Source organism: Stenotrophomonas sp. JC08 (genome assembly GCF_052180205.1).
GTDB lineage: Bacteria > Pseudomonadota > Gammaproteobacteria > Xanthomonadales > Xanthomonadaceae > Stenotrophomonas.
In genome coordinates, this window is sequence record NZ_CP197473.1 from 3082501 (window position 1) to 3138049 (window position 55549).

Annotated in this window: 53 protein-coding genes and 1 tRNA gene (2 of these 54 running past the window's edge); 34 read left to right on the top strand and 20 right to left on the bottom strand. The window is 67.2% G+C overall.

All coding sequences use genetic code 11. From position 1 onward, the window contains the following. On the top strand, positions 1–1223 hold the 3' portion of the coding sequence (locus ACSBPQ_RS14175) for a M23 family metallopeptidase (protein WP_442682732.1). Its footprint begins 229 nt before the window's first position; the window shows 1223 of its 1452 coding nt (coding positions 230–1452); its start codon lies beyond the left edge, outside the window; the stop codon is at positions 1221–1223. Positions 1224–1296: 73 nt separating this feature from the next. Further along, a complete protein-coding gene (locus ACSBPQ_RS14180; protein ID WP_442682733.1) occupies positions 1297–2421 on the top strand; it encodes an anhydro-N-acetylmuramic acid kinase in 1125 nt (374 codons plus the stop codon). Positions 2422–2457: 36 nt separating this feature from the next. On the opposite strand, the gene ACSBPQ_RS14185 is transcribed toward ACSBPQ_RS14180, so the two are convergent. The 3 genes from ACSBPQ_RS14185 to ACSBPQ_RS14195 all read right to left on the bottom strand — a co-directional run bounded on the left by ACSBPQ_RS14185 (position 2458) and on the right by ACSBPQ_RS14195 (position 5101). Further along, positions 2458–2688: a hypothetical protein gene (locus ACSBPQ_RS14185; RefSeq protein WP_442682734.1), complete on the bottom strand. Its 231-nt coding sequence runs from the start codon at positions 2686–2688 to the stop codon at positions 2458–2460. A gap of 86 nt (positions 2689–2774) precedes the next feature. Next, positions 2775–4304 (bottom strand): AmpG family muropeptide MFS transporter, encoded by a 1530-nt coding sequence (locus ACSBPQ_RS14190; protein ID WP_442682735.1) that lies wholly within the window; start codon positions 4302–4304, stop codon positions 2775–2777. Beyond that, complete coding sequence (locus ACSBPQ_RS14195) at positions 4301–5101, bottom strand: exodeoxyribonuclease III (protein ID WP_442682736.1); 801 nt, start codon at positions 5099–5101, stop codon at positions 4301–4303. The genes ACSBPQ_RS14190 and ACSBPQ_RS14195 overlap by 4 nt, the downstream gene beginning before the upstream one ends. Positions 5102–5211: 110 nt before the next feature. Here ACSBPQ_RS14195 and pyrE point away from each other — a divergent pair, with 110 nt between their 5' ends. After that, entirely contained in the window at positions 5212–5871 is a 660-nt protein-coding gene (gene pyrE / locus ACSBPQ_RS14200) for an orotate phosphoribosyltransferase (protein ID WP_442682737.1), read from the top strand. A gap of 13 nt (positions 5872–5884) precedes the next feature. Beyond that, complete coding sequence (locus ACSBPQ_RS14205; RefSeq protein ID WP_442682738.1) at positions 5885–6586, top strand: hypothetical protein; 702 nt, start codon at positions 5885–5887, stop codon at positions 6584–6586. A 289-nt stretch (positions 6587–6875) separates the two neighbouring features. Here ACSBPQ_RS14205 and ACSBPQ_RS14210 read toward each other — a convergent pair whose 3' ends face one another. From ACSBPQ_RS14210 to coaBC, 3 genes are read right to left on the bottom strand one after another with little or no spacing between them, the layout of a single operon-like run. Continuing rightward, positions 6876–9233, bottom strand: coding sequence for a phosphomannomutase/phosphoglucomutase (locus tag ACSBPQ_RS14210; protein ID WP_442682739.1), 2358 nt, complete (start codon positions 9231–9233; stop codon positions 6876–6878). Between the two features lie 15 nt (positions 9234–9248). Then, positions 9249–9722 carry a dUTP diphosphatase gene (gene dut / locus ACSBPQ_RS14215; protein WP_442682740.1) on the bottom strand — a complete coding sequence of 158 codons (474 nt, stop codon included), beginning with the start codon at positions 9720–9722 and terminating at the stop codon, positions 9249–9251. Beyond that, entirely contained in the window at positions 9719–10957 is a 1239-nt protein-coding gene (coaBC, locus tag ACSBPQ_RS14220) for a bifunctional phosphopantothenoylcysteine decarboxylase/phosphopantothenate--cysteine ligase CoaBC (protein ID WP_442682741.1), read from the bottom strand. The genes dut and coaBC overlap by 4 nt, the downstream gene beginning before the upstream one ends. Before the next feature lie 95 nt (positions 10958–11052). Here coaBC and radC point away from each other — a divergent pair, with 95 nt between their 5' ends. From radC to ACSBPQ_RS14250, 6 genes are all read left to right on the top strand, one after another. Beyond that, entirely contained in the window at positions 11053–11727 is a 675-nt protein-coding gene (gene radC, locus ACSBPQ_RS14225; RefSeq protein WP_442682742.1) for a RadC family protein, read from the top strand. 114 nt (positions 11728–11841) lie between these two features. Continuing rightward, entirely contained in the window at positions 11842–13530 is a 1689-nt protein-coding gene (gene argS, locus ACSBPQ_RS14230; RefSeq protein WP_442682743.1) for an arginine--tRNA ligase, read from the top strand. Between the two features lie 20 nt (positions 13531–13550). Then, entirely contained in the window at positions 13551–14402 is an 852-nt protein-coding gene (locus ACSBPQ_RS14235; protein ID WP_442682744.1) for an SPOR domain-containing protein, read from the top strand. Between the two features lie 358 nt (positions 14403–14760). Then, positions 14761–15516: an SDR family NAD(P)-dependent oxidoreductase gene (locus ACSBPQ_RS14240; RefSeq protein ID WP_442682745.1), complete on the top strand. Its 756-nt coding sequence runs from the start codon at positions 14761–14763 to the stop codon at positions 15514–15516. A 140-nt stretch (positions 15517–15656) separates the two neighbouring features. After that, on the top strand, positions 15657–16313 hold the full coding sequence (locus ACSBPQ_RS14245) for a hypothetical protein (protein WP_442682746.1): 657 nt from the start codon (positions 15657–15659) through the stop codon (positions 16311–16313). Between the two features lie 2 nt (positions 16314–16315). Next, positions 16316–16957 carry a helix-turn-helix transcriptional regulator gene (locus ACSBPQ_RS14250; RefSeq protein ID WP_442682747.1) on the top strand — a complete coding sequence of 214 codons (642 nt, stop codon included), beginning with the start codon at positions 16316–16318 and terminating at the stop codon, positions 16955–16957. A 51-nt stretch (positions 16958–17008) separates the two neighbouring features. Here the strand turns inward: ACSBPQ_RS14250 and speA are convergent, their stop codons facing one another. Continuing rightward, positions 17009–18913 (bottom strand): arginine decarboxylase, encoded by a 1905-nt coding sequence (speA, locus tag ACSBPQ_RS14255; protein ID WP_442682748.1) that lies wholly within the window; start codon positions 18911–18913, stop codon positions 17009–17011. A 215-nt stretch (positions 18914–19128) separates the two neighbouring features. On the opposite strand from speA, the gene speE reads away from it, so the two are divergent. Both speE and ACSBPQ_RS14265 read left to right on the top strand, forming a co-directional pair. Next, entirely contained in the window at positions 19129–19986 is an 858-nt protein-coding gene (speE, locus tag ACSBPQ_RS14260; protein ID WP_442682749.1) for a polyamine aminopropyltransferase, read from the top strand. 267 nt (positions 19987–20253) lie between these two features. Next, complete coding sequence (locus tag ACSBPQ_RS14265; protein WP_442682750.1) at positions 20254–20925, top strand: RIO1 family regulatory kinase/ATPase domain-containing protein; 672 nt, start codon at positions 20254–20256, stop codon at positions 20923–20925. Positions 20926–20940: 15 nt separating this feature from the next. On the opposite strand, the gene ACSBPQ_RS14270 is transcribed toward ACSBPQ_RS14265, so the two are convergent. After that, positions 20941–21279, bottom strand: coding sequence for a P-II family nitrogen regulator (locus tag ACSBPQ_RS14270; RefSeq protein ID WP_057628415.1), 339 nt, complete (start codon positions 21277–21279; stop codon positions 20941–20943). Between the two features lie 173 nt (positions 21280–21452). On the opposite strand from ACSBPQ_RS14270, the gene ubiK reads away from it, so the two are divergent. From ubiK to ACSBPQ_RS14285, 3 genes are all read left to right on the top strand, one after another. Then, complete coding sequence (gene ubiK / locus ACSBPQ_RS14275; RefSeq protein WP_442682751.1) at positions 21453–21707, top strand: ubiquinone biosynthesis accessory factor UbiK; 255 nt, start codon at positions 21453–21455, stop codon at positions 21705–21707. Between the two features lie 9 nt (positions 21708–21716). Further along, positions 21717–23225: a YifB family Mg chelatase-like AAA ATPase gene (locus tag ACSBPQ_RS14280; RefSeq protein WP_442682752.1), complete on the top strand. Its 1509-nt coding sequence runs from the start codon at positions 21717–21719 to the stop codon at positions 23223–23225. A gap of 81 nt (positions 23226–23306) precedes the next feature. Beyond that, positions 23307–24833, top strand: coding sequence for an esterase/lipase family protein (locus ACSBPQ_RS14285; RefSeq protein WP_442682753.1), 1527 nt, complete (start codon positions 23307–23309; stop codon positions 24831–24833). Positions 24834–25010: 177 nt separating this feature from the next. On the opposite strand, the gene ACSBPQ_RS14290 is transcribed toward ACSBPQ_RS14285, so the two are convergent. Continuing rightward, positions 25011–25457: a putative zinc-binding protein gene (locus ACSBPQ_RS14290; RefSeq protein WP_442682754.1), complete on the bottom strand. Its 447-nt coding sequence runs from the start codon at positions 25455–25457 to the stop codon at positions 25011–25013. Positions 25458–25872: 415 nt separating this feature from the next. Here ACSBPQ_RS14290 and ACSBPQ_RS14295 point away from each other — a divergent pair, with 415 nt between their 5' ends. From ACSBPQ_RS14295 to ACSBPQ_RS14305, 3 genes are all read left to right on the top strand, one after another. After that, entirely contained in the window at positions 25873–27354 is a 1482-nt protein-coding gene (locus ACSBPQ_RS14295) for a UbiD family decarboxylase (protein ID WP_442682755.1), read from the top strand. Positions 27355–27429: 75 nt separating this feature from the next. Beyond that, the gene (ubiU, locus tag ACSBPQ_RS14300; RefSeq protein WP_442682756.1) at positions 27430–28428 is read left to right on the top strand and encodes a ubiquinone anaerobic biosynthesis protein UbiU; all 999 of its coding nucleotides are present in this window, start codon (positions 27430–27432) and stop codon (positions 28426–28428) included. Between the two features lie 4 nt (positions 28429–28432). Beyond that, entirely contained in the window at positions 28433–29308 is an 876-nt protein-coding gene (locus tag ACSBPQ_RS14305) for a U32 family peptidase (RefSeq protein ID WP_442682757.1), read from the top strand. A gap of 57 nt (positions 29309–29365) precedes the next feature. On the opposite strand, the gene ubiT is transcribed toward ACSBPQ_RS14305, so the two are convergent. The 6 genes from ubiT to ACSBPQ_RS14335 all read right to left on the bottom strand — a co-directional run bounded on the left by ubiT (position 29366) and on the right by ACSBPQ_RS14335 (position 33812). Then, a complete protein-coding gene (ubiT, locus tag ACSBPQ_RS14310; RefSeq protein ID WP_442682758.1) occupies positions 29366–30211 on the bottom strand; it encodes a ubiquinone anaerobic biosynthesis accessory factor UbiT in 846 nt (281 codons plus the stop codon). A gap of 266 nt (positions 30212–30477) precedes the next feature. After that, the gene (locus ACSBPQ_RS14315) at positions 30478–30684 is read right to left on the bottom strand and encodes a hypothetical protein (RefSeq protein WP_442682759.1); all 207 of its coding nucleotides are present in this window, start codon (positions 30682–30684) and stop codon (positions 30478–30480) included. Positions 30685–30722: 38 nt separating this feature from the next. Beyond that, the gene (locus ACSBPQ_RS14320) at positions 30723–31148 is read right to left on the bottom strand and encodes an H-NS histone family protein (RefSeq protein ID WP_442682760.1); all 426 of its coding nucleotides are present in this window, start codon (positions 31146–31148) and stop codon (positions 30723–30725) included. A 140-nt stretch (positions 31149–31288) separates the two neighbouring features. After that, positions 31289–32149 carry a hypothetical protein gene (locus tag ACSBPQ_RS14325; protein ID WP_442682761.1) on the bottom strand — a complete coding sequence of 287 codons (861 nt, stop codon included), beginning with the start codon at positions 32147–32149 and terminating at the stop codon, positions 31289–31291. Positions 32150–32269: 120 nt separating this feature from the next. Then, entirely contained in the window at positions 32270–33583 is a 1314-nt protein-coding gene (locus ACSBPQ_RS14330) for an Arm DNA-binding domain-containing protein (RefSeq protein ID WP_442682762.1), read from the bottom strand. Continuing rightward, the gene (locus tag ACSBPQ_RS14335; RefSeq protein WP_442682763.1) at positions 33576–33812 is read right to left on the bottom strand and encodes a hypothetical protein; all 237 of its coding nucleotides are present in this window, start codon (positions 33810–33812) and stop codon (positions 33576–33578) included. The genes ACSBPQ_RS14330 and ACSBPQ_RS14335 overlap by 8 nt, the downstream gene beginning before the upstream one ends. A gap of 128 nt (positions 33813–33940) precedes the next feature. Here ACSBPQ_RS14335 and ACSBPQ_RS14340 point away from each other — a divergent pair, with 128 nt between their 5' ends. Next, complete coding sequence (locus ACSBPQ_RS14340) at positions 33941–34180, top strand: helix-turn-helix domain-containing protein (protein ID WP_442682764.1); 240 nt, start codon at positions 33941–33943, stop codon at positions 34178–34180. Between the two features lie 357 nt (positions 34181–34537). Here ACSBPQ_RS14340 and ACSBPQ_RS14345 read toward each other — a convergent pair. Continuing rightward, positions 34538–34614, bottom strand: a tRNA-Arg gene (locus tag ACSBPQ_RS14345). A gap of 161 nt (positions 34615–34775) precedes the next feature. On the opposite strand from ACSBPQ_RS14345, the gene ubiA reads away from it, so the two are divergent. After that, positions 34776–35675, top strand: coding sequence for a 4-hydroxybenzoate octaprenyltransferase (ubiA, locus tag ACSBPQ_RS14350; RefSeq protein WP_442682765.1), 900 nt, complete (start codon positions 34776–34778; stop codon positions 35673–35675). Between the two features lie 74 nt (positions 35676–35749). Here ubiA and ACSBPQ_RS14355 read toward each other — a convergent pair whose 3' ends face one another. After that, on the bottom strand, positions 35750–36295 hold the full coding sequence (locus ACSBPQ_RS14355; protein ID WP_442682766.1) for an HdeD family acid-resistance protein: 546 nt from the start codon (positions 36293–36295) through the stop codon (positions 35750–35752). Between the two features lie 70 nt (positions 36296–36365). Then, entirely contained in the window at positions 36366–37094 is a 729-nt protein-coding gene (locus tag ACSBPQ_RS14360) for a double zinc ribbon domain-containing protein (RefSeq protein ID WP_442682767.1), read from the bottom strand. Between the two features lie 50 nt (positions 37095–37144). Between ACSBPQ_RS14360 and bioB the strand changes: the two genes are divergently transcribed. The 4 genes from bioB (at position 37145) to bioC (ending at position 41253) form a co-directional block, all read left to right on the top strand. Beyond that, entirely contained in the window at positions 37145–38173 is a 1029-nt protein-coding gene (bioB, locus tag ACSBPQ_RS14365; protein WP_442682768.1) for a biotin synthase BioB, read from the top strand. Between the two features lie 83 nt (positions 38174–38256). Continuing rightward, entirely contained in the window at positions 38257–39468 is a 1212-nt protein-coding gene (bioF, locus tag ACSBPQ_RS14370) for an 8-amino-7-oxononanoate synthase (RefSeq protein WP_442682769.1), read from the top strand. A 16-nt stretch (positions 39469–39484) separates the two neighbouring features. Continuing rightward, positions 39485–40252: a pimeloyl-ACP methyl ester esterase BioH gene (gene bioH, locus ACSBPQ_RS14375; RefSeq protein WP_442682770.1), complete on the top strand. Its 768-nt coding sequence runs from the start codon at positions 39485–39487 to the stop codon at positions 40250–40252. A 113-nt stretch (positions 40253–40365) separates the two neighbouring features. Next, positions 40366–41253, top strand: a complete 888-nt coding sequence (gene bioC, locus ACSBPQ_RS14380; RefSeq protein WP_442682771.1) for a malonyl-ACP O-methyltransferase BioC — start codon at positions 40366–40368, stop codon at positions 41251–41253. Positions 41254–41371: 118 nt separating this feature from the next. Here the strand turns inward: bioC and ACSBPQ_RS14385 are convergent, their stop codons facing one another. Then, entirely contained in the window at positions 41372–41974 is a 603-nt protein-coding gene (locus ACSBPQ_RS14385) for a YdcF family protein (RefSeq protein ID WP_442682772.1), read from the bottom strand. Positions 41975–42274: 300 nt separating this feature from the next. Here ACSBPQ_RS14385 and ACSBPQ_RS14390 point away from each other — a divergent pair, with 300 nt between their 5' ends. The 10 genes from ACSBPQ_RS14390 (at position 42275) to ACSBPQ_RS14435 (ending at position 54911) form a co-directional block, all read left to right on the top strand. Further along, positions 42275–42859: a hypothetical protein gene (locus ACSBPQ_RS14390; protein WP_442682773.1), complete on the top strand. Its 585-nt coding sequence runs from the start codon at positions 42275–42277 to the stop codon at positions 42857–42859. A 479-nt stretch (positions 42860–43338) separates the two neighbouring features. Next, entirely contained in the window at positions 43339–45228 is a 1890-nt protein-coding gene (gene mnmG, locus ACSBPQ_RS14395; RefSeq protein ID WP_442682774.1) for a tRNA uridine-5-carboxymethylaminomethyl(34) synthesis enzyme MnmG, read from the top strand. A gap of 179 nt (positions 45229–45407) precedes the next feature. Next, positions 45408–45953, top strand: a complete 546-nt coding sequence (locus ACSBPQ_RS14400) for a gamma carbonic anhydrase family protein (RefSeq protein WP_442682775.1) — start codon at positions 45408–45410, stop codon at positions 45951–45953. 190 nt (positions 45954–46143) lie between these two features. Next, entirely contained in the window at positions 46144–46821 is a 678-nt protein-coding gene (locus tag ACSBPQ_RS14405) for an RDD family protein (RefSeq protein WP_442684602.1), read from the top strand. Beyond that, positions 46818–47810 carry a stage II sporulation protein M gene (locus tag ACSBPQ_RS14410; RefSeq protein ID WP_442682776.1) on the top strand — a complete coding sequence of 331 codons (993 nt, stop codon included), beginning with the start codon at positions 46818–46820 and terminating at the stop codon, positions 47808–47810. Before ACSBPQ_RS14405 ends, ACSBPQ_RS14410 begins: the two co-directional genes overlap by 4 nt. After that, positions 47800–49362 (top strand): DUF4129 domain-containing protein, encoded by a 1563-nt coding sequence (locus tag ACSBPQ_RS14415; RefSeq protein ID WP_442682777.1) that lies wholly within the window; start codon positions 47800–47802, stop codon positions 49360–49362. Before ACSBPQ_RS14410 ends, ACSBPQ_RS14415 begins: the two co-directional genes overlap by 11 nt. After that, positions 49359–50516, top strand: coding sequence for a DUF4350 domain-containing protein (locus ACSBPQ_RS14420; protein WP_442682778.1), 1158 nt, complete (start codon positions 49359–49361; stop codon positions 50514–50516). Before ACSBPQ_RS14415 ends, ACSBPQ_RS14420 begins: the two co-directional genes overlap by 4 nt. Next, positions 50513–51550, top strand: a complete 1038-nt coding sequence (locus ACSBPQ_RS14425; RefSeq protein WP_442682779.1) for an AAA family ATPase — start codon at positions 50513–50515, stop codon at positions 51548–51550. The genes ACSBPQ_RS14420 and ACSBPQ_RS14425 overlap by 4 nt, the downstream gene beginning before the upstream one ends. 410 nt (positions 51551–51960) lie before the next feature. Beyond that, positions 51961–53196 (top strand): IS256-like element ISEc58 family transposase, encoded by a 1236-nt coding sequence (locus ACSBPQ_RS14430; RefSeq protein WP_001137513.1) that lies wholly within the window; start codon positions 51961–51963, stop codon positions 53194–53196. Positions 53197–53612: 416 nt separating this feature from the next. Further along, positions 53613–54911 carry a DUF58 domain-containing protein gene (locus ACSBPQ_RS14435; protein ID WP_442682780.1) on the top strand — a complete coding sequence of 433 codons (1299 nt, stop codon included), beginning with the start codon at positions 53613–53615 and terminating at the stop codon, positions 54909–54911. A gap of 234 nt (positions 54912–55145) precedes the next feature. On the opposite strand, the gene ACSBPQ_RS14440 is transcribed toward ACSBPQ_RS14435, so the two are convergent. Then, positions 55146–55549, bottom strand: partial view of a glutathionylspermidine synthase family protein gene (locus ACSBPQ_RS14440; protein ID WP_442682781.1) — the 3' end only. Its footprint extends 784 nt past the window's final position; only the last 404 of its 1188 coding nucleotides appear in the window; its start codon lies off the right edge, out of view; its stop codon occupies positions 55146–55148.

Genomic DNA, 55549 nt, shown 5'->3' on the forward strand with positions numbered 1-55549 from the left:
CCGCCCATTCCACGCTGGCACTGCCGTTGCCGCCGCTGTCGCTGGAGCGGCAGAGCGAGACGCCGGGGGACAGCTGGCAGATCCTGCGGGTGCAGCCCGGCCAGACCCTGAGCACCCTGTTCGAGAGCATCGGCATCCCCGCCACGGTGATGCACCGCGTGCTGGAACATCCCGGCACCCGCAACGTCCTGACCCGGCTGCGGCCCGGTGCCGAGATCGCCTTCGACCTGCCGGTGAACGGCAGTCTGCGCGCCGTGCGCTTCGACCGCGATGCCAACCACCGCGTGGAACTGTCGCTGGAAGGCGAGCAGATCCGCGAGAAGGTCATGGAACGCGTCACCACCTCGCGCACTGTGGTGGCCAGTGGTGAAATCAACAGCTCGCTGTATGCCTCCGCACGCAAGGCGGGGTTGTCACCGGCAGCGATTGCCACGATGACCGACGACATCTTCACCTACGACATCGACTTTTCCCGCGACGTGCAGCCGGGTGACCGCTTCAGCGTGGTGCTGGACGAGACCTGGCGTGAAGGCGAGCGTATCGATACCGGCAAGATTCTGGCGGCGACCTTCCAGACCGGCGGCAAGACCTATACCGGCTTCCGTTTCGAACGCAACGGCAAGGCCGGATATTTCGACGCCGACGGCCGTCCACTGAAGAAGAGTTTCATCCGCTCGCCGATCCAGTTCGCCCGGCTGAGCTCCAATTTCGGTGCCCGCCGCCATCCGGTGCTGGGCCGCATGCGCATGCACAAGGGCGTGGACTACGCCGCCCGTACCGGCACCCCGATCATGGCCGCCGGCGATGCCCGTGTGCAGTTTGCCGGCGTCCAGCGCGGCTACGGCAACACCGTGATCCTGGACCATGGCCAAGGCCACACCACCCTGTACGCGCACATGTCGCGCTTTGGCAAATATCGCTCCGGCCAGCGCGTCAGCCAGGGCGAGATCATCGGCTATGTCGGTTCCACCGGGTTGTCGACCGGGCCACACCTGCACTACGAATTCCGCGTCAACGGCGTGCACCGCAACCCGCTGTCGGTGACGATGCCGCCGCCGGAGCCGCTCAAGGGTGCCGAGCTGGTGGCCTTCCGTGCGCAGGCCGCGCCGGCGATGGCACGTATCCGCGGCGTGGAGGAGGCGATCTACGCCAAGACCGGCGACGACAAGTCCAGCGCACCGGCAACCGTCGCGGCGGCGGCACCGGCCGGCAATCGCGGCTGAGCAGCGCCACGCGTTGACGTCACGGGCAGGGCGCTGGAAGCTTCCCTGCCCGTCTGCTTTCCGGTCCCCCGCAATGACACCCGTCGATCCGCACTCGCCCCTGTTCCTCGGCCTGATGTCCGGCACCAGCGCCGATGGCATCGATGCGGCGCTGGTGCAGTTTCCCGCCGGCGGCGGCTGCCGTTTCGTGCACGGCCACACCCATGACTGGGACCCGGCGACACGCGCGTTGCTGATCGCCCTCGGCCAGGGCGCCGAGCCGCCGTCAATGGATGCGCTGGGCGAGCTGGACGCCCGCGTCGGCATCGCCTTCGCCGCCGCAGCCAACCAGCTGCTGGACGAAAGCGGCGTGGACCGCAGCCACGTACGCGCGATCGGCTCGCATGGCCAGACCATCCGCCACCGGCCACACGCCACCCCTGCCTTCACCTGGCAGATCGGTGACGCCAACCGCATCGCCGAATTGACCGGCATCACCACCGTGGCCGACTTCCGCCGTCGCGATGTCGCCGCCGGGGGCCACGGGGCGCCGCTGATGCCGGCCTTCCACCTGGCCATGCTGGGCAGCGCGGACGAGGATCGTGCCGTGCTCAACCTGGGCGGCATCGCCAACCTGAGCCTGATCGCCCACGACGGCGGCATCCGCGGCTTCGATACCGGCCCGGCCAACGCGCTGCTCGATGCCTGGTGCCAGCGCCATCTGGGCCAGCCCTACGATGCCGACGGCGCGTTCGCGGCCAGCGGCCGGGTCGATGCGGTCCTGCTGGCGAAACTGCAAGCCGATCCGTGGTTCGCGCTGCCGCCGCCCAAGAGCACCGGCCGCGAGCAGTTCCACCTGCACTGGGTGGAAGCGCATTTCGACGGCGCCGCGCCGACACCGGCCGATGTGCAGGCCACCTTGCTGGAACTGACCGCCGCCAGCGTGGCCGATGCGCTGCTCGCACAGCTGCCGCAGGTACGCCGGCTGCTGGTCTGCGGTGGTGGCGTGCGCAATCCACAATTGCTGCACCGGCTGCAGGCACGGTTGCCGGGCGTAATGATCGCTTCCAGTGCCGATCACGGGCTGGACCCGGACTACATGGAAGCGATGGGTTTTGCGTGGCTGGCTCGCGAAACACTGGCCGGCCGGCCGGGCAACCTGCCCAGCGTCAGCGGCGCCTGCGGGCCACGCATTCTCGGCGCGATCCACCCGGCCTGACGGCACCCGGCAAGGCAGTGCCGGGCAGGATGCCGGTCAGCCGAACTCGGCGCCGGCCGGCAGCGCCTGCAATGCATGGATGGCCTCGGACAGCACATCCACCTCCGGGTTTTCGAAACCGCCCCGCACTTCCTGCTCGCCGGCGAACAGCCCCTGTTCCAGCAGGGCCAGACAGGTCTGCTCATGCGTCCAGCCGCGGGCCACCGCAAGGCGGCGGATACGTTCAAGCAGCAGCGGGTCGATATCCCGCAAGATCACATCGGCCATGACCACCACACCGTTGCAGCACAGGTGGATCCCCCGGCGGCATCATAACGGTGCCACCACCCGTTTCAATGTCGACGGCAGCACGATCAGACCGGGCGGGCTCCCTGCGTGGTCGCGTCCACCTCACGGCGCAGCCACCAGGCCATCCACAGCCCGGGAAGCCCCACCACCACCGACACCAGGAAGAACACCTGCCAGCCCCAGGCATCGGCCAGCACCCCGGCGAACGGGCCGACGAATACCCGGCCCAGCGTGGCGAACGCCGACAGCAGCGCGTAGTGGGTGGCGGAAAAACGCGTGCCGCACAGGCCGCTGAGCAGCGCCACGAACGCCGCCGTGCCCATGCCCCCGGCGAAATTGTCCAGGCTCAGCGCGAACAGCAGCAGGCTGTCCATCGGCGTCGGCTGCTCCAGGTGCACGATCAGCAGGTTGAACGCCGGCACTTCCAGCGTTCCCCAGGCGCCGGCACCCTCGCGCGCCAGCAGATAGAAACCGAGATTGGACACCAGCTGCAGCACGCCGAAGCCGATCACCGCGGTGGACAGCCGCAGCCGCAACAGGAAGAAGCCACCGACGATGGCGCCGACGATGGTCATCAGCAGGCCGATGGTCTTGTTGGCCAACCCCACCTCGGCCTGGCTGAAGCCCATGCCCTTGAGCAGAAACGGCGTGGACAGGCTCAGCGCGAAGGCATCACCAACCTTGTACAGCACCACCAGCGCCAGGAACGCACCGGCACCGCGCATGCTGAAGTAGCTGCGCAGCGAGGCGTTGAGCGTTTCGAACGGCACCCGCCGGGTCACGCCCAGCCCCAGCGTCATCGCCGCGGCGATCTGGGTGATGACGAACACCAGCCGCACCCAGCGGTCCTTGCTGTCCGGGTCCAGCCCGATCAATACGAGCAACAGGTGCGCCAGCCATGCCCCCAGTACCACGCCGACCACCAGCGCCAGGAAGCCTTTCAACTCGCCCGTGGCTTTGGACACCGGCGCCTTGAAACGCTCCGGCAGCGCCGGCATCAGCAGCAGCGCGAGCACACCGACTCCGGCCGACAGGCCGGCCATCACCCGGTACACCTGCGGCCAGCTCTGCCACTGTTCGGCCCAGATCAGGGTGATGCCGCCGGACAGCACCATCGCCAGCCGGTAGCCAAGCACCGTCAGCGAACCGCCCAGGCCGCGTTCGGCCGGGGCCAGCAGGTCGGTGCGGTAGGCATCGATGACCACGTCCAGGGTCGCCGACAGGCACGCCACCAGCACCGCCACCGCGGCGAACAGGCCCAGATTGCGCGCCGGCGACAGCGTGCTCATGAACAGCAGCGCCAGGGCCAGTGCGAACAGCATGGTGACGATCCAGCCCCGCCGCCGGCCCAGCAGCGGCAGATCGAAGCGGTCGATCAGCGGCGCCCACAGGAACTTGAAGGTGTAGGGAATACCGATCAGCGACAAAAAGCCCAGCGTCACCAGATCCAGCCCGTCCACCGTCAGCCAGGCCTGCATCGCGCCGCCGGTCAACGCCAGCGGCAGGCCGGAGGCGAAGCCCAGCAGCAGGATCACGAACAGGCGCCGCAACCGCTGCAGCCCGGCCGGCGGGGCTTCCACCACCGCTTCGGTCACAGGGCGTAGTCCACAGTGAACGGGGCGTGGTCGGAGAAACGCTCACCGGTGTAGATCGAGCAATCGCGCAGGCGCTCACGCAGGCCGGGGGTGGCCAGCTGGTAGTCGATGCGCCAGCCGACGTTGTTGGCACGCGCTGCGCCGCGGTTGCTCCACCACGTGTAGTCCTGGCCGTCCGGATGCAGCGCGCGGTAGGCATCCACCCAGCCGCGGCCGCTGGTCGCATCGGCGTGTTCGGGCAGGTCGGCGCACAGCCCGTTCAGCCAGTCGCGCTCCTCCGGCAGGCAGCCGGAGTTCTTCTGGTTGGACTTCCAGTTCCTGATGTCCAGCGCGCTGCGCACGATGTTCCAGTCGCCGCACAGCACGTAGTCGCGGCCGCTGGCCAGCCATTCCTCGAGGATCGGCCGCAACCACTGCATCACCTCGAACTTGAAGCCCTGCCGCAGCTCGCCCGAGGAGCCGGACGGGATATAGAACGACACCACGCTCAGGTTGCCGAAGCGCGCCTCGATATAGCGGCCCTCGTCATCGAACGGCGCCCAGCCCAGTGCGGTGCGCACCTCGTCCGGCTCGCGCCGGCTCCAGATCGCCACGCCGCTGTAGCCTTTCCTGGTGATGGCGTCGCGGTAGAAGCAGTGGTGGCCGTCCGGGCGGAACAGCGCGTCGGTCAGCTGCGCCTCCTGCGCCTTGGTCTCCTGGATGCACAGCACATCGGCCTGCTGGGCCAGGAACCATTCCGAAAAACCCTTGGTGGTGGCCGAACGGATGCCGTTGGCGTTGAAACTGATGATCCGCATGAAAAACCACTGACTGCTCCGGGACGGCACAGCATAGCGCCCACCCCAGCATTCGCCGAAGCCATGCATTAACCTAGGCGCCTTCAATAGACGACAAGAAACTGCATCACATGAGTGACCACCGTTCCCGCTTCCTGCAGCTGGCGCTGAATGCCGACGCGCTGCGCTTTGGCCAGTTCACCCTGAAGTCCGGCCGGGTAAGCCCGTATTTCTTCAATGCCGGCCGTTTCGACACCGGCCTGGCGCTGGCCCAGCTGGGCAACTGCTACGCCGATGCCATCGATGCGGCCGGCATCGCCTTCGACCAGCTGTTCGGCCCGGCCTACAAGGGCATCCCGCTGGCCACCGCCATCGCCTGCGAATATTCGCACCGCGACCGCAACCTGCCGCTGACCTTCAACCGCAAGGAAGCCAAGGATCACGGCGAGGGCGGCAGCCTGATCGGCGCCGACATGGCCGGCCGCCGCATCCTCATCGTCGATGACGTGATCACCGCCGGCACCGCCATCCGCGAGGCGCTGGCCATCATCCGCGAAGCCAACGGCATTCCCGCCGGCATCGTGGTGGCACTGGACCGCCAGGAAATCGCCTCCGAGGACGACCGCCGCTCGGCCGCGCAGGCCGTGGCCGCCGAAACCGGCATCCCGGTGATCGCCGTGGCCAATCTGGCCGACCTGCTTGCATTCGCCTCCGGGAACCCGGAACTTGTCGGCTACCGCGAACCGTTGCTGGGCTACCGAGCCCGCTACGGGAGCAATCCGACAGGCTGAGCAGGGGGCTGCCATGGTGCCGAATCCGTCCACGATCGCCGCGTTGCTGGTGCTGGCCGCACTGGCCGCGCCGGCATCAGCGCAGAACCGGGCCGACCCCGGCAAGAAGCTGTATTGCTGGAACCAGGGCAACGAGCGCATCTGCTCGGACACGCTGCCGCCGGAAGCGGTGAACAGCGCGCGTGAGGAATTCAACGCGCGCAGCGGTACCCGCAGCGCCGAGATCCAGCGCGCGCTCACGGCCGAGGAGCGCGCCGATGCCGCCCTGGCCGAAGCCCAGGCCAAGGTCGACGCGGCCACGGCGGAAACCCGCAAGCGCACCGAACAGGCGATGCTGGCCACCTACGCCAGCGAGGACGACCTGCGCCGGGTGTTCGCCGAACGCACCGATATCGTCGACAACAACATCAACACCGCCGTCTACAACGTCGCCAGCCTGCGTGAGGCACTGGCCGCACAGCTGCTGTCGGCCGGCAACAAGGAACTGGCCGGGCAGAAGGTGGCCGACAAGCAGGCCGCCGACATCCGCCAGCGCCATACCGAACTGCTGGCCCAGCTGCGCCTGCAGCGCGCGTTCGAGCAGCAGCGCAAGGCGATGGAAGTGGAGATCGCCGAAAGCCTGGCCCGCTACCGCGAGCTGAAGGGCATTCCGGCACCGGCCGATGCCACTGCCACGCCGCCGGCAACGCCCCCTGCCGTGCCAGTCCAAGGCTGAATCACAGGGCAGCAGGCAACAGGACGAAGCGACCTCCGGGTCGCTTTTTTCATGCCCCGGCTTCCGTCCCGCACATCGGCGGCTACCGCGACCGCCACCGGCGGAGGTGCAGGCCCCCAGGAGCGGCCACCTCGCCGCTCTCTTTTTTTCCGGGCCACGCGTCGCCGCCGGCCGGGGGACTGCGGGGCGGTGACCGGGTGCGGTCGTGCCCCAAGGTTGGCTATCCGGCAATTGGAAAGGCCGCCCGCGTTGTCCGCGGACGGCCCCGGTTTCCAGCCTGGTACGCCGATCAGAACGGCAGTTCGGTACCCGCCGGCAACACCTGCTGCAGCTGCTCGCGGAACAGCGCCTTGATCCGTTCCAGTCCAGCCTCGTCGTTGGCCTCGAAGCGCAGCACCAGCACCGGGGTGGTGTTGGATGCACGCACCAGCCCCCAGCCATCGTTGAAATCGGCACGCAGGCCGTCGATGGTCGCCAGCCGCGCACCGGCGAACGCCGAGCCTTCCACCTGCGCCTGGGCCTGCACCGCCGCGGTGATCAGCGCCACCAGCGCATGCGGGGTGCCGTCTTCCACCGCCACCTTCAGCTCCGGCGTGGACACCGCATCGGGTAGCGCGTCCAGCACCCCGGCCGGGTCGTCCTCGTGCTGGGCGAGGATTTCCAGCAGCCGCGCCGCCGCGTACAGGCCGTCATCAAAGCCGTACCAGCGCTCCTTGAAGAAGAAATGGCCGCTCATCTCGCCGGCCAGCTCGGCATCGGTCTCGCGCATCTTGGCCTTGACCAGCGAATGCCCGGTCTTCCACATCATCGGGCTGCCGCCGTTGCGCAGGATGTAATCGGACAGCTTGCCGGTGCATTTGACGTCGTAGATCACCATCGCACCGGGATTGCGCATCAGCACATCGGCGGCGAACAGCATCAGCAGGCGGTCGGCGAAGATCACCTTGCCGTCCCTGGTCACCACGCCGAGGCGGTCGCCGTCGCCGTCAAAGGCCACACCCAGGTCGGCATCGAAACGCTTCACCGTCTGGATCAGGTCTTCCAGGTTGTGCGGCTCGCTCGGGTCCGGATGGTGGTTCGGGAAGCTGCCATCGACATCGCAGTACAGCGGGATGACCTCCGCGCCGATGGCTTCCAGCAGCTGCGGCGCCACCGCCCCGGCCACGCCGTTGCCGGCATCGGCCACCACCTTGAGTGGCCGGTCCAGCTGCACGTCGTCGGCGATGCGCTGGATGTAGTCGTCGATGACCTCGCGCTGCTGCAGGTCGCCCGGGCTGTCGGCGCGCTGCAGGCGGCCTTCCTGGATACGCCGGTACAGATCGGTGATGGCATCGCCGGACAGCGTCTCGCCGCCGACCACGATCTTGAAGCCGTTGTAGTCCGGCGGATTGTGGCTGCCGGTCACCACCACGCAGCTGCCGGCGCGCAGGTGGTAGCCGGCGAAATACACCACCGGCGTCGGTGCCAGACCGATATCGATGACATCGCAACCGCTGCGGCGCAGACCCTCGATCAGCGCCTCGGCCAGCTCCGGCCCGGACAGGCGGCCGTCACGGCCGACCACCACCTCGCGCAGGCCACGGTCCAGCACCTCGCTGCCGATGGCCTGGCCGATCAGCGTGGCGACCCCGGCATTGAGCTCGGTGCCCAGCACGCCGCGGATGTCGTAGGCACGGAAGATACCGGCCTGCACCGCTTCGGTGCCGGGCTCGAGAACCGCGGCCGCAGCGGCCGTGCGCGGGCTCTCCACCACCGGCAGCGGCTCCTGCTGCAGGGCTTCGCCCAGGGTGAGGCCCTCGTCCTGCCCGTCTTCGCCCTTATTGCGCAGCGCCGGCAGCTTCGCCAGGCGCTTGCGCCCCAGCAGCAACAGCAGCGCCGTGGCCAGCAGCAGCGCCGCCACCAGCGCGCACGGGACCACACCCAGTCCCAGCGGGCCTGCACTGACATCAGGCAACTCGGCCACTACCCGCAGACCGGTGTCGCCGGCCGGACGCGCCAGCGCATCGGCACTGCCGCCGAGCGCGGTATTGCCTTTCTGGACGACGGTGAAGCCGCCTTGGCGCAGGCCGAGAAAAGCGCTGTCCGGGGAATTGATCGCATCGAACACGGAACTCAAGCGGGTCAGCGGCTGGCGGATGTAGACCACCGCGGCGGCATCGCCCAGCTGCACCGGGGCGGCCAGGCCGAGCCGCGGTGCATTGTCATCACGCACCACGCGGGCGACCGGCTTGCCCTCAGCCAATGCCAGTTCCAGCAGCGCCAGACGTGAATAGCCGAAGGCCGCCGGATCGGCGTAGGCCGGGGCCAGATCGGCCTCCAGCACCTGGGCATCTTCGACGCCGTTCCAGGCTTCACGCACCGCCAGCGCCGCGGCGCCCGCATCGCCAGCAGCCAGTGCCGCCCTCACCGGCTCGCCCTCGAGCTGCGTGGCGAACTGCTTCAGCTGCGGCTGTACCGCCTCCTGCACGCCGCTTACGGCCGCATCGCGCGACTGTTCCAGCGCGGCGCCGGTCCCGGCCTGGCGCCACTGGCTGAAAGCACTCCAGCCGAACCAGCCGGCCAGCAACAGCAGCAACACCGCCAGCAACAGCGGCGTCGAACGCCCCGGCGCCATGCGCAGGCGGCGGCTCTCCTTACCTTGGCTCATCCCGTATTCCCCCTGTCAGCGCACTCCGGTGTGGCCGAACCCACCCGCTCCACGCGCACTGTCGACGAAAGTATCCACTACCTGCAGCGCAACGCGGGCGATGGGCATCACCACCAGCTGCGCGATGCGGTCGCCCGGCTCGATGGTGAAGGCGTCACGGCCACGGTTCCACACGCTGATCAGCAGCGGTCCCTGGTAATCAGCGTCGATCAGGCCGGTGCCATTGCCGAGCACGATGCCGTGGCGATGGCCGAGCCCGGAGCGCGGCAGCACCACCGCGCACAGGTTGGGGTCGGCGATATGGATGGCGATGCCGCTGGGCAGCAGCGCCGCATCGCCCGGCTGCAAGGTCATCGGCGCCTCGATCGCCGCGCGCAGGTCCATGCCGGCGCTGGCTTCGGTGGCGTAGCCCGGCAGCGGCCAGTCATCGCCAAAACGCGGGTCCAGCAACTTCACCTGCAACGGCTGCAGCGTGGCGTCCTTGCTCATGCATCCAACCTCTCGGCAATCAGGTCCAGCAGCTGTTCGGCCAGCCGGGTCTTGGCGGTGCCCGGGAACTCGCGCTGGCCGCCGTCCCAGTAGGCGATGGCGGCATTCTGGTCACTCTCGAAACCGCCACCGGCAATGCCCACCTGGTTGGCGATGATCAGGTCCAGCTGCTTGGCGACCAGTTTCCCGCGCGCGTACTTCTCCACGTCGTGGGTTTCGGCGGCAAAGCCGACCACCAGTTTCAGTGCCTGCCGCTGCGCGGCGACCTCGGCCAGGATATCCGGCGTGCGCACCAGCTCCAGCGTCAGTATCTGGCTGTCGGCGGTCTTTTTCAGCTTCTGCGGCGACACCTGCCGCGGCGTGTAGTCGGCCACCGCGGCGGCGCCGATATAGATGTCCGCCGGCAGCGCGGCCAGCACCGCCTCGCGCATCTGCGCGGCCGAGCGCACGTCGATACGGGTCACGCCGGCAGGCACCGGCAACTGCACCGGCCCGCTGACCAGCGTCACCTGCGCGCCCTGGCGGGCGGCGGCGGCGGCCAGCGCATAGCCCATCTTGCCGCTGGAACGGTTGCCGACATAGCGCACCGGATCCAGATCCTCATAGGTCGGCCCGGCGCTGATCAGCACCCGCAGGCCGTCCAGGCGACCGGGCGTGGCGAGGTTGGCCGCCAGCGCGGCGATGATCGCCGGCGCCTCGCTGACCCGGCCAGGACCGGATTCACCCTCGGCCAGCGGGCCGTCCTCCGGCCCGATCACCTGCACCCCGCGCTCGCGCAGCACGGCCATGTTGGCCTGGGTGGCCGGGTGCAACCACATGCGGTGGTTCATCGCCGGACACACGGTCAGCGGCGCGGTGGTGGCCAGGCACAGCGTGGTCACCAGATCATCGGCATGGCCGTGCGCCAGCCGTGCCAGCAGATCGGCGGTGGCCGGGGCGATGACGATGCGGTCGGCCCAGCGCGCCAGCTCGATATGGCCCATGGCCTGCTCGGCGCCGTCATCCCACAGCGTGGTGCGTGTCGGATTGCCGGACAGCGCCTGGAAGCTCAGCGGCGTGACGAACTGCTGCGCGCCGGCCGTCATCGCCACCTGCACCTGGGCACCGGCATCACGCAGCCGCCGCACCAGTTCCAGCGATTTGTAGGCGGCAATCCCGCCGCCCACGCACAACAACAGCCTCTGTCCTTCCAGCGGCCGGGAGGGCGCCTGGAAACTCTGGGGAAAGCCGGTCACGGGGAAATTTCCTACCTGCACAAGAATGTTTAGCTTACCCGAAGGCATGGCCCCGACCGATCCCATCGCAGCGCTTCCCCGGCCACGCTGAAGCCATGCATATCCGTGACTGGCCCACCGCCGAGCGTCCCCGCGAGAAGCTGCTGGCCCATGGCGCGAGCATCCTCTCCGATGCCGAGCTGCTGGCGATCTTCCTCGGCTCCGGCCTGCGCGGGCGCGATGCGGTGCAGACCGCACGCGAACTGCTGCAGGTCCACGGTCCGCTGCGGCAGCTGCTGGACCGCAGCGCCGATGAGCTGGCGCAGCTGCCGGGATTGGGCCCGGCACGTGCCTGCAAACTGCGGGCGGCACTGGAACTGGGCCAGCGGCATCTGGCCGCCGACCTGCAGCGCGGCGCCGCGCTGAGCGATCCGACCTCGGCCGGACGCTATTTCTCCCAGCGCCTGCGCGCCCGCCCGCATGAGGTCTTCGCCGCGCTGTTCCTGGATACCCGGCACCGGGCACTGGCTTTCGAAGAGCTGTTCCAGGGCACCATCGATGCGGCCGAAGTGCACCCGCGCGAGGTGGTGCGGCGGGCACTGGCACACAACGCGGCGGCGGTGATGATCGGCCACAACCACCCTTCGGGAAATCCCGAGCCTTCCGCCGCCGACCGGGCGATCACCACGCGCCTGCTGCAGGCGCTGGCGCTGGTCGACATCCGCCTGCTGGACCACTTCGTGATCGGCGACGGCACGCCGGTCTCACTGGCCGCGCGCGGCTGGATCTGAACAGAAACCCGCCATGCCTTGACATACCTGACCGGAAACCACACCTCCGCGGCAGGGCAACGGTTTCATTGCTCAGGTAAAATGCGCAGTTCCGCGCTTCAAGCAGACCTCCACGTGAAAGCCCAACTCCGCGCCCTCATCGGCCAAGGCATCGAAGCCTTGCGCGCCAACGGCACCCTGCCTGGCGACACCCTGCCGCCGGATTTCGTGGTCGAACGACCCAAGACCCGCGAACATGGCGACTTCGCCACCAACGCCGCGATGCTGCTGGCCAAGGCCGCACGCAGCAACCCGCGCGCCATCGCCCAGGCGCTGGTGGACGCGCTGCCGGCCAGCGACGACATCGCCAGCGTCGAGATCGCCGGCCCGGGTTTCATCAACTTCAAATTCGCGCCGGTGGCCTACCAGCGCGAGGTGCTCGGTGTGCTCAAGGAAGGCACCGATTACGGCCGCAACCTGGGCGGCAACGGCCGCACCGTGGGCGTTGAATATGTCTCGGCCAACCCGACCGGCCCGCTGCACGTCGGCCACGGCCGCGCCGGGGTGATCGGCGACTGCATCGCCCGCGTGCTCGAGGTCAACGGCTGGAACGCCAAGCGCGAGTTCTACTACAACGATGCCGGCGTGCAGATCGAGAACCTGGCCAAATCGGTGCAGGCCCGTGCCCGTGGCTTCAAGCCGGGCGACGCGCAGTGGCCGGCCGAAGCCTACAACGGCGAGTACATCGCCGACGTCGCCAACGCCTACCTGACCGGCCAGACCGTGGAGCTGGAAGGCAGCCAGGTGGTCGGCGCCAAGGATGCCGAGGACATCGAGGCGATCCGCCGCTTCGCCGTGGCCTACCTGCGCAACGAGCAGAACCTGGACCTGGCCGCGTTCGGCGTGGATTTCGACATCTACTTCCTGGAAAGCTCGCTGTACCGCGACGGCAAGGTCGAAGAGACCGTCGCCCAGCTCAACGCTTCGGGCCACACCTATGAGGAAGGCGGCGCGCTGTGGCTGCGCTCGACCGATTTCGGTGACGACAAGGACCGCGTGATGCGCAAGTCCGACGGCACCTACACCTACTTCCTGCCGGACGTGGCCTACCACCTGAGCAAGTGGCAGCGTGGTTACGAGCGCGCGATCACCGAGCTGGGCGCCGACCACCATGGCTCGCTGGCGCGCGTGCGTGCCGGCCTGCAGGCGCTGGACGTGGGTATCCCGCAGGGCTGGCCGGAATACGTGCTGCACCAGATGGTGACGGTGATGCGCGGCGGCGAGGAAGTGAAGCTGTCCAAGCGGGCCGGCAGCTACCTGACCCTGCGCGACCTGATCGACGAAGTCGGCGCCGATGCGGTGCGCTGGTTCCTGGTCGCCCGCAAGCCCGATTCGCAGCTGACCTTCGACATCGACCTGGCCCGCCAGCAGAGCAGCGACAACCCGGTGTTCTACGTGCAGTACGCGCATGCGCGGGTGTGCTCGCTGCTGCGCCAGGCCCAGGAGAAGGGGCTGGAGTACAAGCAGGCCGATGGCCTGGCCGCGCTGTCCACGCTGCAGGATGGGCTTTCGCTGGAACTGATGAACGAGATCTCGCGGTATCCGGAAGTGGTGGAAGCAGCCGGCGCCGCGCTGGAACCGCACCAGATCGCGCAGTACCTGCGTGAATTGGCGCACGCTTTCCACACGTGGTATCACGGGACGCCGGTGCTGGTGGACGACAACGCCGAGCGCAATGCCAAGCTCGCGCTGGCCTGCGCCGCACGGCAGACACTGGCCAATGGACTGGGCATCCTGGGCGTCAGTGCCCCGGAAAAGATGTAATCGCAGGAGATACGGCAGACATGGCAGCTCGACGCGGCAAAACCCAGGCGCGACGCAACAGCGACAACGGCACGCCCGGCTGGGTATGGCTGGTGGCCGGCGTGGCGATCGCTGCCGTGGTGTTCCTGGCGGCCCCGGACCTGTTCAAGAAGGACGGCGACGGTTTCCTGCGGGTGGGTCCGCAGCCCAATCCGGACGCGCAACCAGCACCGGTGGCCGATGCCGACCTCGACGCCGGGGTGGCCGTGCCGCGCCCGGCACAGGCGGCCACCCAGCCTGCGGACAAGCCCTCGACCCAGTACGACTTCTACACCCTGCTGCCGGCAACCGAAGTACAGATGTCCGATGCCGAACTGGCCGCCAGTGCCAAGGCCGAGGAACAGCGTCGCGCCGCCGCCGAGCGTGCTGCCGCGGCGGCCGCACCGCCGACCGAGGCCCAGCGCGCGCAGGCCGCGCTGGAAGGACGCCCGGTCCCGGCGGCCTTGCCGGCGCCGGTGGATGAAACCGCCCCACCGGCACCGACCCGCGATACCCGCGAGCGCACGCAGCCGGTGGCCAGCACCGCACCGGCCACGGCCACGCCTGCGACCAGCACCCCGCCGCGGCCGACCGCCACGGCGGCGGCACCGGCGGCGGAGAACGTGCGCTACATCCTGCAGGCCGGCGCCTTCGGTGCCTCCGGCGATGCCGAGGCCACCAAGGCCAAGCTGGCGATGATGGGCCTGTCCGCCCGCGTGGAGTCGGCGCAGATCAACGGCAACACCGTCTACCGGGTGCGCATGGGCCCGTACGGCAGCGCCAGCGAACTGGCCGAAGCCAAAGCCAAGCTCAACGGCAGTGGCCTGCAGGCGATGGCGATCAAGGCGCAGTAACACCGCTGCAGGCGGTGTTACCCCAAAATTTGCTTCGCAAGCTCTGGGCCCCGTGCCCATTACACCCACAACCCCGCGCCTGTCGGCGCGCCCCCTTAACTAAAGGGGGCTATGCGACTATTGGTTCGCGGGTGGCTTCTGGAACATCAGAGCCCCGATATCGGTTGATGTCGGGGCTCTTCCTTGTGCGCTTGTAGCCCGGGCAAGCGGAGCGCACCCGGGACTTTGCCCGTCTGCTTGCTCGAGATTGTCTGTTTGCGACGTTCATTCCCCTGCAAGCAGCCCCCTCCCCACATTTCCATACCGCCATCGTCCCCACAGTGCGAAAATCCCGCTCCCCTGCCCCAAGGATTCCGCCATGTCCAAGACCGTCCTGATCACCGGTGCCACCTCCGGTTTCGGCGCAGCCGCCGCCCGCCGCTTTGCCGCCGCCGGCTGGAAGGTGGTCGCCACCGGACGCCGCGCCGAACGCCTGCAGCCGCTGGTGGACGAGTTCGGTGCCGGGCACGTGCACGTGGCCGCCTTCGACATCCGCGATGCCACGGCGATGGAAGCGGCACTGGCGGCCTTGCCACCGGCGTTCGCCGCCATCGACCTGCTGGTCAACAATGCCGGCCTCGCCCAAGGCACATCGGCCGCCCAGCACGCCCGCCTGGACGACTGGCGCACGATGATCGACACCAACATCACCGCGCTGGTCACCCTCACCCACCGCCTGCTGCCGCAGCTGATCCAGCAGCGCGGCGCCATCATCAACGTCAGCTCCACCGCCGCCATCCACCCGTATCCGGGCGGCAACGCCTACGGCGGCACCAAGGCCTTCGTCAGCCAGTTCTCGCTCGGCCTGCGCTCGGATCTGCACGGCACCGGCGTGCGCGTGACCACCCTCGAGCCGGGCATGGCTGAAACCGAGTTCACCCTGGTCCGCACCCATGGCAACCAGGCCGCCAGCGACCAGCTCTACAAGGGCGCCAACCCGATGACCGCCGAGGACATCGCCGAGCAGATCTTCTGGATCGCCAACCTGCCACCGCACCTGAACATCAACCGCCTGGAAATCATGCCGACCAGCCAGTCCTTCGCCGGCTTCCAGGTGGCGCGCGACCCTGCCTGACCGGCGCAGCCCGCGTGCGAAGGCACGGCCAGTTCCTTGAAACCGTTGATATACAGTCTTTACACATAGGTTGATTGCACACTCTCTGGGCCCTTGCTGGAATGGACCCGTCGCACTCCGCGACAGACGGGAGAGCTGCAATGAACACCTGCCGGTTTCTGTTGGCCGCCAGCACCCTGACCTTCGCCTTCGCACCCGCCCTGGCGCAGACGCAGGCGGCGCCACCCCATCCCACGCACGCCGAAGCCAGCGCCACGCCTGCCGCACCGCAACTGCAGGCCGCGCTGCGGCAGCTCTGGCTGGGCCATGTCACCCATACCCGTGAATACACCTTTGCGGTGAAGGCCGCCGATACCGCCGCGGCCAACCGTGCCGCGCAGGCCGTGGTACACAACGCGCAGCAGCTGGCCGATGCCATCGCCGGGTTCTATGGCAAGGCCGCCGGCGAGAAGATGCTGGCCCTGCTCGGTGGCCACTGGAGTGCGGTGAAAGCGTTGACCGATGCCGGCGGCAAGAACGACAAGGTCGCCACCAACCGGGCGATGATCGCGCTGATGGACAACGCGGGTGAAATCGCGATCTTCCTGTCCGGCGCAAACCCGTATCTGCCCGAAGACGCGGTGCGGGGCCTGCTGGTCGCCCATGGCGGCCACCACCAGGCACAGATCCATGAAGTGATGAAGGGGGATCTGGCGGGCGAGGAAACGACCTGGGCACAGATGCGTACACATATGGATGTGATCGCCGACGCGATGGCGGGTGCCCTCGCCCGGCAATTCCCCGACAAGGCCCATTGAGCATGGGCCGGCTGCAGCGGTTGGGCGGCACCCAGCAACGGCTGCTGCGCCACCTGTTGCAGCATCCGTCCGGGGCCGGTGTGGAAGCCCTGTGTGAACGCTTGCGGATCAGCCACAACGCGGTCCGCCAGCACCTTGCCGCGCTGATCGGCCATGGCTGGGTACAGCGCTGCGCATCCCAGCCCAGCGGCGGCCGGCCACAGGCCCGGTTCCAGCTGACCCCGCAGGGCCGCGAACTATTCCCGCGCAACTATGCGCAGATCTCCAGCGCGCTGCTGGAGGAAATGACACGGCGTCTGGGCGCAACCGAGGTGTCGGCCTTGCTGGTATCGCTGGGAAGCCGGCTGGGCGCCGGTCATGCCGATCGTCCCGATGGCACCGACGTGGCGGCCCACCTCGCCGCGCAGCTGGACCAGCTCGGCTACGAAGCCCTGGCAGTCGACCGCAACGGCGAGCGCGAGATCGAGGCGTTCAATTGCGTCTTCCATGCCCTCGCCGCCCAGCAGCCACAGGTCTGCCAGTTCGACCTGGCGTTCATGGAAGCCGCCTCCGGGCACCGCATCCGCCACATGGAGTGCATCATCCGCGGCGGCGGCGTGTGCCGTTTCCGTATCGGTGAAAAGCTGCCGCAGCCATCTGCGTAGCGGGATCACAGCGCGCTGCGCTCACCCCGGACAGAGGTGAGCGCAGGCCACTCAGAGGTGCGTCAGCGGCTCATCCGAAAGGTAGGTATAACCGGTCAGGCCGGCTTCCAGCGCGGCGTCCAGTTCGGCGGCGCGCTCGGCCGGCAGGTTGGCCGCGGCGACGCGCTGGCGGTAGCTGGCGCGCAGGTCGTCGAGGCTGTAACCGACGTAGTCGAGCATCACGTCGGTGGTGTCGCCACGACGCTGCTGGGTGATGACGTAGCCATCGGCATCGGCCACCACCTCCACCGCATCGGTATCACCGAACAGGTTGTGGATGTCGCCGAGGATTTCCTGGTAGGCACCGACCAGGAAGAAGCCGATGCGGTAGCTCTCGCCGTTGCGCAGCGCGTGCAGCGGCAGCGAGCTGTCCAGGCTCTCGTTCTCGACATAGGTCTCGACCATGCCGTCCGAATCGCAGGTCATGTCGGCGATGATGCCGCGGCGTTCGGGGCGCTCGTCCAGGCGCTCGATCGGCACGATCGGGAACACCTGGTCGATCGCCCACACGTCGGGGATCGATTCGAACACGCTGAAGTTGACGAAGTACTTGTCCACCAGCCGCTCGTTGAGCTCGTCCAGCACCGGGCGATGGCTCTTTTCGTCGTAGCTCAGGCGCGCACGCACGCCGTGGGCGATGGCGTAGAACAGGTCGTCGATGCGGGCCCGTGCGGTGAGGTCGATCTGGCCCAGCGCATACGCAGCCAGCCCTTCGGCATGGAAGTGCTGCGCCTCCTGAAACAGCTCCACCGCCGGACGCTGGTCCAGCTCGTCATGGATCTCGCGCAGGTGGCGGATCGCGGCCGGTTCGTCGTCATGCGCTTCCGGCACGCGGCCTTCGGCGGCCTGCTCCACTTCGGCGACATTGGCGATCAGCACCGCGTGGTGGGCGGTCATCGCGCGGCCGCATTCGGTGACGATGCGCGGCGGGGTCAGCGCGTGTTCGGCGCAGGCTTCGGCCAGCGGCTGCACGATGTTGCTGGCGTAGGCGTTCAGCCCGTAGTTGATCGAGCAGAAGCTGCGCGAACGGGTGCCTTCATAGTCCACGCCCAGGCCGCCGCCGACGTCGACATGGCTGATCTTCGCCCCCAGCCGCGAGAGCTCGACGAAGTAGCGGGTGGCCTCGCGCATGCCGTTGGCGATGTCGCGCACGTTGGAAATCTGACTGCCCATGTGGAAGTGCAGCAGGTTCAGGCAGTCGGCGTACTCGGTGTCGCGCAGGCTCTTCCACAGGTCCAGCAGCTGGCGTGGGGACAGCCCGAACTTGGCCTTGTCACCGCCGCTGTTCTGCCACTTGCCCGCACCCAGCGAGGCCAGACGCATGCGCACGCCGATGCCGGGTTTCACGTCCAGCGCCTTGGACTCCTCCAGCACCAGTTTCAGCTCGGAGGGCTTCTCGATGACGATGTAGGTCTGCAGGCCGAGCTTGCGGCCGATCAGTGCCAGACGGATGTATTCGCGGTCCTTGTAGCCGTTGCAGACGATCAGCCCACCCGGCCGGCTCAGCGCCAGCACCGCCATCAGTTCCGGCTTGGAACCGGCTTCCAGGCCGAAACCCTCGCCGTGATGGCTGGCCAGGGTACCGGCCACGCCGCGATGCTGGTTGACCTTGATCGGATAGACCGCGGTGTAGCCGCCCGGATAGTCCCAGTCCGACTGCGCCTGCGCGAAGGCCGCCTGCAGCTTGCCCAGGCGCTGCCCGAGGATGTCCGGAAAGCGCACCAGCAGCGGCAGCTTGGCACCCGCCGCGCGCGCCGAATCGACGATCTTCGGCAGCGAAACCACCGCGCCCTCCACGCCTGCGGGGCGCACCACGATATGCCCGGCGGCATCGACGTCGAAGTACCCGTCGGACCAGTGCGGAATCGAATAGGTCTTGCGGGCCTGGTCCAGGGACCAAGTACTGCTGGAAGTCATGGCTTTTCGCTATTTCTGGCGCGTGGCGACGCATTCTTCATTGCCGTTGCGGGAACCCCGGTACGGCGTGGACGCGCATTCTAACGCTAGCGGGGCAAGGGTCCGTTACAATCCGCGCCCGCGTCCCCCGGGGGCGCCTTTTCCGGATGTGGCACATGCCACGCGGCCCCGGCCGCCAGCCCGGCTTCCATCTGAGCAGAGGATCCTCCACGCCCATGAGCAGCAACGACAACTGGTTCATCGAACACTTCCAGCCGACCGGCTCGGCCATCGGTTTCCGCATCACCGGGAAACTCGAAGAAGTGCAGTCGCCATTCCAGAAGATCGAGATCTACGACAGCACCGACTGGGGCAAGCTGATGGTCATCGACGGCGCCATGATGCTCACCAGCAAGGACAACTTCTTCTACCACGAGATGATCAGCCACCCGGTGCTGTTCACCCACCCGAACCCGAAGCGCGTGGTGATCATCGGTGGCGGCGACTGCGGCACCCTGCGCGAGGTGCTCAAGCACCCGGGCGTGGAGTCGGCCACCCAGTGCGATATCGACGAGCAGGTCACGCGCATGGCCGAGAAGTATTTCCCGGAACTGTGCGAATCCAACGGTGACGCCCGCGCCGAGCTGCTGTTCGACGACGGCGTGGCCTACATGGCCAACTGCGCCCCGGGCAGCGTGGACGTGGTGATCGTGGACTCCACCGACCCGGTCGGCCCGGCCGAAGGCCTGTTCAACAAGGCGTTCTTCGAGAGCTGCTTCCGCGCCCTGAAGGACGACGGCCTGCTGGTGCAGCAGAGCGAATCGCCGCTGGCGCTGCTGGACCTGATCAAGGATATGCGCGCGGAAATGGGCAAGGCCGGCTTCCAGTCGTTCAAGACCCTGCCGTTCCCGCAGCCGTGCTACCCGACCGGCTGGTGGTCGGTGACCGTGGCCAGCAAGCAGCCCGGCTTCGGTTTCGGCTTCCGTGAGGCCGATTCGGCCGCCAAGCCGTTCGACACGCTGTACTACACCGCTCCGCTACACACCGGTGTACTGGTCAGCCCACCGTTCGTGGCCCAGGCACTGGGCGAGTAAACACGCCGCCCCTGTTGTGGACCCGACCCCGCGCCGCAATTTGTGGCGCGGGGTTTTTCATGCGCGCGGAAACTTCAGACACGACGCCGGCCGGCAACCCGGTCGGCGCAACAATCCATTCCATCACGCGCTTCCTACATTTTTTTTACATTCAGGGTTTGTGGACTGTTCAGTTCTATAATTCAGCCCACATTCCCCGCCCGTCCCGGGCACGCAAGACCGGCACTGCAAAACGCTTTCTGCGCCTGGCCGCGTCAGGAAGAACCGATGAACACATTGCCTATCTACAACGGCCACCGGCCGATGGTTTCCAGCAGCCAGCTGCTCAAGCGCGGCGAGCGCCTGCTCGAACCGGATGTCTACCGCACCGAACTGGCGGGCCGCGCGGCCGTGGTCAAGGACTACCGCCGTTACCGTGGCACCCCTCTGTCGCCACTCGCGCGTCTGCTGGTGCGCCGCGAAGCCCGGGTACTGCGCCGCCTGAGCGGCTGGAAGCATGCACCGGCGCTGCTGGGGACCGTCGGCGGGCTGGCGCTGGGCATGGAGTTCGTCCCCGGGCACACCCTCAGCGCCGGCGCACAGGAGGTCGGCCACGAAGTGTTCGACCAGCTGCAGGGCGCACTCGCGCGCCTGCACGCGGCCGGCATCACCCACAACGACCTGCACGGCACCAACGTGGTGGTCAGCGCCGGGGTGCCGGTGTTGCTGGATTTCACTTCGGCGTGGCGCTCACCGCGCTGGCTGCGCAATGGCCCGATCTCGCGCCAGTTGCGCCGCAGCGACATGAAAAACCTGGTGAAAATGCGCCAGCGCCTGACCGGCCAGTCCCCCAGTGCCGAACAGGCCGCACTGCTGGCCGAACCGCGCTGGGTCCAGGCCATCCGCAACCTCTGGAAGCGCCTGTACCGTCACCTCAAGCGCCAGCCGGCAGCACGCTGAGTCCGGCGGCGGGGCTTACAGCGCGTCGCCGTCCAGCTCGCCGGTGCGGATGCGCACCACGCTGCCCAGATCGTAGACGAACACCTTGCCATCGCCGATCTTGCCGGTGCCGGCGGCCTTGACGATGGCTTCCACCACCTCGTCGGCCTGGGCGTCGGTGACCGCCACCTCGATCTTCACCTTGGGCAGGAAATCCACCACGTACTCGGCGCCGCGGTACAGCTCGGTATGGCCCTTCTGCCGGCCGAAGCCCTTGACCTCGGTCACGGTGATACCCGCCACGCCCCGTTCGGCCAACGCCTCGCGCACGTCATCGAGCTTGAACGGCTTGACGATGGCCATGATCATTTTCATCGAATCGGTCTCTTGTCGGTTTACCGGCGAGGATAGCGCGCCGCACCGCGACTGGGCACCCGGCGTGTCGCCCCCGCCGTTACGGACTATCCTTACACGCCTATGCAACCGACCCTGATGGCCGCAGCCGGTGGAGCCGCCCTAGGCTCGAATCCTTCCTGCGGAGACCTGCCATGATCGACCTGAACCATATCGACGCCCTCGCCCAGCGCCTGAGCGAGCTGGTGCCGCCGGGCCTGCGCGAATCCCGCGAGGAGCTGCAGGCCACTTTCAAAAGTGCCCTGCAGGCCGGTCTGGCGAAGCTGGACCTGGTGACCCGCGAGGAGTTCGAGGTGCAGCGCGCGGTGCTGCTGCGCACCCGCGAGAAGCTCGACGCGCTGGAACAGGCGGTCGCGGCGATGGAAAACTTCTCCCACCCCGACGCCTGACACACGGCCATGAGCCTGGCGCTGGCGCACAGCCGTGCCCGCGCGGGGGTGCATGCGCCTCCGGTCCGGGTCGAGGTCCACCTTTCCGGCGGACTGCCCTCCACCCAGATCGTCGGCCTGCCGGAAGCGGCGGTACGCGAATCACGCGACCGCGTGCGGGCGGCGATCCTCTGCGCCCAGTTCGAGTACCCGGCGCGGCGCATCACCATCAACCTGGCCCCGGCCGATCTGCCCAAGGAAGGCGGCCGCTTCGACCTGCCGATCGCGCTGGGCATTCTTGCCGCCAGCGGCCAGATCGACCGCGACGCGTTGGCGCAGTACGAGTTCATCGGCGAGCTGGCGCTGACCGGCGAACTGCGCGCGGTGGATGGTGCCCTGCCGGCGGCGATCGCCGCCGCCGGTGAGCAGCGCACGCTGATCGTGCCGCCCGGCAATGCCGCCGAGGCCGCATTGGCGCAGCGCGCCACGGTCAAGGTGGCGCGGACCCTGCTGGAAGTCTGTGCGGCGCTGTCGGCGGGCAAGGCGCTGCCGGATGCGGAAGCGCCGGAGGCGAGCACCTCGCCACTGCCGGACCTGGCCGATGTGCGCGGCCAGCTGCAGGCACGCCGCGCACTGGAGATCGCCGCCGCCGGCTGTCACCACCTGCTGTTGCTGGGTTCTCCGGGCTGCGGCAAGACCCTGCTGGCCTCGCGCCTGCCGGGCATCCTGCCCGAGGCCAGTGAGGACGAGGCGCTGGAAACGGCGGCGATCGCTTCGGTCAGTGGCCGTGGCGTGGATCCGGCCCGCTGGCGGCAGCGTCCCTACCGTTCGCCACACCACACCGCCAGCGCGGTGTCCCTGGTCGGTGGTGGTTCGCACCCGCGTCCCGGCGAGATTTCGCTGGCCCACAACGGCGTGCTGTTTCTGGATGAACTGCCGGAGTGGAACCGGCATGCGCTGGAAGTACTGCGCGAGCCGCTGGAATCGGGCAGCGTCACCGTCGCCCGCGCCGCGCGCAGTGTCGAGTTTCCGGCCCGTTTCCAGTTGATCGCGGCGATGAACCCCTGTCCGTGCGGGTGGGCCGGCGACCACAGCGGCCGTTGCCGCTGCTCCGGCGACAGCATCCGCCGCTACCGTGCGCGCATCTCAGGCCCGCTGCTGGATCGCATCGACCTGCACCTGCAGATGCCGCGGCTGCCGGCCAGCGAGCTGCGCGGCGATGCACCGGCCGGCGAACCCAGCGCCGCGGTACGCGCACGGGTGCTGGCCGCACGCCGGCAACAGCTGCAACGCGCCGGCACGCTCAACGCCCATCTGGACCAGAGCCAGACCCTGCGCGACTGCGCACTGGCCCCCGCCGAACAGAGCCTCCTGGAACAGGCGATGGAGCGGCTGCAGCTGTCAGCACGCTCGATGCACCGCATCCTGCGCGTGGCGCGCAGCATCGCCGACCTTGCCGGTGCCCAACGCATCGAGCGCCCGCACCTGACCGAGGCGATCGGCTACCGCCAGCTGGACCGCGCCACCGCCTCCGGCTGAGCGCGGCGCGGTGCGGTGCGGATTCAGGAAACGCTGCAGCGCATCCGCGAAGATGCCCGAGACGCCGACAGGAAGCCCGCCATGGAACGCCTGCAACGCCCGTTCTTCCCGATCATCTACGTGCGCGGCTATGCGATGACGCGCGAGGAGATCGTCGAAACGACCTCCACGCCGTACATGGGCTTTGAAGCCGGCTCCACCAAGGTGCGCCAGGCACAGGATGGCTCGATCGTGAAGTTCGTCTTCGAATCGCCGCTGGTGCGGCTGATGAAGGATTACGACTACCGCGACGTCTACGAGGCCGGCACCGAGCGCAGTGGTCGCCTTTCCCCGCGCTGCATCGTCATCCACCGCTATTACGACCCGGCCGATCCCGCCTTCGGCAATGGCAAGGCGCCTTCGATCATCGCCGCCGCGACCAGTCTGGGAAACCGCATCCTTGAATTGCGCGACAGCATCTGCGGCAGCAATGCCGCCTTGCGCAAGGCGTTCCGCGTGCATCTGGTGGCGCACTCGATGGGCGGGCTGATCTGCCGCTGCCTGCTGCAGAACCCCGACGTCGCCACGGCCGAAACCCGCGCCATGGTCGACAAGCTGTTCACCTACGCCACCCCGCACAACGGCATCGACGTGGCCGGCATTAACGTGCCGCAGCTGCTGTCGGTCAACGACATGGACAACTTCAATCGCAGCGTGATGGGCAAGTACCTGAAGGTGCCCAAGGACAAGGTCAACACGCTGGGCAATTCCGGCTTTCCGCCGGAACGGCTGTTCTGCCTGATCGGCACCAACAGCCGCGACTATGCCGCTGCACACGGCCTGTCATCGTTCGCGGTCGGCCCGCTGAGCGATGGCCTGGTGCGTATCGCCAACGCCTATGTGGAAGGTGCGCCGCGTGCCTTCGTCAACCGCAGCCACAGCGGCCATTTCGGCATCGTCAACTCCGAGGAGGGCTACCAGAACATGGTGCGCTTCCTGTTCGGCGACACCTGCGCCAGCGCACAGCTGCAGATCACCGCACTGGCTCTGCCACCGGAGGTGGAGGCCGCACGCAAACGTGGCAAGAACGTCGAATCGGCGTACTACATCGAGGCCACGGTCGCCCCGCGTGGGGCCTACACCTACGAACTGACCGCCCGCACCCAGGCCAACCAGTGCGCCATCCGCCGCCAGCACAGCGAGATGTTCAGCCCCGATGGCAGCCTGCGCAGGGATGCACACGCACCGGTGCTGTTCTCGGTATTCCTGGACAGCCGCAAGATCCTCGCCGGCAGCGAGATCGTGTTCTCCATCGACCTGGCCGTATGCAATGCCGGCTACCGTATCGACGGTGCGCTGTTCCTGAAACACCACATCCCCGGCGAATACCTGTTCCGCAACACCCTGGTGCTGTTCGCCAAGCCCGATGGCGACGGCGGCTGGCAACTGCGCTATGTGTGGAGCGATGAGAACTGGGCCGGCGGCAGCAAGCATGCGGCCATCCCGGTGGCGGCCGGCACCCGGGCCATCGGTATCCGGCAACCCGATGCAGACGTCTTCTCCATACCGGTGCAGTCGGACAAGGGTTTTACCGCCGAGCTGAAGATCGCACTGGCAGCCTGGCAGTAAGCCGGCCATCGGGATCACCTGCGACCTCGATATTCACCGGCGGCCCGGGCAATCGCGAACCCGTCTGCCACTGCGCCGTGCCACTTTTGCCGCTGGAATGGCTGATCGTTGCTGCCGCTCATGCAGCGATGACACACAGGGACACGTGCGCGATGGAGTGCCGGTGCGCCGGCACCATCAACGACGGGCGCTGCCGGCTACGTCGTGTTCTTCTTCCGCTTTCACGCATGTGTGCTCATCACCAGCGGCGGCCGCCTGCTGTTTCAGGGTATGCACTTGCGGCAGCACGTGCTGGGTGTAGACGTCCTGCGCCTGTGCGCTGTCGAACTCGGCGTGCTTGCGCTTCTTGATGCCGTAGTCGGACAGGGTGAGGTGCAGGTCGGCGCGGGTGCCGGCCTGGGCCAGGCAGGCTTTCACACACTGCAGCACGCAGCCGTCCAGCGCGATGATCGGGCGGCCGGAGGTGGCGGTGCGGACCAGACCCTGCACGCCGCCGCCGACACCGGCGATGCAGGACATCTCCGCCACGCCCTGCCGGTCCAGCCACAGCGCCATCTGGTTGGTCATCTGCGCCGCGCTCGAACAGCCGGAACACGAATACACCAGCGGAAGGGGCATTTTCATTGCGGGGTCCTCGATGGGCGGGGCTGCATCGGGCCGCAGCGTGTCGCCGCGACAGCCGCGGTGATTGTCACGACGCGAGGTGGCCGCCGCCTTGACCAACATCAAGTCGCATGCAGCGGCCGTTCTGCCATGACCGGGCTTGATGCAAGTCAAGAAGCGGCGAGGCGCCGCCGGCCAGAATGGCGGCTCTTCGACGGGAGCGGGTGGATGGAGCTTTCCCTGGTGCAACCGGGCTTTCCGGCAGGTGGATACCGGCTGTTTCCTCCCGGCCGGTCGCGGCTGCGTGCTGTCTTGCGCCGCGCCTGCCCCGTCGTCCCCCGCTGCTCCGGTTCCTGCAGCGTGATGTGGATACGGCCAGGACCCGATTCCCGGCCGGTGCTGACACCGGCCCACCGGATGATGCTCCATCGCTCTTATGGCCTTCCACGATCTCCGCAGTTTCCTGCACCATCTGGCCGCCCGCGGCCAACTGTGTGAAATAGACACCCCGGTTGATGCACAGCTGGAAAGCACCTCGCTGAGCCTGCGTGCGTTGCGCGCCGATGGACCGGCGCTGCTGATGACCGACACCACCACCGCGCGGCCGATGCTGGGCAACCTGTTCGGCCATCCGGCGCGCATCGAGATGGCGCTGGATGGCCGGCCGCTGGCCTCGCTGCGCGAGTTGGGCGAACTGCTGGCCGCGGTCAAGGAGCCGCGTTGGCCGGCCAATCTGCGTGATGCGTTTTCCCAATGGCCGCAGTGGGCGCAGCTGGCCAATGTGGCGCCGAAGCGGGTGGACCAGGCCGATTTCAACGAACAGGTGCTGGACGGTGCGGAGGTGGATCTGGCGGCATTGCCGATCCAGCGCTGCTGGCCGGAGGACGCAGACCGGCTGATCACCCTCGGCATGGTGGTGACGCGCGGCGTGCACCAGCCGCGGCAGAACCTGGCGATCTACCGGCAGCAGGTGATCGGTCGCAACCGGGTCATCATGCGCTGGCTGCCGCATCGCGGCGGCGCGCTGGACTATGCCGGCTGGCAGGCGGCCTATCCGGACAAACCCTTCCCGGTCGTGGTGGTCATCGGTGCCGATCCGGCCACCGTGCTGGCGGCGGTGGCGCCGGTGCCGGACACGCTGTCCGAATACGAATTCGCCGGCCTGCTGCGTGGTGCGCGCAGCCGCGTCTGGCACAGCGCGCTGACCGGGCTGGATGTGCCGGCCGGTGCGGAGATCGTGCTGGAGGGTTTCATCCATCCCGGCGATACCGCGCTGGAAGGGCCGTTCGGCGATCACACCGGCTACTACAACGCGCAGGACCACTTCCCGGTGCTCACCATTGAGCGCATTCACCTGCGCGGCGGGGCGATCTATCACGGCAGTTACATGGGGCGTGCGCCATTCGATGAGCCTTCGGTACTGGCGCGCGCGCTCAACGATGTGTTCGTGCCGATCCTGCGCAAGGTGTTTCCGGAAATCGTCGATTTCTTCCTGCCGCCGGAAGCCTGTTCCTACCGCATCGCGGTGGTGAGCATCCGCAAGCAGTACGCCGGCCATGCACGGCGGATCATGATGGGCATCTGGTCGTACCTGCGCCAGTTCACCTACACCAAGTTCGTCATCGTCACCGACGCGGATATCGACGTGCGCGACTGGGCGCAGGTCGTCTGGGCGCTCTCCACCCGGGTGGATCCGGCGCGCGACAGCCTGCTGGTGGAAAACACGCCCATCGACTATCTGGATTTCGCCTCGCCGGTAGCCGGGCTGGGCTCGAAGCTGGGGCTGGACGCCACCTGCAAATGGCCGGGCGAAAGCGACCGCGCCTGGGGCCGGCCGATCACGCTCGATCCGCAGGTGGAGCAGCGTGTGGATGCGTTGTGGGAACGCGTCCGCGGCCTGCGTCCGCCCGCCGCCTGAATTCGAAGTCGCTGCAACCTGTCCGCGGCGGCATGGCCGTGCGCGCGATGTCCCTTTCCACAACGGAGAAAACTGATGCAACTGGTATGTCCAGCCGGCAATCTTCCGGCGCTGCACGCCGCGATCGATGCCGGCGCCGACGCGGTGTATGTCGGGTTCCGCGACCAGACCAACGCACGCGCGTTTCCTGGCCTGAATTTCGACGAGCAGGAACTGCGCGAAGGCATCGCCTATGCGCATGCGCGCGGGCGCAAGGTCTATGTGGCACTGAACACCTATCCGGACAGTGCGCGCCTGGCGCACTGGTACGCCGCGGTCGACCACGCCGCCGCACTGGGTGTGGATGCCATCATCGCCGCGGAAATGGCGGTGCTGGACTACGCCTGCCGCCAGCATCCGGCGATGGCGCGGCACCTGTCGGTGCAGGGCTCGGCCACCACCGCCGCGGCGTTGCGCTATGCCCACGAGCGTTTCGGCATCAGCCGTGCGGTGTTGCCGCGGGTGCTGTCGCTGCAGCAGGTGCAGCGGCTGTGCCAGGCCTCGCCGGTGCCGCTGGAGGTGTTCGCCTTCGGCAGCCTGTGCATCATGGTGGAAGGCCGCTGTCAGCTGTCCAGCTATGTCACCGGCCAGTCGCCCAACCGCCACGGGGTGTGCTCGCCGGCCAGCTTCGTGCGCTGGGAGGAACAGGACGACAACAGCCGCAGCGTGCGCCTCAATGGCGTGCTGATAGACCGGTTCGGCGCCACCGAGCCGGCGGGTTATCCGACCGTCTGCAAGGGCCGTTATGACGTGGGCGGTGAGATCTTCCACGCGCTGGAGGAGCCGACCAGCCTCAACACGCTGGAGCTGCTGCCGCAGCTGGCGCAGGCCGGCGTGGTGGCGCTGAAGGTGGAAGGCCGACAGCGCGGCGTGGCCTATGTGCGCACCGTGGCACGGGTATGGCGTGAGGCGATCGACCGCCATGCCGGCGACGCCGCGCAATGGCGCCTGCAGGAACACTGGCAGCAGGCGCTGTCCGAACACGCCGAAGGCCAGCAGACCACCTTGGGCCCCTATCACCGTGCCTGGCATTGACACCATGAAACTCAGTCTTGGACCGTTGCAATATTTCTGGCCGCGCGAGCAGGTGCTCGCCTTCTACCGTGAGGCGGTCAGCTGGCCGCTGGACATCCTCTACCTGGGCGAAACCGTGTGCAGCAAACGCCGCGAGCTGCGCACCCGCGACTGGCTGGCGCTGGCCGAAGAACTGGCCGCCAGCGGCAAGCAGATCGTGCTGTCGTCACTGGCGCTGATCGAGGCCGAATCCGAACTGGGCGCGGTGCAGCGGCAGGTGGACAACGGCCGCTTCCTGCTCGAGGCCAACGACCTGTCGGCGGTGCAGCTGTGCCGCGAACGCGGCCTGCCGTTCGTCGCCGGCCCGACCCTGAACATCTACAACCACCGCGCACTGCAGATGCTGGTCGAAGACGGGCTGCAGCGCTGGGTGCCCGGAGTCGAACAGGGCCGGCAACTGCTGGAGGACATCCGCGCCGGCATGGCCGCGGCCGACACGCCGATGCCGGAGCTGGAAATGCTGGCCTGGGGACGCCTGCCGCTGGCCTATTCGGCGCGCTGCTTCACCGCCCGCGCGCTGGATGTGCCCAAGGACCAGTGTGGTTTCCGCTGCATCGAGCATCCCGACGGACTGCCGCTGGCCACCCGCGAAGGCGAGCCGTTCATGGTCATCAACGGCATCCAGATACAGGGCATGGAAACGGTGGACATGGCGCCGGAGCGTGATGAACTGGCTGCCTGCGGTGTGGAGATCCTGCGCCTGAGTCCGCAGCACCGTGGCATGGCCGAAGTGGTGTCGCGCTTCCAGCAGATGCTGCAGGCGCCGCAGCCGGTGCCGCGGGTGGGCGCGCGCAACGGCTATTGGGAAGGCGCGCCGGGCATGGACGCATTGTCGGCCTGAGTGCCGCAGGAGAACCGGCCGGTCGGGCCGGTTCTCCAGAGGGACAATGGGCCGCCGTTACGCGGCCGGCCGGGTAACCCGGTAGGCATCGCGTGCGCTGCGCGCAAACACGGCACTGCGCTGCAGCACGATGCGCTGGCCCAGTGGCAGCGCTTCCCACGGCAGCCGGTCCAGCAGGTTGCGCAGCGTCAGGCCGAGCTCGGTATCGCCGGTCAGGGTCAACTTGCGCTGGAAGAACAGCGTGTCGGCATCCTGCTGGCGGCTGGCCAGCAGCAACAGGTCGGTGAGACTGCCACTGACGGTGGCTTCGGCCGGCTGCCGCGCCAGATGCAGGCCGTCCTCATGCAGTTCGAATACCCAGTCCAGGCCGAGATCGTCGATACGGATGCCAAGACGGCGCCGCAGCACCGGCTGCAGCACCCGCATCACCTGCGGCGGGGCGACGGCCGGTGCCAACAGCCGCAAGCCGAGCGCTTGCCGCAGCGGCAACGGCAGGCGCGTGGCCAGTGGTTGCCAGCGGCGCGGTGGCGGCAGCAAGCGCCACAGTGAGGACGGCTGGCCGGATTCGGGCGGGTTGTGCATGTCGAATACCGCAGGAGGGGTGGAAGAAGAACCGCCGCGCTGGCGCCGGTGCGCTTCGGCGATCAGCAGCGCCATCAGCCGCGCGGCACTGTCGCTAGGCATACCGCAGCGCTGCGCAAGCTGTTGCGCGCGTTGCTGCACGCTGGCTTCGCGCCCGGCATCGTGCTGCGGCAGCCCGGCGCGACGCTTGAGCGTGCCGGCCAGACCGGCCAGCCGCTGGCGATGGGCGAACAGTCGCACCATGCCGTCATCGATCCGGTCGATGCCGCCACGGGTGGCGGTCAGTACCAGCCGGCTCAGCGGACGCGGTGGCATAAGCATCGAAGCGGTCGCCGCGCCGGCGATAGAAGGGGCCTGGACATGGCCGGGATCTGCAGCAAGGAAGGTTCCGCATCCTAGGCAGAAGCCGGTCACCCGGACTTGACCAAGGTCAAGCCGGCCGCTGCCGGCATGCCCAGACCCGGTACGGAAGCAACAGGACCAAGGTCGCGCCGCCTTTCCTTGCCCGATCGGTATCGGCACCCAGCTGCTTGATGTCGGCCACCTGCTGAAACTGCTGAAGTTGGCATCAAGCCCGGCAGCGGCTTTCAGTCGACTGCGGCTTCCGGATCGCCACTCCCGCTTTCATCGCTCCACACCTGGCGCCGCTGCCAGCCATCGTCGCCATCGGCCTTGGCGAACAGCACCAGCGTGTTGCGGAACAGCGATTCACCGGGGATATGCTGCTCGGCGAACATCGGGAACAGCTCCGGTGCGAACGCACCGTTGTCCCGGCTGCCATCGGTGCTGGACAACCCGCCGTAGCGACGACGAAAGACGCACCCCGGAATGGTCAGGCCGGATCGTGCTTGACGAGCTGCCTCTTGCCGATGTCCTCAAGGCCGTGGGCCGTTGGCCTGGCCAGACCTGGAATCAGGAAATCCATCGGACTGCGACCGAACCGGGTCTTCTCCACGAGCCAGCGAGGCATCCGTCCCCGGCCGGTCCACGTGTTCCGCTTGTTCTCCGGGTCCCGGTACTTGGGTGCAACCTTGCCTGTCTTTTTGCGACGGGCAGGCTTGCTGGCTGAGGTCGTGGTCTGCTGCTGCGTGCCAAACAGCTCCTCGATCGTGTAGCCGGCCTTGCCCGCCATCAGGGTCAACTGGCGGCGGACGGTATTGATCGGAGCGCGCTTTGCGAGGACCTTCTGCTGCTTCTTTGCTGCCTTCAGAAGAGCGTCAAGTTCCGCACGACTGAGGGCATTGATATCAATATTCATCAGAGCAGGGTCCGTTCTGGAGCAGCGCACTGTCAACCTGCTCTCAAGACCTCACAGCTTGGATATTGGCTGGTTCTACCGCTACCAGTGTGCGCCACGAAGTCTGGACGCACGCAACAGTCGATAGTGGACAACATCTTTCAGGAAGGAACCCTGGCTTCTCTGCGGCGCAGGAAGTCTCCCATTGAGATCAGGTTGGCCGGCACTGGTGGGAATCGTGTTGCCGACCTACTTCCGTCAGCTTCCGCATTTTGGGTTCCGGACAGGCAATCGACATGCTCCAGGATCGATAGCGCCACCGAGCTGAGGCTCAGTCGATGATCGTGCTGCAACAGCTCAACAAGCACATCCGCATCTTCTGGATATTGGTGGGCAAGATGGGAGGTGGCTCCCTGGATCTGTCCAAGCAGGTGCAACGAATGGCTTCCGTCCAACCATCGTCCCGTCGGCCAAGCCCGCCCTGCGTCACGCAGCAGTGCAAACGCAACTCCCAGGCTTCGTTGGAAGCTGGACAGGCCAATACTGCATTGGACCAGCTCGGCGTTACGGATAGAGCGCTCTGCAAGCAGGTACTCCTCTCCGTCGATCGGCACCGTTGCTTTCCAGTAGTCATAGAACATCTGCCGCAGGACAAACACATCTTGAAGCAGTTGCTGCAAGCCAGGGTGCCGCATCTGCCCAATCAAGGTACGAAACCGCCCAGCCAGCCCATCGACACCCGCTGTATCCGGAATCAGCCCCGTAACCGGCATGCCGGGCCGCCATTGGATCCGCTCGATAATGGAGGTCAGCCCCAGCGGTTGCCCGAACGGATTGACGCGCACGGTGGCCGTCAGCACCGATGCATTGCCGGCTGGTTCGATGTGGTTCCAGCTCCAGGCCATCAGCTTACCACCGGCGTGGATCAGGCGTACCAACTGGAGGCCATCGCCGCTGATCAGGTCTGGCTCAACGACTGCATCGAGCGTGATTGGTCGGGACAGAACGGACTGCTTTCTCATGACGTATTCCTTCTTTGTTCGCGTGAGACGCCGCCACGCTTTCAGGCACGGCTATGCGTTCCCCGGTGCGGAGCGCCGGGCGGGGGTTGTGGAAATTGGGGGGACTGCAGAGGGCGGTGCCTACTGCTGTTGCAGTTGAGCGACGAGAGCTTCGAGCTGCTTGCGGGTCAGTACCGACAATGGCGTGGTCGGGCTGTGTTTGGTGTCCTTCGCCGGACTCGTGCCGCCACTCTGTACAGAGGAAGCGCTTACCAACCCGGTGAATGCTTTGCCATCGTTACGCGTCAGGTTGGGCACGTAGCGCGAATAGACCCGGAAGAGCATTTCCGTGTTGGCATGGCCCAAGGTCCGTGCGACCCACTCAGGGTTCTCGCCGGAAGCCAGCATCAACGTGGCCGCAGTGTGCCGGGTCTGGTAAGGCCTGCGTGCAGCCAGCCCCAAGTGACGCAGCAGTGGATGCCAGACGCGGTTGGTGAAGTTGACCAGGTTGATCGGCTCACCGTTGCTCTGGGCGAACACCCAGCGGCATCCTTCAGGCACCAGCTTGCGCTGTTCGAGCAAAGCCATACGCACCAGCGGAACCATCGGGATATCCCGCATCGAGCCGTCGGTCTTGGTGCTCTCCAGCCTTCCCTGCACGATCGACTGGCGCACCAGGATCAGGTCCTGGTCGAAGTCGATGTGCTTCCACTCCAGCGCATTGATCTCGCCTGTGCGCATGCCGGTGAAGAACCGGGTGGCCAAGTAGGGATGCCAGTCCTTGCGGATGACATCCAGAGCTCGATGAACCTCATCCAAGGAAAGCGGTTGGATATCGAGCTTGGGCAGGCGCAGCGGCTTGATGTTGCGAAACGGGGTGACGAACTCATAGCGCTCCGAGGCCTCAGCCAGCAACATGCGCAAGGGCGTCATGATGTGATTGATGCGCGACGGAGACAGCGCGCTACCCGCCTTGCCAGTCTGCTTGCCCAACTCCGCACGGAACGCCAGCAAGTCCGCGCGGCTGATATCGGACAGCATCCGCTCGCCCAAGCGCGGCAGGATGTGCTGTCGCAGGGTTCCCTGCACGGTCTCTGCGTGCGTCTGGCGCCAGCGCGGCAGGTTTTCCTGATACCAGGTTTCAGAGAACTCCCCCAGCGTGGGGGTGGTCAAGGCCTTGCCGGTCGCAGGAGTTGCCGGAGTGTCCACGCCGACCAGGGGCGCAACAGCAGGACTGTCATCGAACTGGGCAGCTCGAGGACTATCGGGAAAGAATGCGCGGTACTGGAAGGTCCCCTTAGCCATCTCGCGCTTGATGCGATTGGCAAATGCTTCAAGGGTGCGGCGATTGGCGGGAGTGTCCTTCAGTGCAGTCTGCTCCTTGCATCGTTTGCCTCGAAACGAGAAGTCCAAGAAAAGAGTGTTTGTCTCAGGACGTACGCGGACCTTAGCCATGCGCCACACCACCGTTGGCCATAGGAATCCGCGGTACATGCGTCGAGGAGGCGACGTGAATGTCACGTTCAATGGCTTCCCATAGAAAGAGGAGCTTTCGCCCTCCGAAGGGGCGGATGTAATGAATCCCTTCCAGCAGAACGCTATCCTTAAGGCGATTACGGATGGTTCGAACGTCGTAGTGGATGCGTTCGGACAACTGTTCAGTAGTCAAATAAGTCTTGCTCATCGCAGGCTCCTTGTGAAATAAAAGGCAAACGCACAAAAATATGTGCATTTGAGCAATTTTTATCACAAGATTTGCGTTTGTCAAATTTTTTGTGCGAAATGCACGAATTCCGTGCAAATAGGCTGCCGATGCTCCGCTACAAGCTCAAAGAATTGACCGCTGAGAAAGAGTTCCGCGAGCGCCGGCGAGTCACGATCCAAGAGATCGCCGAAGCCACGGGGATCACTCGCAATACGCTCTCAAAGATGCTCAACCAGCCTGGGGCAAGTGTTCGGTCAGAGAACCTTGATCGCCTGTGTGGCTTCTTCAATTGTCGAATCGAGGAGTTGGTTGAGTACATTCCCGACGACGCGGTGCCGACGCCGTAGAAGACGTACCCATCAGGAAATTTGACCTTTAGAGTCTTGGCCCAACATCTCGGGGAATAGCAGAGAGCGCGCTGCTGCAACGCAAACTGTGCACAGGGATGACCATGAAGCAGAGTCGGATCATTGCAGCGATGGAAAGATCGCGAAGTGGAGCACGCCGTAAGGCCAGCGGATAAATTACGACATCAGTTCCTAGCCTCGAGTGTCACGGAGGCTTGTACTCAGACGCGTAAAAGAGGTCTTCGGGATTTGTCCCAGATCTGTCCCAGATCTGTCCCAGATCTGTCCCATTTTTGTCACAGCAGGTGAGAAATCGGTAAAACGTACCGAAAATTTCTCGCAAGTGACTGATTTTATTGGCGCGCCTGGAGGGATTCGAACCCCCGACCAATGGCTTCGGAAGCCACTACTCTATCCGGCTGAGCTACAGGCGCGTTTTGATCTGCTTGCGGAAGCGGCGGCGGTGGCCGTTCCGGGACCGTCCGGATTGCCGGGCGGAGGCGCATTCTAACGGCAAATGTGGCCGCAGGTCTGCCCCTGTTGGAACAACCTCATCGGCAAGGGCGGAATCCGGTGCAACTGCTACCCTTTGCGCATGAGTTATGAACGTTATGAGCAGCCCGCTGCGGCACCGTCGCGGCTGGGCCATTACTGGAGGCTGATGCGCGCCGACCGCCCGATCGGCACCTTGCTGCTGCTGTGGCCGACCTGGTGGGCGCTGTGGCTGGCGGCGGGCGGGATGCCGCCGCTGTGGACGCTGTTCGTGTTCAGCGCCGGCGTGTGGTTGACCCGTTCGGCCGGCTGCGTGATCAACGATTACGCCGACCGCTGGCTGGATCCGCACGTCAAACGCACCAGGGACCGCCCGCTGGCGACCGGCGCGGTGTCCGGGCGCGAGGCGCTGGCGCTGTTCGCGGTGCTGATGCTGGTCGCGTTCGCGCTGGTGTTGACGATGAACGCGCTGACCATCGGCCTGAGCTTCATCGGCGTGTTCCTGGCGGCCAGTTATCCGTACCTGAAGCGCTACACCCATCTGCCGCAGGTGTACCTGGGCATGGCTTTCGGCTGGGGCATCCCGATGGCATTCGCCGCCGTGCAGGGCGAGGTGCCGGCGCTGGGCTGGGTGCTGTATGGCGCCAACATCCTGTGGTCCACCGCCTACGACACCTGGTATGCGATGGTCGACCGCGATGACGACCTGAAGGTCGGCTCGCACTCCACCGCGATCCTGTTCGGTGATCTGGACCTGGTCATCCAGGGCATCCTGTACGCACTGTTTTTCGGCGCGATGGTGCTGGTGGGACAGCGCGCGGAACTGGGGCTGGCCTATTGGCTGGCGATGGCCGTGGCACTGGTGCTGGTGGCGTTCGAGTTCTGGTGGTGCCGCACGCGCGAGCGCGAGCCCTGTTTCAAGGCGTTCCTGCACAACAACTGGGTCGGTGCGGTGCTGTTTGCCGGTATCGTCATCGCGTTGATGTGGCCTGCCGGCAACTGACAGCCGGCTTTGCACCATAGAAAACGCCGCCCATCGGGCGGCGTTCTGTCATCCAACCGGTCGCAACCTGCGGGTTACAGCCGGCGCTGTCGCAGCAGCTTGATACCCACCCACAGCTGCAATACGCCATAGAACAGCGCGCCCACCGCCACCCACAGCGCGATGGTGACCAGCCCGATCCCCGGACGGGCGAAGAACAGCACCCCCAGCGCCACCGCCAGCAATCCGCTCAAGGCCAGCATCCACTCGCCATTGACCAGCTTGCGCACCTGCACCGCAAACACGATGCGGGCGATACCGGCGATCACCAGCCACAGCGCCAGCAGCCACATCATCGCCTCGGCCATCTGCGCCGGCTGGCTGATGGCCAGCACGCCGAAGCCGATGGAAACCAGTGCATACAGCAGCAACACCCAGTTCGGCAGGGCCACGTTCTTGCGGAAGATGCTGAGCAGGCTGACCAGGCCGTCGGCCAGTGACAGCATGCCGAAGGTCATCACCATCGCCAGTACCGATACCGCCGGCCACAACAGCGTGGCTATCGCGAAAACCAGTGCCAATACGCCGAACACCACCAGCGTCCAGCCACCGCGCCGGACCTGTTGCGCGAGAAGGTTCATCCCATCACTCCTGTAGAAAGACATTGCCAGGCGCTGTCGCCAGTCGCCGGCAGATGGATTATCGCCGTGATCACGGTACCCGCGCACAGACCCAGGCATCCACCCGCTCCACCCCGGCCTTGCGCAGCGCGGTGGCCGCGGCCCGCAAGGTCGCCCCGGTGGTCATCACGTCGTCGACCAGCGCGACATGTGCCGGCAGTGATCCGGTCACTGTGAACGCGGCACGGACATTGCGCCGGCGCGCGGCCGCATCCAACTCCGACTGCGCCGCCGTGGCCCTTGCCCGTCGCAACCCCGCGCACAGCGGCAGGCGCAGCTCCCGCGCCAGTGGCCGGGCCAGCTCCAGCGCCTGGTCGTAACCGCGCTGCCGCAACCGGGCGGTGTGCAACGGCAGCGCCACCAGCGCCTGCGGGCGCACCCCCGCCGGCACCTGCGACACCATCAGCTGCGACAGCAGTCGTCCGGCGGCCAGATCCTGGTGGAACTTGAAACGCCGCAGCAGACCATCCACCGGTGCGCCGTAGAGAAAGGTCGCATGCACGGCCGACAGCGGACTCTTGCGCTGCTGGCACTGGCCACACAGGGGAGCCACGCCCTCCCCGGCCGGCAGTGGCAGCGCACAGCGGTGGCAGGCAACGCCGCTCCAGGGCAGGTCGCGGCAACACGCCGCACACAGGTCAACGCCCGCCTGCCCGGGATCGCCACACAGCAGGCAACGCAAGGGAAACAGCAGCGTGCACAGCCGCCCGCCCACGCCGTAAACCATTCTTGACAGTGATTTGTTGACAGGCGTCCGCATGCTGACCAGACTGCCCCGCCCAAGCCGCCCCGATCTGTCAGGAAACCCCGATGCCCACTGTCATCCGTCACGACTGGCGCCACGAAGAACTGCTGGCACTGTTCGACCTGCCCTTCCCCGAACTGCTGTTCCGTGCCGCCAGCGTGCACCGCGAGCATTTCGATCCGGCGCAGGTGCAGGTTTCCACCCTGCTGTCGGTCAAGACCGGTGGCTGCCCGGAAGACTGCGCGTATTGCCCGCAGGCGCAGCGCTACGACACCGGCGTGGATGCGCAGAAGCTGATGGACACCGACACCGTGGTCGCCCGCGCCCGGGCGGCCAGGCAGGCCGGCGCCTCGCGCTTCTGCATGGGCGCGGCGTGGCGTTCGCCCAAGGACCGCGACATCCCCAAGGTCGCGGCGATGATCGCCGAGGTGAAGGCACTGGGGCTGGAAACCTGCGCCACGCTGGGCATGCTCGAAGGCCACCAGGCGCAGGCGTTGAAGGACGCCGGGCTGGACTACTACAACCACAATCTGGACACCGCGCCGGACTATTACGACTCGATCATCCACACCCGCCAGTACCAGGACCGGCTGGACACGCTCGAACACGTGCGCAACGCCGGCCTGAAGACCTGCTGCGGCGGCATCGTCGGCATGGGCGAGACCCGCGAACACCGCGCCGGCCTGCTGCTGGCGCTGGCCAACCTGCCGGCGCACCCGGACTCGGTGCCGATCAACCGGCTGGTGCAGGTTGCCGGCACCCCGCTGCATGGCAGTGCCGAGCTGGACCCGTTCGAGTTCGTGCGCATGATCGCCGTGGCCCGCATCGTGATGCCGCGCTCGATGGTGCGGCTGTCGGCCGGCCGCGAGAGCATGAGCGACGAGCTGCAGGCGCTGTGTTTTTCCGCCGGCGCCAACTCCATCTTCCACGGGGAAAAACTGCTGACCACCGGCAACCCGGACACCGCCCGCGACCAGGCGCTGTTCGAACGGCTGGGCATCCGCCCGATGGAAGTTGCGGTCGATGCCGATGACCACGACCATCCCGGTACCGTGCACCTGGATATCGCCCCGGCCTGCGCGCAGCCGGCCTGATCCCGCCACGACGGCGGCGGCAGCCCGGACGTCGGCCACGACAACCGGGTACGCTAGTCGCCATCCGCCCACCACATAGCGCCATGGCCCGCCCCGACCTGCACGAACGCATCCAGGATCAACGCAAACTGCGCCAGGCGCAGGGGCGGATCCGTACCCGCCGCACCATCTCACGCCGCGATGGCGTGCGCCTGGAAGTCGACGGCCAGTGGCTCACCGGCTTCTGCAGCAACGACTACCTCGGCCTGTCACAGCAGTTCGAAGTGGTCGCCGCACTGCAGGATGCGGCCTCGCGCGAGGGCGTTGGCAGCAGCGCCTCGCATCTGGTCTGCGGCCACCATGCACTGCATGCGCAGCTGGAACAGGAAATGGCCGACTGGCTCGGCTATCCGCGCGCGTTGCTGTTCGACAGCGGCTACGCGGCCAACCTGGCCGTGCAGCAGGCGTTGCTGGGCGAGGACGGCGATGTCTGCGTGCAGGACCGGCTCAACCACGCCAGCCTGCTCGATGCCACGCGGCTGGCCGGCTGCCGCCTGCGCCGCTATCCGCACCTGGACAGCGAAGGCGCGATGCGCCAGCTCAAGCACACCCCGGAAGGCGCGGCGATGCTGGCCACCGACGGGGTTTTCAGCATGGATGGCGACATCGCCCCGCTGCGCTCGCTGGCACTGGTGGCACGCCTGCAGCAGGCGCTGTTCTACGTCGATGACGCCCACGGCGTCGGCGTGGTCGGCAATGGCGGCCGCGGCTGCGTGGCCGATGCCGGGCTCGGCGTGAACGAAGTGCCGCTGCAGCTGGCCACGCTGGGCAAGGCGCTCGGTGGCCACGGCGCGGTGGTGCTGGGCGAGGAGAACCTGATCGGCCATCTGGCCGAAACCGCACGCCCCTACATCTACACCACCGCACTGCCGCCGGCACAGATCGCCGCCTCGCTGGCCGCGGTGAAACTGGCACGCCGCGATCACTGGCGCCGCGACAAACTCACCGAGCTGATCGCCTTCTTCCGCGATGGCGCGCGCCGCCACGGGCTGGAGCTGATGCCCTCGGAAACCCCGATCCAGCCGCTGCTGTGCGGCGACGAGGCCACGGTGATGGCGCTGTCGATGGCGCTGGAGCAGTCCGGTTTCCTGGTCAGCGCGATCCGTCCGCCGACTGTGCCCGAAGGCAAGGCGCGGCTGCGGGTGACGCTGTCGGCGCTGCACGGCACCGACCAGGTCAAGGCACTGGTCGATGCCATCGCCAAGGCGCGCGACCTGGTGCTGTACCAGCAGTCGCTCAATACCGTCAGCGCCTGAGTGGAATAGCGGCGACATGCATATCCACGTCAGCGGCTCCGGCCCGGCACTGGTGCTGATCCACGGCTGGGCGCTGCACGGCGGCATCTTCGCGCCGCTGGTCGAACGGCTCGCGCCCCATTGCCAGCTGCATGTCGTCGACCTGCCCGGCCACGGCTTCAGCCGCGACGACAGCACCCCGCTGAAGCTGCCGTACCTGGTCAACGCCATCGCCGCAGCCACGCCGCCGGCAGTGTGGTGCGGCTGGTCATTGGGCGGACTGGTGGCCTTGCATGCCGCGGCCACGCTGCCGCAGGTGCGCGGGCTGGCGATGCTGGCGGCAACCCCGCGTTTAGTGCGCGCCGCCGACTGGCCCGATGCGGTCGAGCCGGCGGTGTTCGAACAGTTCGGACAGGACCTGCAGCAGGACTACCGCGGCACGCTGGAGCGTTTCCTGGCGCTGGACGTGATGGGGTCGCAGCACGCCCGCAGCGAACTGCGCACCCTGCGTGATGCGCTGGTCGAGCGCGGCGAACCGGAGCCGCGCGCCCTGCACGAGGGACTGGCGCTGCTGGAACGTACCGACCTGCGCGGCGCCCTGCCGGCACTGCACAAACCCGGGCTGTGGATCGGCGGCCAGCGCGACCGGCTGGTCGCGGCCAGCGCCATGCACCGCGCCGCCGCGCAGACCCCGGCCGGACTGCATGTCGCCCACACCATCGACGGCGGCGGCCATGCACCGTTCCTCGGCCATGCCGATCCGGTCGCCGGGCTGCTGCAACGCTTCGTTGCGGACTGTGGCTGAACGGTTCGGCCCACGTTGGCCCGCCATCGAAGATCATGTGTCCCGCTCCTTCCCCCTTCTGAGCTGACCCGCGCCGCTGCTGCCGATTCCCCGTTCCCGCCTGCGTACCTGCCATGTCTTCCCTGTTCGACCGCAAACACGTCCGCCGCGCCTTCTCCCGCGCCGCCTCCAGCTATCACGCCGCCGCCGTGCTGCAGCAGGAAGTCGCCACGCGCCTGCTGGAATCGCTGGACTATCTGGATGACCGGCAGCCGCAGGTGGTGCTGGATGTCGGCAGCGGCCCGGCGCATTCCACCGCGGCGATGAAGAAACGCTGGCCCAAGGCGCAGGTGATCGCGCTGGACCTGGCCCTGCCGATGCTCGCCGAGGCCAAAAAGCAGGCCGGCTGGTGGCGCCCGTTCACGCGCCTGTGCGCCGACGCCCGCGCCCTGCCGCTGGCCGACAACAGCGTCGATGTGATCTTCAGCAACCTGTGCCTGCAGTGGGTGGAAGACCTGCCGGCGGTGTTCGCCGGTTTCCGCCGCGTGCTCAAGCCTGGCGGTCTATTGGTGTGCTCGACCTTCGGCCCGGACACGCTGGTGGAACTGCGCGAGGCCTTCTCGCAGGCCGACGACGCCCCGCATGTGAGCCCGTTCGTGCAGATCGCCCAGTTCGGCGATGCGCTGATGATGGCCGGCTTCCGCGACCCGGTGCTGGACCGCGACCTGTTCACCCTCACCTACGACGACCTGCCGACGCTGATGCGCGAGCTCAAGGCGATCGGTGCGACCAATGCGATGCACAGCCGTCGCCACACCCTCACCGGGCGTGGCCGCTTCAACGCCGCGCAGGCCGCCTACGAACCGCTGCGCCGTACCGATGGCAAGCTGCCCAGCAGCTGGGAAGTCATCTACGCGCAGGCCTGGGCACCGGAACCGGGCGCGCCGATCCGCGAACATGGCCACGACGTGGCCAGCGTGCCGGTATCGGCGATTCCGATCCGGCGGAAAAACCCGACGTAAGTGAGTGATGAAGGTTGGGCAGGAATATGGGCCTGAACTGCGGGCGTGCGATGCATCGCCTTGGCGTTTACCCGTTCCCCGCCACCTTCCCTCCGCTGCTCACCCGCACGAGCACCGCTCAGGCCGCGCCGGCCAGCAGGTCGCGATGGAAGAAGTAGATTTCCTGCGCCAGAAAACGCCAGCTGCTGTTGAAACTGCGGAAGCGCGTGCTCGGCGTGGCCGAAGCCAGTGCGTCGATGCCCAGTTCCCGTGACAGTCGCAGCGCGCGTGCCATGTGCAGCGGGTCACTGACCAGAATCACCCGGCGCATGCCGTTGGCATCCATCAGCTGGCGCGCCTCGATCAGGTTCTGGCGGGTGGTGCGCGAGCGGGTCTCGATGAGGATGTCGCGGTCGGGAATCTGCTGCCTGAGCGCGTAACGCCGCGCCACCTGCGATTCGGAAAAGCGTGCGCCGCTGCCACCAAAGCCACCGGTGAAGATCAGCTTCGGCGCGTAGCCGCGCTGGTACAGGTCCAGACCATGGCGGATGCGCTCTTCAAATACCGGTGAGGGTCTGGCGTCATAGGCGGCGGCACCCAGCACGATGATCGCATCGGCCGGCGCGGCCTGGTCGTTGTCGCCGACCCATATGATCCACGCCGCCACGCCCAGCAGCCACAGCAACAGCAGCAGGCACAACCGCCACAGCCAGCCCCACATGCCCAGCCGCCGTCCGCTCATGCGCCGCACCGGGAGCGGAGCGGCATCGCGGTGCCACGTTCCGCCGGCCCCAGCCGGCCCGGCACGCACGCACGAAGTACCTGAAACGCGCCGATATGCGCGGCGGCACGCGCCACTGTCACCCACATCTGAAGCCTACCGGGCAGGGGAAATTCGGCCATGGCGAAAGATTAACGTAGGCTCCGGGTCCGGGGCCATCGCGACCACACCCTCACTCCGTTCAGCTATGCGGGCCGAGTTAAGGGCCGATTCAATCGCATCACCGGAAGCTGGCACCATCGCCATGGGGGGACACACATCATGAAACGCCTGATCATCGCTGCCGGATTGCTGCTTGGCCTCGGCGGCTGCGCCACCTACGACTACGTGGGCGGTGGCGCTGGCGGCTACTACCACGGCTCACCTTCCACGCAATACAGCTATCCGTACGGCTACCCCTATGGCGGCAGCTACGGCGGTTATTACGGCTATGACAGCGGGTACTACGGCTACGGCAGCTACCCCCTCTACCGTCCGCCGGTTTACCGGCCGCCGTACAACCACCGTCCGCCCTCCCGTCCACCGCAGCACGGTCATGGCAATGATCATCGCCCGGGGCACGGCGGCGGCGACCATCGTCCCGGACACGGTGGTGAAAACGGTCACCGGCCACGCCCGCCACAGGGTCATCGCCCGCCGGTGAACGGCGGCGGCAGCAAGGCGCCGTGGCGCGACATGGACCGCGTACAGCGTCCGCAGACGCGCCCGACACCCAGCAGGCCGGCTCAACAGGCCCGTCCTGCCGTGGTCGCTCCACGCCAGCCGGTGCAATCGCGCCCCGCGGCACCGGCACGACAGCCTTCACAGAACCGCCAGGGCCGTCCGGTCCACGTCCAGGAGCGCTGAAAGACTTGCATTCGCAAAAAACTCAGGCAATCTAGCCGACGCAGGTGACCCGCAGCGTCGCAATCTGACCCAAACCGGTGTCGCCTGGGCAGCTCAATGTCGATGTCCGCCAGGAAATCTGGATCCCCCCTGTTCCGGCCCTGTCGGACATCGGCACCTACCAAGCACAAAGCCCCGGTCTCCCGGGGCTTTGTGTTTTGACAGCAGGTACAGCCGCGATCGGCGGATAAAGAAACGGGGCCGGCAGTCCCCTCACTGCCGGCCCCTCGCTCCCCCAGCGTGCGCTCCGGTCGGCCCCTGTTCCAATTCCGACCTGTTGCGCCTGTGTCGCATGCCACGCTGGGTGCGAAGCAGTAGACGCAGGTTGCGTGCCAATCCCGGGCAACAGCCGCAATGGCGGTAAAATCAGCACATCCACCGTCGGCGCGTAGGAATACCCCGTCAACCGGCATCACACTTTCAGCCACGACCCCCCTGCCATGAACGACTCCTTCTCCCGTTACGACGTCATTGTCATCGGCGGTGGCCACGCCGGCACGGAAGCCGCGCTGGCTGCGGCCCGCGGCGGCGCACGCACCCTGCTGCTGACCCACAACGTCGAAACCGTCGGCGCGATGAGCTGCAACCCGGCCATCGGTGGCATCGGCAAGGGCCATCTGGTCAAGGAGATCGACGCGCTGGGCGGGGCGATGGCACATGCCGCCGACCTGGCCGGTATCCAGTGGCGCACGCTCAACGCCTCCAAGGGCCCGGCGGTGCGCGCCACCCGCTGCCAGGCCGACCGCAACCTGTACCGCATGGCGATCCGCCGCATCGTCGAATCGCAGCCGAACCTGACCGTGTTCCAGGCGGCGGTGGATGACCTGGTGATCGAGGGCGATGCCATCCGTGGCGCCATCACCCAGACCGGGCTGACCTTCCACGCGCCGGCCGTGGTGCTGACCGCCGGCACCTTCCTGGCCGGCAAGATCCATATCGGCGAGACCCAGTACACCGCCGGGCGCATGGGCGATCCGCCGGCGACCACGCTGGCCGCGCGCCTGCGTGAGCGGCCGTTCGTGATCGACCGCCTGAAGACCGGTACGCCGCCGCGCATCGACGGCCGCTCGCTGGACTACAGCGTGATGGACGCCCAGCCCGGCGACGATCCGCTGCCGGTGATGTCCTACCTCGGTGATGTCCGCGAGCATCCGCGCCAGGTCAACTGCTGGATCACCCACACCAGCGAGCGCACCCACGACATCATCCGCGGCGCGCTGCACCGCTCGCCGCTGTACAGCGGCCAGATCGAAGGCATCGGCCCGCGCTACTGCCCGTCCATCGAGGACAAGGTGGTGCGTTTCGCCGAGAAGGCCAGCCACCAGATCTTCGTCGAGCCCGAAGGCCTGGACGTGGTGGAGATCTACCCCAACGGCATTTCCACCTCGCTGCCGTTCGACGTGCAGCTGGAACTGGTGCGCTCGATCCGCGGCATGGAGAACGCGCACATCACCCGCCCCGGCTACGCTATCGAATACGACTTCTTCGATCCGCGCGGGCTGAAAAACACCCTGGAGACCCGCCAGGTGTCCGGGCTGTTCTTCGCCGGGCAGATCAACGGCACCACCGGCTACGAGGAAGCCGGCGCACAGGGCCTGCTGGCCGGTATCAACGCAGCGCTGTTCGTGCAGGGCAAGGACGGCTGGAGCCCGCGCCGCGACGAGGCCTACATCGGTGTGCTGGTCGATGACCTGATCACCCACGGCACCAGCGAGCCGTACCGCATGTTCACCAGCCGCGCCGAGTACCGCCTGCAGCTGCGCGAGGACAACGCCGACGTGCGCCTGACCCCCACCGGCCGCGAGCTGGGGCTGGTCGATGACCGCCGCTGGGCGGCGTTCCAGACCAAGCAGGACGCCGTGGCCACCGAGAGCGCGCGTCTGCGCGGCATCTGGGCCACGCCGGCCAACGCGCTGGGCCGCGAGGTCGCCGAGGCCACCGGCGTGGCGGTGACCCGCGAGACCAATGTGCTGGACCTGATCAAACGCCCGGAACTGGACTACGCCAAGCTGATGCAGGTGCCGTCACTCGGCCCCGGCGTGGACGATCCGCGCGTGGCCGAACAGGTGGAAATCAGCGTCAAGTACGCCGGCTATCTGGACCGCCAGCGGGTGGAAATCGAACGCCAGCAACGCCACGAGAACACCGTGATCGCCGAGGGCTTCGACTTCTCAGCGGTGCACGGGCTCTCGGCCGAGGCGCTGCAGAAGTTCGAGCGCGTACGTCCGCAGACCATCGGCCAGGCCCAGCGCATTCCCGGCATGACCCCGGCGGCGATCTCGCTGCTGCTGGTGCATCTGGAACGGGTGCGGCGCGGGAAGGTCGCCTGAGCTGCAACCAGCAGCGCCGCAGCTGATTACAGCTGTGGCATGAAGGCAGGCTGCTGCGTGCACCGGGCCATCCGCGCGTGCACAAGCGTGTGTCGCAACCACGCCCGCCGCTGGCGTGCTGGGATGGCAGCGCGTCGCTGCGTATCATCGTGTCTGCAATCACACCGATGAATCCCGCCATGACCTCCCTCCGCCCCTTCCTCGACAAAATGCCCATCGTGGGTGAACGCGTGTATGTCGATCCGGCCTGCACGGTGATTGGCGATGTGGTGATCGGCGATGACGCGTCGATCTGGCCGGGCACGGTGATCCGGGGCGATGTGAACCACATCCGCATCGGTGCGCGTACCAATGTGCAGGACGGCACCATCATCCATGTCAGCCACGACAGCCCGTACAACAAGGGTGGCTACCCGACGCTGATCGGCGAGGGGGTGACGGTCGGCCATGGCTGCATCCTGCATGCCTGCACCATCGGCGATTACTGCCTGATCGGCATGGGTGCGTGCATCCTCGATGGCGCGGTGGTCGAGGCCAACGCCTTCATCGCCGCCGGTGCGGTGGTGGGGCCGGGCAAGGTGGTGCGCAGCGGCGAGCTGTGGGCCGGCAACCCGGCACGGCTGATGCGCCAGCTCAGCGAAAAGGACATCGAAGGACTGCGCTATTCGGCCGACCACTATGTGCGCATCAAGGACCAGTACCGCGGCATGCAGGACGCCAGCTGATCCGCGCTACACACCCTGCCTGCGCCGGGCGTGGGATTTTCCGCTGCCGGCGGTTAAAGTCGCCGCTCATCAAGGACGCCGTCGAGACCCGCATGCCAGTGGTACCTGTCCGGACCGGAAGCGGGTCCCTTGCGCGCAACCGGACCCTGTGTGATGCCGCGATGGTGATGCGGTGACATGGTCAGCGGCGATGCTCGATACCTGCCGTGAAGTGATCACGCCCGAAGGCGTGCCCTTGCAGCTGCCTGCCGCCGGGCCGGTGCCGCGGGCGCTGGCGTGGCTGATCGACCTGATGGTGCGCTTTGGCGTGCTGGCGCTGATGAGCCCGTTACTGGCGGCGATCGACGGACTCGGCCAGGGCCTGTATCTGGGGCTGATGTTCCTGATGTTCTGGGCATATCCGATCGTGCTGGAAGTGTGGCTGGGGCAGACCCTGGGGAAAAAAGCGCTGGGACTGCGCGTAGTCGCACGCGACGGTGCACCGCTGGGCTGGATGGCGGCGATCGTGCGCAACCTGCTGCGCACCGTGGACATGCTCCCGTTCGGCTACGCCTTGGGGCTGATCACCTGCCTGTACGACCCCTATGGCCGCCGCCTCGGCGATCTGGTCGCTGGCACGCTGGTGGTGCATCTGCCGCCCCGCGTGGCGATCGCGCCGGCCCGTACCGATGCCGTGCTGGCCCCGCCGGTGCCGCTGCAGCCGGGCGAGCAGATGGCGGTGATCGCCTTCGCCGAACGGGCACCGGCGCTGTCATCGGCACGCCAGCAGGAGCTGGGGGATATCGCCTCGGCGCTCAGCGGGGCACGCGGCCAGAATGGCGTGCTGCGCCTGTACGCGATGGCCAACTGGCTGCTGGGGCGGCGATGAGACAGGAGCAGTTCGTCACCCGCTACCAGCACGAATGGCAGCAGTTCGAGGACTGGCTGCAACGGCGCGGCGACAGTGCACGCAAGGTGCGCGGCAGCCTCGACCCCGACCTGCCCGGCGATGAAACCATCCCCGAACGCTACCGGCGGTTGTGCCAGCACCTGGCGCTGGCGCGGCGCCGCGGCTACAGCCCGCAACTGGTGGAGCGCCTGCAACAGCTGATGCAGCGTGGCCACAACCTGCTGTACCGCACGCCGCCGCCGCGCTGGCAGCGCGCGGTGGAATTCCTCATCGCCGACTTCCCGCAGCTGGTACGCAACCAGGCCGCGGCGATGTGGGTGGCCTGCGCGCTGTTCGTGCTGCCGCTGGTTGGCATCTTCGTGTTGCTGCAGTACCAGCCGGAACTGATCCATCTGCTGCTGGACCCGCGCCAGATCGCGCAGATGGAAAAGATGTACGACCCGGCCGCAGACCGCCTGGGCCGCGACAGCGGCACCGACTGGGCGATGTTCGGCCACTACATCATGAACAACATCAGCATCGGCCTGCGCACCTTCGCCAGTGGCCTGCTGGCCGGTATCGGCACGGTGCTGGTGCTGCTGTTCAACGGCATCACCATCGGCGCGGTGGCCGGGCACCTGCAGCAGGTGGGCTTTGGCGATCCGTTCTGGCGCTTCGTCGTCGGCCATGCACCGTTCGAGCTGACTGCCATCGTCATCGCCGGCGGTGCCGGTCTGCAGCTGGGATTGAAGCTGCTGGCGCCGGGGCGCAAGCGCCGCATCGATGCGCTGGTCGAAGGCGGCATCATCGGTGCGCGGCTGTGCCTGGGCGTGGCCTTCATGCTGCTGGTGGCCGCCTTCATCGAGGCGTTCTGGTCCTCCACCGCCGCCGTGCCGGCGTGGGGCAAGTACAGCGTGTCGGCCGTGCTGTGGGTGCTGGTGCTGCTCTGGCTGGGGCGTGGCGGACGCGGAGGTGGTCATGCGGATTGACCAGCTCGACGTGGTGCTGCGCCCGCGCTCGCAGTGGGAGGCGATGGAACTGGGCACCGCGCTGGTGCGCCGCCATGCCGGGGCGATCTGGAAGCCGTGGCTGCTGCTGACGCTACCGGTATTCGCGCTGCTGAACCTGCTCGGGGTGTGGCTGGACAGCGCCTGGCTGCCTGCCGTCGCGCTGTGGTGGCTCAAGCCGGTGTTCGAGCGGATTCCGCTGTATGTGATCTCGCGCGGTGCGTTTGGCTCCGTCCCCGACACCCGCCAGACCCTGCGCGCGCAATGCAGCTGGGGTTGGCGCGGGCTGTGGGCCCACCTGCTGTGGCGGCGGCTGAGCCCGGCACGCTCGCTGCTGATGCCGGTGGATCTGCTCGAAGGCGGTGAGCGGGCACAACGTCGCCGGCGGCGGCGCGCCCTGGCGGGCGCCAGCTATGGCCACGCCAGCTTGCTGACCGCCATGTGCTGGCATTTTGAAGTGATGCTGCAGCTGGCCGGCATCGCGCTGGTGTTCATGTTCGTGCCGGTGGAACTGCTGTCCGAATCCCTGCGTGCGGCGTGGTCGCTGATCGGCAAGGACACCCCGGTGTGGGCCTGGATCGGCTTCAATTTCCTGGCCTGGATCGGGATGACGCTGATCGGGCCGTTCTACAGCGGCGCCGGCTTCGGCCTGTACCTCAACCGCCGCACCCAGCTGGAAGCCTGGGATGTGGAGATCGCCTTCCGCCGCCTGCGGGAGCGGCTCACGCGCACCGTCCCGCTCCTGCTGCTGGCGACGCTGGCCTGCCTGCCCTTGTCGCTGCCGCTGCCGCTGCATGCACAGGAGGCCGGCGATGCCACTGCCCATGCCAACCAGAAAGGCGCTGCCACACCGGCAACCGCCGCCACTCCGGTGACGGTATTCGGCACGGACCATGCCGATACCGCCGGCTTCCGCCAGGCTGCCGCACGCGCCTATGAGGATCCGCAACTGGGCGCAAGCCGCAGTGTCACGCGCTGGCAGCGCAAGCCGGCCGAAACATCCCATAGAGAACCGTGGAAGTTCGATTTTGGCAACGTCGGCAGATTCACCACCACGCTGCTGGCGGTGCTCAGCGAAAGCCTGTTGTGGATCGTGGTCGGCGCCGTCGTGGTCGCGCTGCTGCTGACCAGCCGCTGGTGGCTGCCCTGGTTGCGTGGCAGTGGCCGGCGTCGCCGCGAGCCGCTGTCAGCGCTCACCGAGGAAGCCCTGCAACTGCCTGAAACGCTGCCGTCGGACATCATCGGCAGTGCCCGCCAGCTGTGGCGCGACGGCAAGCCCCGCCACGCGCTGGCGCTGCTGTATCGCGCGGCGGTGGAGGTGCTCGGCACGCGCGCCGCCATCGTGCTGCCGCCCGGTGCCACCGAGGCGCACTGCCTGCGTGCCGCCCAACGCATGCCGCTGGAAGCCGACCGCCAGCTGTTCGTGCAGGTGGTGCGCACCTGGCAATACGCCGCCTATGCCGGACGCCTGCCGGATGCGGCGCAGTTCGAAACCCTGCTGGCACACTTCCAGCAGCACGGATGGACCGCATGACCCCGCGCTGGCGCAACGCCCTGCTCGGCCTGCTGGCACTGCTGCTGGCGGCGCTGGCGGTGGCGTGGTTCCTGCGCAACTTCGAGCGCCGTGCGCATGAAGTCCCGTTGCCCGCCTATGGCGAGCCCACCTACAACCCGCTGTTCGCCCTGCGCGAAAGCCTGCGCAAGGACGGCATCCAGGCCGAATCACGCCGCAAACTGGACTTGGCGGCGATGCAGCTGCAGCCACGTGACACCGTGCTGATGCTGGATGATCCGCGCCGGCTGGATTCCCGCCAGGTCGTCGCGTTGCTGGACTGGGTGGAGTTCGGCGGCCATTTGCTGCTGCGTATTCCCGGCGCCCGCGAGGATGCCGACGGCAATGACGATGGCCTGCTGGAACGGTTGGGCATCCACCACAGCGGCGCATCATCGGGCTGCCTGCAGTGGCAGGTCGCCGGGCAGGAAATGCACTACGAATTCTGCAGCAGCCAGCGCTTCACCCTCGACGACGATATCCGCACCGATGCGCGCTGGTACGACGACAAGGACGCACAGACGCTGGTCTATGCACGTCTGCGCCATGGCCTCGGCCGCGTCGATGTGCTGGCCGACATGGACTTCCTGCGCAACGGCCGCCGCGGCATGGAAGCCGAACCCGGCCTGCGCGATATCCCCCACCAGGAGCTGGCCCGGCTGGTGCTGGCGCCCAACTACGGCAAGGGCACCATCCACCTGCTGTACGCGGCCGAAGCCCCTTCGCTGTGGAAGCTGCTGCTGCAGCGCGGCTGGCCGGTCTGGCTGCCGCTGCTGCTGGCATTGCTGGCCTGGCTGTGGGCGCGCAGCCAGCGCTTCGGCGCCCTGTTGCCTTCACCGCGCGAGGAGCGCCGCTCGCTGCTGGAACACGTGCGTGCCAGCGGCGAACACCTGCACCGCTACGGCAAGTCCCCTCTGCTGTACGACGCCGTGCGCCAGACCTTCCTTGCCCGCCTGCGCCGCCGCGCACCACTGGCGGCCGCACTCAGCGGCGATGCGCAGGCGCAGGCCATCGCCGACCATCTGCAGTGGCCGCTGGCGCGCGTGCAGAACGCCTTGAAACTGCCCGCTTCGCAGGACGACACCACCCTGCGCGAGCGCATCCGTTTGCTGATCCAGATGAGAAACCAGCTATGAACCACTTGCCGCCCCTGCCCACTCTCCCCGCAGACGCCCCCGCTGCACCTGCTGCACCCGTGGCCGCGCCATCGGTGGACAACAGCGGCCTGATCGAGGCGGTGGAACGCATCCGCAGCGCGGTGGGCCAGGCCTTCATCGGCCAGACCGAGGTGCTCGAGCAGATCCTCATCGCCCTGCTGGCCGGCGGCCACGTACTGATCGAGGGCGTGCCCGGGCTGGGCAAGACACTGCTGGTGCGCGCCCTGGCACAGGCGCTGGAGCTGGACTACGCACGCGTGCAGTTCACCCCGGACCTGATGCCCAGCGATGTCAGCGGCCATGCGGTGTACGACCCGAAAACCGAAAGCTTCAAGATCCGCCGTGGGCCGGTGTTCACCAACCTGCTGCTGGCCGACGAGATCAACCGCGCCCCGGCCAAGACCCAGTCGGCGCTGCTGGAAGTAATGCAGGAAGGCCAGGTGACGATCGAGGGTCGCGGCTTCGCGCTGACCCCGCCGTTCCTCACCTTGGCCACACAGAACCCGGTGGAACAGGAAGGCACCTATCCGCTGCCCGAAGCACAGCTGGACCGCTTCCTGCTGAAGGTGCTGATCGACTATCCGCAGCTGGAGGACGAAAAGCGCATGGTCGAATCGATCACCACCGGCCGCACCGCCAGCGACTTCAACCTGTCGCAGGTGCCGCGCGTACTCAGTGGTGCCGAGGTGGTGGAACTGCAGAAGGCGGTGGCGGCGATCACTGTTGATCCGCAGGTGATCGACTATGCCGTGCGCATCGTCGCCGCCACCCGCAAGTGGCCGGGTATCGCCTTGGGCGCCGGGCCGCGCGGCAGCATCGCGCTGGTGCGTGCGGCGCGGGCGCTGGCGGTGCTGTCCGGGCGTGATTTCGTCACCCCCGATGACGTGCGCGAAATCGCCAGGCCGGCCCTGCGGCACCGCATCGCGCTGGCACCGGAAATGCAGATCGAAGGCCAGTCCACCGACGACGTGCTCACCGCACTGCTGGCCAAGGTGGAGGCACCGCGCAAGTGAGTTCTGCCGGCGGCCCTGTGGCTTTTGCACCGGCTCTTTCGCACCCAGGGCGAAGGAGCGGGCCGGTTTGGATGGGTGTTGCTTGTGAACCTGCTTTCGCCTTCCGGCTTTTGAGCTTCTGGCCCGCTGTAAAGCGAGCTGAGCACCGCAGTGAATCGGAGGCGAAGAGGCGCACATGTCTGAGCATAGCGAGTTGTGCGCCGACTCCCGATTCACGAGGAGCACAAGGTGACGATGCGGCTTCACCGCATCGGCTCGCGTCCCAGCGGCGTGTTCTTTGGTTACTTTCTTGCACGGGCAAGAAAGTGACTCGCCCCTCGCGAAGCAGGGGCGAAAGCTCTTGCTCAAAGGCCTGAGCGTGTCAGAAATTTTGTGTGAGAGGCATACCATGATGCTGCCAAGGAGCATGTATGCCACGCAAGAAGAAGACGCCGGTGGTCACGCCGGCCATTGATCTGCCGAAGGAATTTCTCGAGAAGCTGATCCCGGGTCCGATGGACGCGGCCGGGGTCGAAGCCGTGTTCCAGCAGCTGAAGAAGGCCGTGATCGAGCGGGCGCTGGGCGCGGAGCTCGGCCTGCACCTGGCCGACGCCGAGGGCGGGAGCGGCAACCACCGCAACGGCCGCAGCGGCAAGACGGTGCTGACCGACGAGGGTCCGCTGCGCATCGACGTGCCGCGCGACCGGACGGGTACGTTCGAGCCGCAGCTGATCCCCAAGCACGAGCGTCGCTTCGCCGGGTTCGACGATCGGATCGTCTCGATGTACGCCCGCGGCATGACGGTGCGTGAGATCCAGGGGCACCTGGCCGAGATGTACAGCGTCGAGGTGTCGCCGGAGTTCATCAGCAAGGTCACCGACGAGGTGATGGCCGAGGTCACCGCATGGCAGGCGCGGCCGCTGGAAGCGATGTATCCGGTGGTGTTCTTCGACGCGCTGCGGGTGAAGATCCGCGAGGACGGCGTGGTGCGCAACAAGGCGGTGTATCTGGCGCTGGGCGTGCTGGCCGACGGCACCCGCGACATCCTCGGGCTGTGGATCGAGAACACCGAGGGCGCGAAGTTCTGGATGAAGGTGTTCAACGACCTCAAGACGCGCGGCGTCAACGACATCCTGATCGGCGTGGCTGACGGCCTGAAGGGCTTCCCGGAGGCGCTGGAAGCGGTGTTCCCGGCGACCACGCTGCAGACCTGCATCGTGCACCTGATCCGCAACAGCCTGGACTATGCGGGCTGGAAGGACCGCAAGGCGCTGGCGGCGGCGATCAAGCCGATCTACACGGCCCCGACCGCCGAGGCCGCAGAGGCCGAGCTGGATGCGTTCGAGGCCGGCGACTGGGGCGAGCGCTTCCCGACGGTGGTCGCCGCCTGGCGCCGTGCCTGGACGCGCGTGGTGCCGTTCTTCGCGTTCCCGCCGGACGTGCGCCGGGTGATCTACACGACCAACGCAATCGAGAGCGTGCATGCGCGCCTGCGCAAGATCATCAAGACCCGCGGCCACTTCCCCAGCGACGAGGCCGCCACCAAGCTGATCTGGCTGGCGCTGCGGAACATCACCGCCGAGTGGAGCCGCGCGTCTCAGCACTGGAAAGCGGCGATGAACCAGTTCGCGATAATCTACGAAGACCGATTCACGCTGGCTCGCTGAAAGAGACTTCCGGACTAAACCGCCTCACACACAAAAAATCGGACACGCCCAAAGGCCTTGGCTTGGCTGTTGTTTATGCGCTCCGGAAAAGCATCAAACAGTAACAAAGGCTTTCACTCCCGCTGCGCAGGAGCGAGCCACCTTTCTTTGCTCGTGCAAATAAAGATGGCCCAAAGAAAACACGGCCCGGACGCGATCCGTCGGGCTTCGCCCGCCGGTTCCCTGCGCTCCTCACATGTCGACGGGACGGCGCACAACTCGCTGCGCTCAGACATGTGCGCCTCTACGCCCCTCTACCTGCTGCGGTGCTCGGCTCGCTCTACGGCAATGAAAGTCAAAAGCCAAAAAGCACAAGCAACAAAAATTCTGCACCGTCTTCCTGCTACCAGTACCGACACACCTGCGGAGATCGCCGCATGAGACCCGCCCCGCTGCTGCTCGCGCTGCTGGTGCTGTGGGGACTGCTGGGCATCGCGGTGGCGTTGCGCTATCTGCCGCTGCCACTGTGGCAGGCGGTGGCCGGCATGATCGCCATGCTCGCCGCGCTCGATGCACTGCTGCTGTGGCGCCGGCCCACGCCGCAGGTCCGGCGTGAGCTGCCCGACGCACTGGCGCTGGGGGTGGAGCGCGAAACCTGGCTGCAACTGGAGACGTTCGGCCGCCAGCGCCTGGACGTATTCGACCTTGTGCCCGATGGCTGGAGCAGCCATGGCCTGCCACGCCGGCTCAGCCTGGCGGCGGCCAGCGAAGCGCGTTTCAGCTACCGCTTCACGCCCGCCAACCGTGGCAGCTTTGCCTTCCAGGGCGTGCAGCTGAGATTGCATTCGCCTCTAAGGCTGTGGCGGCACCTGCGCCTTGCCGGTCCGCCGCAGACCGTGCGCGTGTATCCCAACTTCGCCCCGCTCACCCGCTATGCGCTGCTCAGCGCGGAGATGGCCTCGCGACTGGTCGGCGCTCACCTGAAGCGGCGTCGCGGCGAAGGCACCGACTTTCACCAGATGCGTGAATACCGGGTCGGTGACAGCCTGCGGCAGATCGACTGGAAGGCTACCGCGCGGGCGCGCAAACTGATCTCGCGCGAGTACCAGGACGAGAAGAACCAGCAGTTGCTGCTGATGATCGACACCGGGCGCCGCATGATGGCCGACGAAGGCGGCCTGTCGCACTTCGACCATGTACTCAATGCCGCGCTGGTGGTGGCGTATCTGGCGCTGCGGCAGGGCGATGGCGTCGGCCTGTTCGCCAGCGGCGGGCAGACCCGCTGGGTCGCCCCGCAACGTGGCATGGGCGGCATCGACACGCTGCTGCGCGCCAGCTACGACCTGCAGCCGCAGCCGGTGGCGACCGACTATCTGGCCGCGGCCACCGAACTGTCGCTGCGACAGTCACGCCGCGCGCTGGTGATGCTGGTCACCAACGTGCGCGACGAGGACATCGAGGATCTGCTGGCTGCGGTGCGGCTGCTGCAGAAGCGACATCTGGTGTGTGTGGCCAGCCTGCGCGAACGCGAGCTCGACCAGGCCCTGGCGGCCGATGTCGACACCTTGGCCGACGCGCTGCAGGCCGGCGCCATCGCCCGCTACCTGCAACAGCGCAGCGCCGCCCACGAGGCCCTGCGCAGCCACCGGGTGATGGTGCTGGATGTCACCGCAGAAGAATTGCCGTCCGCGCTGGTGGAGCGCTATCTGGCGGTCAAGCGCGACGGCCTGCTGTAGCGCTTGCAAAGCCCCTCTCCCGCTGGGAGAGGGGTTGGGGTGAGGGTTGCGCAGCAGCCTCGCAATGTGCGGCTGCACGAGGTTTCGCCCGTACCCTCATCCGCCCCCTTCGGAGCACCTCGCTTCGCGCCCCGGCCCCGCGCAGCGCGCCGGGCGTTCAAGCGTGTGCGAGCCAATGGCTCGCAAGCAACACGCCTTCACCCCAGCGGGAGAAGGGTAAGAGTCACTTGGCCCTCAGAGGTAGATACGCGTACTTCCCTGCGGTGCGTCATCGATGATGGCGTGCGGCAGGAACCGGGCGCTGTCGCGGGTGATGCGGCTGTCATCCTCGCGGATGCCGATGCCGCAGGCGTGGTCGCCCACCACCCAGCTGCCGACCAGCGGATAGTTGCCCTCGAACCCCGGCAGCGCGTGGAACGCCTGGCGGATGCTCGGCCCGGTGTACGGCCCTTCGCTTTCCTGCCAGCTGCCATCGGCCATATGCATAGCGACATTGGCACCTTCGCGCGAATGCAGCGGCTTGCGCACCCAGCCGGCCGGCAGCGCGCTGCCATCGTCGAAATACGACTCCAGCAGGTTGGGATGGCCGCGATGGCGCTGCCACAGCAGCGGCAGGATGCCCTTGTTGCTCAGCACCG

Coding starts and splice junctions, on each gene's coding strand:
- ACSBPQ_RS14180 (WP_442682733.1), top strand. CDS start 1,297: ATGACACCCGTCGATCCGCACTCGCCCCTGTTCCTCGGCCTGATGTCC.
- ACSBPQ_RS14185 (WP_442682734.1), bottom strand. CDS start 2,688: ATGGCCGATGTGATCTTGCGGGATATCGACCCGCTGCTGCTTGAACGT.
- ACSBPQ_RS14195 (WP_442682736.1), bottom strand. CDS start 5,101: ATGCGGATCATCAGTTTCAACGCCAACGGCATCCGTTCGGCCACCACC.
- pyrE (WP_442682737.1), top strand. CDS start 5,212: ATGAGTGACCACCGTTCCCGCTTCCTGCAGCTGGCGCTGAATGCCGAC.
- ACSBPQ_RS14205 (WP_442682738.1), top strand. CDS start 5,885: ATGGTGCCGAATCCGTCCACGATCGCCGCGTTGCTGGTGCTGGCCGCA.
- ACSBPQ_RS14210 (WP_442682739.1), bottom strand. CDS start 9,233: ATGAGCCAAGGTAAGGAGAGCCGCCGCCTGCGCATGGCGCCGGGGCGT.
- dut (WP_442682740.1), bottom strand. CDS start 9,722: ATGAGCAAGGACGCCACGCTGCAGCCGTTGCAGGTGAAGTTGCTGGAC.
- radC (WP_442682742.1), top strand. CDS start 11,053: ATGCATATCCGTGACTGGCCCACCGCCGAGCGTCCCCGCGAGAAGCTG.
- ACSBPQ_RS14235 (WP_442682744.1), top strand. CDS start 13,551: ATGGCAGCTCGACGCGGCAAAACCCAGGCGCGACGCAACAGCGACAAC.
- ACSBPQ_RS14240 (WP_442682745.1), top strand. CDS start 14,761: ATGTCCAAGACCGTCCTGATCACCGGTGCCACCTCCGGTTTCGGCGCA.
- ACSBPQ_RS14245 (WP_442682746.1), top strand. CDS start 15,657: ATGAACACCTGCCGGTTTCTGTTGGCCGCCAGCACCCTGACCTTCGCC.
- ACSBPQ_RS14250 (WP_442682747.1), top strand. CDS start 16,316: ATGGGCCGGCTGCAGCGGTTGGGCGGCACCCAGCAACGGCTGCTGCGC.
- speA (WP_442682748.1), bottom strand. CDS start 18,913: ATGACTTCCAGCAGTACTTGGTCCCTGGACCAGGCCCGCAAGACCTAT.
- speE (WP_442682749.1), top strand. CDS start 19,129: ATGAGCAGCAACGACAACTGGTTCATCGAACACTTCCAGCCGACCGGC.
- ACSBPQ_RS14265 (WP_442682750.1), top strand. CDS start 20,254: ATGAACACATTGCCTATCTACAACGGCCACCGGCCGATGGTTTCCAGC.
- ACSBPQ_RS14270 (WP_057628415.1), bottom strand. CDS start 21,279: ATGAAAATGATCATGGCCATCGTCAAGCCGTTCAAGCTCGATGACGTG.
- ubiK (WP_442682751.1), top strand. CDS start 21,453: ATGATCGACCTGAACCATATCGACGCCCTCGCCCAGCGCCTGAGCGAG.
- ACSBPQ_RS14280 (WP_442682752.1), top strand. CDS start 21,717: ATGAGCCTGGCGCTGGCGCACAGCCGTGCCCGCGCGGGGGTGCATGCG.
- ACSBPQ_RS14285 (WP_442682753.1), top strand. CDS start 23,307: ATGGAACGCCTGCAACGCCCGTTCTTCCCGATCATCTACGTGCGCGGC.
- ACSBPQ_RS14290 (WP_442682754.1), bottom strand. CDS start 25,457: ATGAAAATGCCCCTTCCGCTGGTGTATTCGTGTTCCGGCTGTTCGAGC.
- ACSBPQ_RS14295 (WP_442682755.1), top strand. CDS start 25,873: ATGGCCTTCCACGATCTCCGCAGTTTCCTGCACCATCTGGCCGCCCGC.
- ubiU (WP_442682756.1), top strand. CDS start 27,430: ATGCAACTGGTATGTCCAGCCGGCAATCTTCCGGCGCTGCACGCCGCG.
- ACSBPQ_RS14305 (WP_442682757.1), top strand. CDS start 28,433: ATGAAACTCAGTCTTGGACCGTTGCAATATTTCTGGCCGCGCGAGCAG.
- ubiT (WP_442682758.1), bottom strand. CDS start 30,211: ATGCTTATGCCACCGCGTCCGCTGAGCCGGCTGGTACTGACCGCCACC.
- ACSBPQ_RS14320 (WP_442682760.1), bottom strand. CDS start 31,148: ATGAATATTGATATCAATGCCCTCAGTCGTGCGGAACTTGACGCTCTT.
- ACSBPQ_RS14325 (WP_442682761.1), bottom strand. CDS start 32,149: ATGAGAAAGCAGTCCGTTCTGTCCCGACCAATCACGCTCGATGCAGTC.
- ACSBPQ_RS14330 (WP_442682762.1), bottom strand. CDS start 33,583: ATGGCTAAGGTCCGCGTACGTCCTGAGACAAACACTCTTTTCTTGGAC.
- ACSBPQ_RS14335 (WP_442682763.1), bottom strand. CDS start 33,812: ATGAGCAAGACTTATTTGACTACTGAACAGTTGTCCGAACGCATCCAC.
- ACSBPQ_RS14340 (WP_442682764.1), top strand. CDS start 33,941: ATGCTCCGCTACAAGCTCAAAGAATTGACCGCTGAGAAAGAGTTCCGC.
- ubiA (WP_442682765.1), top strand. CDS start 34,776: ATGAGTTATGAACGTTATGAGCAGCCCGCTGCGGCACCGTCGCGGCTG.
- ACSBPQ_RS14355 (WP_442682766.1), bottom strand. CDS start 36,295: ATGAACCTTCTCGCGCAACAGGTCCGGCGCGGTGGCTGGACGCTGGTG.
- ACSBPQ_RS14360 (WP_442682767.1), bottom strand. CDS start 37,094: ATGCGGACGCCTGTCAACAAATCACTGTCAAGAATGGTTTACGGCGTG.
- bioB (WP_442682768.1), top strand. CDS start 37,145: ATGCCCACTGTCATCCGTCACGACTGGCGCCACGAAGAACTGCTGGCA.
- bioF (WP_442682769.1), top strand. CDS start 38,257: ATGGCCCGCCCCGACCTGCACGAACGCATCCAGGATCAACGCAAACTG.
- bioH (WP_442682770.1), top strand. CDS start 39,485: ATGCATATCCACGTCAGCGGCTCCGGCCCGGCACTGGTGCTGATCCAC.
- bioC (WP_442682771.1), top strand. CDS start 40,366: ATGTCTTCCCTGTTCGACCGCAAACACGTCCGCCGCGCCTTCTCCCGC.
- ACSBPQ_RS14385 (WP_442682772.1), bottom strand. CDS start 41,974: ATGAGCGGACGGCGGCTGGGCATGTGGGGCTGGCTGTGGCGGTTGTGC.
- ACSBPQ_RS14390 (WP_442682773.1), top strand. CDS start 42,275: ATGAAACGCCTGATCATCGCTGCCGGATTGCTGCTTGGCCTCGGCGGC.
- mnmG (WP_442682774.1), top strand. CDS start 43,339: ATGAACGACTCCTTCTCCCGTTACGACGTCATTGTCATCGGCGGTGGC.
- ACSBPQ_RS14400 (WP_442682775.1), top strand. CDS start 45,408: ATGACCTCCCTCCGCCCCTTCCTCGACAAAATGCCCATCGTGGGTGAA.
- ACSBPQ_RS14405 (WP_442684602.1), top strand. CDS start 46,144: ATGCTCGATACCTGCCGTGAAGTGATCACGCCCGAAGGCGTGCCCTTG.
- ACSBPQ_RS14410 (WP_442682776.1), top strand. CDS start 46,818: ATGAGACAGGAGCAGTTCGTCACCCGCTACCAGCACGAATGGCAGCAG.
- ACSBPQ_RS14415 (WP_442682777.1), top strand. CDS start 47,800: ATGCGGATTGACCAGCTCGACGTGGTGCTGCGCCCGCGCTCGCAGTGG.
- ACSBPQ_RS14420 (WP_442682778.1), top strand. CDS start 49,359: ATGACCCCGCGCTGGCGCAACGCCCTGCTCGGCCTGCTGGCACTGCTG.
- ACSBPQ_RS14425 (WP_442682779.1), top strand. CDS start 50,513: ATGAACCACTTGCCGCCCCTGCCCACTCTCCCCGCAGACGCCCCCGCT.
- ACSBPQ_RS14430 (WP_001137513.1), top strand. CDS start 51,961: ATGCCACGCAAGAAGAAGACGCCGGTGGTCACGCCGGCCATTGATCTG.
- ACSBPQ_RS14435 (WP_442682780.1), top strand. CDS start 53,613: ATGAGACCCGCCCCGCTGCTGCTCGCGCTGCTGGTGCTGTGGGGACTG.